Here is a 50561-nt window from a genome sequence, read left to right as displayed (position 1 = left end):
ACACAGCCTCCACCACCTTCGGCCATTCTCCAGCGCAGCTCGATACTCACCCGAAGTCGCGGGTCGCAGCGTCGAGCGTTCCCAGCTCCATTCCAGTCGCGCCTGCGCGTGCGATCGCGACGTCCTTGTCCAGATAAGGCCGGATCCGCGCGACCGAAGCCTCAGCATCCCCGTTGCGGCTGAGAACCGTCAGCGCGAAGCTAGCCGCGCTGCCGCGCAGCAGCGCCTCGGCTGCGGTCCCGGCATCGAGCCCCTCCTCCTCAACGAGACGCAGCGCATCACGTGCGATGGCGACATGCGCCCCAAAGGTAAGATTGTTGATGACCTTAAGCGTCATGCCACTGCCCAGCGGGCCGACATGCGCGATGTACGCAGAATGAGCGTCAAACACGGGCCGGACCCGTGCGACCTGCTCTTCGGTGCCGCCCACCAGCAAGGTAAGTCGGCCCTCCGCCGCTTCCTGCGGCCCTCCACTGAAGCCTGCGTCGACCACGTCAATATCGGGACGCATCGTGGCGAGTTCACGCACGAAGGCGGCGCTCACCGTGCTGTGGACGACCAGGATCGCCCCTGCAGACATCGCCGCCAGACCCTGCCGCTCGACCAGAACCTCGCAAATCTGCTCGGCCGAGAACAGGTTGACGCAGACAACCTCCGCACCGCGCACCGCCTGCGAAACGTCGTCAATCACGGTGCCGCCTGCCGCGCGAATGGCATCATGTTCCGCCGGACGACGCGCGTAGCCGGTCAACGTATGTCCTGCCTGCACTATGCTGAGCGCCATGGGCGCCCCCATTGAGCCAAGACCGATCCACGCCACCCGCATTGTCTCTCCTCCTCCGAGCGATAGTCGCTGCGGCCGATGATCATTCATCCGATCTCCAGCCCTAATACGGCGACTCTCTGGTCCGACTTTCTCATCCGCGATCATGCCTATCGCTTTCCATCTCCGCCCGTGCAACGAGTTTGAGAAGCCCTGCGCATTCCCAAACGTCGTTCTCTTTTGGGAATTTTCCCAACCGTCTAAAGCATGAACGAGACTAGGGAGGGTTTGGATGGACGTTCAGCGACTGGCGGCTTTTACCTATGATAATCGTGGCGGTAATCCGGCCGGCGTTGTCCTCTGCGATGCGCTCCCCGATCCTACCCGTATGCAGGCCGTTGCGGCGGAAGTGGGCTATTCCGAAACCGTCTTTGCCGCACGCACACCCGAAGGCTACCGGGTGCGGTACTTCGCCCCAGAAGCCGAGATTCCTTTTTGCGGCCATGCAACGATAGCGTTGGGAGCGGCGCTCGCGACCCGAGAAGGCGATGGTGCTTTCAAGCTCAAATTAAATGAAGGCGAGGTCACCGTCGAAGGCCGATGCGGCGTGGATGGTCTTAGCGCGGCGCTCGTATCGCCGCCCACGCGGAACTGTCCAGCACCTTCACACCTGCTGGAAACCGCCTTAGCGCTGTTCGGCCTGACCGACGCCGACCTTGATCCTCGGATTCCGCCGGCAATCATTGACGCGGGAGCGCGTCATCTCTTGTTGGCGATGAACAACCGGGCTGCACTAGCGGCCATGCGGTATGATATGCAGGCCGGCGCCGAGCTCATGCGAGAGTGGAGCTTAGCGACAATCAGCCTTGTCCATGCAGAAACCCTTGGCCGCTTCCATGCACGCAACCCTTTCGCTGCCGGTGGTGTGTACGAAGACCCGGCGACCGGAGCCGCTGCCGCAGCATTGGCGGGCTACCTACAGGCTCTCGGCATCGAAGCCGGGGACCTCGAGATCGTGCAAGGCGAAGATATGGGCGTGCCCTGTCTGCTACACGCAGCCGCGCCGACAATCCCGGGAGGCGGTGCCCGCGTTCAAGGAACGGTGCGGCGCATCGAGGGGTAGGCATAAGCCTTCGTTACCAGGCGTTCCCAAAACACCTTCCCAATCGGGAAAGCCGTTGCCCTTCCGATCCTGGCCGCAACCCATCATAGGCTGCGTATGAGCGAGACAATCCGGTTAGCCACCCCCGATGATGCTGCGACTGTTACTGCCCTCACCAGGTCGGCCTATTCCAAATTGATTCCGCTCATCGGTCGCGAACCGCTACCGATGAGGGCGGATCATGCCGCCCATATCCGGGATCATCGCGCAGACCTCCTGTTTGTTGGAAAAGACCTGGCCGCGCTTGTCGAAACCACCGAACGCGACGAGGACGTGCTGATAGAGAACGTGGCCGTCGGTCCGAACTTTCAAAAACGCGGCTACGGTCGAAAGATGGTCGCATATGCCGAGCAACTGGCGCGTGAGGCCGGCCTGACCACGGTTCGCCTCTAGACGAACCAGAAGTTTGAAGAGAACTTACGCCTCTACGCCTCGCTCGGATATAAGATCGAGCGAGAAGAAGCTCTCAATGGAGGCGTCGCTATCCACATGGTGAAGGTGATCGCGTAGCTTTCCCAATCGACCATCGAATTTCGGGAATGGCGGGGGTTTGGTGGAGACCGGACATGTACGCGGCACCTGTGTCGAACTAAAATGCTCGGCATGCAGATTCGCCTAAGAGCTGTTCGACTGCCCGACCTGCCGGTCTTCTTTGAGCATCAGTGCGACGCAGAAGCGGCCGACATGGCTGGGTTTGTTCCTCGGGCGCGCTCTGCTTTCGATGAACATTGGTGCAAGATCATGTCCGGGCCTATGTTCATCGTCAGGACCATCGAGGCCGATGGCAAGGTCGCAGGCTATGTCTCTGCGTTTCCGAGAGATGATAGGTCTGAGATCGCCTACTGGCTTGGTCGGGAATACTGGGGCAAGGGAATCGGTAAAGCTGCCGTCGAAGCGTTTCTCAAGCTGCATTTAGAGCGCCCGCTCTTTGGTGCCGTTAGTATCAAGAACCTTGGTTCCCTCGCGATTCTTCGCAGGTGCGGTTTCGAATTCTACGCCGAAGAGACGGGGGCGGACGGCTTCCAGGAGCACATACTCCGGCTCAGCTGACTATATGACCGAATGACTGAAAGTGGGGCGTGAGCTGCCCATCCACCTCGCGGCTATGCATCATCGCCCGCGATTGGCGGTATGTGGTGATGAACGGACTGGCAGCTTCCAGAAAGTGGTTGGCAATAGCTGCCATCCGCAATGTGGATCGTTGAACGGGAACAGCGGCTAAGCGCCAACCGCAAAGTTGCTGGAGTAGGAGTGTTTGGGTCAGTTGGTCCCATAGGATCGGCCTGACTGGATCAGCCGCTGTCGCGAGGTGTTGCCAGGAACCGCGATGTGGGTAGCTGGATCATATTCCTTCCCGATGCCGGGCGAGCCTTCGGGCACCCAGATCTCCACGACCGTGTTCGAGTAGCTATTGGGTAGGTAGCGAACCCAGTAGCCATCGGGATGGTGGCTCCAACGCCCGGTCGGCACCCCGATGCTGCCAGGCCCAACCGGTGCCATGCCGGCGAGCACGGCGACCCGTTCCAACTCGCCGAAGCTTGTTCCTGGCGTGGTCAGCATGTGGCGCAAGTTTGCCTCTGCCTGCATGACGGACCGGACCTCTCGCGGCAAGTTGTCGGCGATCAGGCCGGACGAGAGCATGTCCAGAACATTTCGGTTCAAGCCGGCGAGCTGACGCGGGGTCAACAGCTGCGCGGCCGCCCCGCGCTGCTCGTCAGACAAGTCTTCGATCTTGGCGCGCGACAGGATTGCCCAGAGCAGCGCCTGGATGACATGCTGGCTAATCTCTGGATGCTGGACAGAGCCCCGAACGATGGTGGTCACCGCGTCTTTTGCTGCACCAATCGGAGGCGCATAGAGGTAACCGTCGCCGCCCCCCGGACCGTGGGTGCCGGCATGCAGGCAGTAGCTTTGACCATTGAATCGATAGTAGCCTGCCTGGAGGAGGAACCCCCCATTGGCGGTCCGCTGCAGCTGTGTCAGCTCACGTTTGAGCGCCGGTGGAACGAAGTTGTCCTGGCTTGGATCACCCCATTGAGCGTCAGGCAGGCTGGTCGAAATTGGCTCTTTACGAAGGCTGGGCATGGATATTCCAGCTCGCTTGGCAAGGTCTCCCAGCCTCAACCCACCAAACTGCGCGCCAGCCGGCGCCCCGCACAAGGAGAGGGCTGCGGCGATTGCCGCTGCCCGAAACACGTGCTGCCTCATTTCTTGCCCCCGGCTAGAGAAACCGTTCGCGCCGTAACGCGAGCGTATCGAACTGGGAAGCTCGATCAGCGATGTAGCCTTGCAATTGCGGTACGGACGATCGATCCAGCGTCGGGTCAGCGGCTTTTACGCTTGGAGGATCGCTGCGCGGCTCGCGAGTGGCCGAAAGTGGGGCGCGTGCTGACGAGCGCAATCATCGATCTCGAACGGCTGCTAATGTCAGCAGCAGACGTTCGGGCTAACCTAGGCGAACGTCGTCCTCTGGTCGTGAGCAGGCGCCGCCGCTACCGCGATTAAACGGCAGCTATCGTTACCGTTCGGCCAAAAGCGGCCAGGGCAGCTTCCCACCAAATTCCCGACATCGGCGTGTCTTCGGCACCCCTCGGTAGCGGCCAAACATTAAACTCGGAACGGGTCCGCGCGGCTTAGGCTGACCCGGATGCTCGGCCCAGCGGGGCGGCCTCGGCCTGATCGCTCTCGATCACGCGCTCCATCGCCTCACGCATCCGCGCGTAGAACGAGGCCAATTCTTCGAACCTGTGAGTGACGCCAGCGGGCAGCGCGCGCGTGGACTGGCGGTCGAACTGGCGCTCCAGCCGCCCGAGCAGTTCGGCTTTCGCCGCGAAAGGGCCGCCGTGGTTTTCCGGCACGGCGTAGTAGATGCGTTTGCTGCCGGGTTCGCTATGTCGCCGGGCGTTGCCGCAATGGTCCAGCGTGCGCGCGGCGACACTGGCGTTGCTCTTGCTCACGCCGAGGTCTTCGGCAATGTCGTCCAAAGTAGCCGGCGCGGCTCGCAGTAGCAGATAGGCGTAGATCCGGCCCACTGGGCGCGGCCATCCCCAAGGCGCCATCAGGCTGGAGATGTCTTCGAGAAAGCGCTCGTCTTCGGCGGACAACTTCATGTTTGACATATTCTGGATTTAGTGAATTTTACGCCCGCCGGCCACCACTAAAATGTGGGGCCCGCTTTCGCGGGAGAGAGCATCGATGAATCCGGGACAGTTCGCAAGCCGCTACGGGCCATGGGCCCTGGTTGCGGGAGCTTCGGAAGGTACCGGCGCCTCGTTCGCATGTCAGCTCGCCGACAAGGGTCTGAACCTTGTTCTCGTCGCACGGCGCGAAGCTCCCCTGGAGCAGCTGGCCCGGGAACTGCGCGCCGATCACCGCGTGGAATGCATCACCGCCTCGATCGATCTGGCGCGAGAGGATGCGGTGGCACAGCTTCTAGCGGCGGCCGGTCCCCGGGAAGTGGGTCTGCTAATCCTCAATGCCGGGGCCGATCCCAATGGATCCATGTTCCTCGACAATGACATCGCCAATTGGGACGCGCTTGCCACCCGCAACGTAATGACGACCATGCGCGCCCTCCACGTTTTCGGCGCCGCCATGCGCGCCCGCAAGCGCGGCGGGATGATCGTGATGGGCTCTGGCGCTTGTTATGCGGGGCTGCCCGGCATCGGCGTCTACGCGGCGAGCAAGGCTTTCGATCTTGTGCTGTGCGAGGCGCTCTGGGCTGAGCTGGAGCCGCATGGCGTGGACGTGCTGAGCTATGTCATCGGCCGCACCGATACGCCTGCCCATCGCGAGCTGATGGAGGCGCGCGGCATGGCCATTCCTGACAACCTCGCACACCCCGACGATGTGGCTCGTCTTGGCCTGGAGCGTCTGCCGCATGGCCCCGTCTGCAATTGGGGCGAGGCGGATGACGAGGCGATCATGTCCGCCACATCAGCCGCGGATCGGCGGGAGCGGATTCGTCGCGTCTCGGCCATGGCCGCTTCCTACGCTGCGAAAGGGGTGACCTGATGGCGGATACCGCGCAGGCTGTTGCCGACAAGCAGGCGATAACCGAGCAGCTCTATCGCTACTGCCGTTCGGTGGACCGGCTCGACGTTCCGCTGGGCCACTCCGTATTCCACGAGGATGCCACTGCGGACTACGGCCCGAGCAGTTACAAGGGTTCGGGGCGGGGCGCGATCGACTACATCTGCAAGGCGCACCTGAACCTTAAGGCGCACTCGCATCAGGTCACGAACGTCCTGATCGAACTCGACGGGGAGAGCGCCGCGAGCGAGGCTTACGTCATGGCCGCGCTGCGGGGCGAGCGTGAGGGCAAGCCGTTCCAGCTTCAGGTCTGGGCGCGATACTGTGACACCTGGTCGCGCCGGGACGGCCACTGGGCCATCGACCACCGGAACGCCGTCATAGACTTCGACACCATGAGCGAGGTCACGCCCGTCCACGAACATGATTGGACGCGGCGCGACCGTGAAGACCCCTCCTATGCCATTCTGAAAGGCCTATGATGATTGACCCCCAAAAACGCCGCATTGCCGTTTCTTTTGATATGCGCTCGCCCGACTGGGCAGCGCCGACGCCGGAACTCTATCGCGCCGCGATCGAGATGGCCGCGTTCGTGGACAAGATTGGCGTCGACCAGATCGGCCTGATGCAGCACCACGGTTCGGAGGACGGTTATCTCCCGCAGCCCTTCGTGCTCGCTGGGGGCATGGCGGCCGTGACTGAGCGGGTGCGCTTCGTGCTGGGTGCGGTGATCCTGCCGCTCCACGATCCCGTCGAACTGGCGGAGCAGATCTCGATCGTGGACAACATTTCGAACGGTCGCCTCAACGTGATCCTTGCGGCTGGCTACGTCCCGCAGGAATTCGCCATGTTCAAAAAGTCCCTGAAGGACCGCGCCAAGCTGATGGACCAGGGGCTGGAGATCATCGTGCGCGCGCTGCAGGGCGAACGCTTCGAGCTGGACGACCGGCCGATCTTCGTGCGTCCGCTGGCCGTGCAGGATCCCAAGGACATCGTGATGGTCGGCGGCGGCGTTCCCGCTACCGCCAAGCGCGCTGCTCGCTTTGGCGTCGGTCTTGGCCCGATGAAGCCCGAACTGGTCGACATCTACCTTGAGGAGTGCGAACGCCTGGGCAATCCGCCGCGCACGTATTTCCGCCCGGTTCCCGGTATGCCGATGGCCGTGCACTTGTGCGAGGACCCGGACGCCGGCTGGGAGGCCATCGCGCCGCATGCGGTCCACGTCATCACCGAGTACGCCAAGTGGGCAGCCGCTGAGGGCGACGCTTCGAACTCGCCGTTCAAGGGCCTGGATGATCCGGCAGTCCTGCGCCACGCGGGCCTCTTCGCCGCTTTGACGCCGGAGCAATTGCTCGAAAAGGCCGCTTCGATGCCCGAAGGCGGCGTGCTGGGCTTCCAGCCGCTGCTGGGCGGACTGGCGCCGGAAGAGGGCTGGAAATCGCTGCGCCTGCTTGAAAAGACGATGCCGAAGCTGCGCGAAGTCCTGGCCAGCAAGCCCGCATGAAGGCTGCCTTCATCGCGAACGGGCAAGTTGGGGTCGGCGATGTCGCCGATCCCGTCCCCGGCAAGGGGCAGGCGCTCGTGCGTACGCATGTCTGCGGGCTATGCGCCTCGGACCAGCACTTCCTGACCGGCGGTCGCAACATCATCGACCTGTCGCGCAAGATGGGCGGACCGTACGCGGCGCTCGATTTTGAGCAGCCGTTCGTACCGGGCCACGAGTATGTGGGCGAAGTGCTCGACTATGGTCCGGGTAGCCGTCGCAGTGTCCAGCCGGGGCGCCGCGTGGTCTCGGTGCCGATCATGCGGCAAGGCGGCAGCCATGCGGTGGTTGGCTACAGCCACCAGTGCCCTGGCGGTTTTGGCGAGCTGATGCTGCTGGACGAGGACTTTCTGATCGAAGTGCCCGATGCGCTGCCTGATGACTACGCCGCGTGCGTGGAGCCGCTGGCGGTGGGGCTGGAACATGCCCGGCGAGGACGCCCGGACAAAGGCGACGCCGCGCTGGTGCTGGGCTGCGGCGCGATCGGGCTGGGCGTGATCGCCGGGTTGAAGATCATGGGTGTCGGCCCGATCGTCGCGGCGGACTTCCACCAGAGCCGCCGCGATCTGGCCCTGGCGATGGGCGCGCACATCGCGCTCGACCCGCGCGAGAGTGATCCTTACGCGCCGCTGCCTGCGTTCGACGGGCGGCGCGTAAACCTGATCTACGAATGCGTCGGCCAGCCCGGTATGCTCCAGCGGATCGTCGAGGCGGCGCCGTTCGACGGGCGGATCGTGATGGGCCGCTACTGCATGGAGGCGGAAAGCCTGTTCGTCTTCGCCGCGCAGAACAAGCGCCTGAACATCCAGTTCGCCGGCGGCGAGGAGCCGCAGGACATGGACCTTGCGGTCCGCGCCATCGCCGACGGCCGGATCGACGTGACGCCTTGGCTCGGCGGACGGATCTGGCTCAACGGCGTGGCCGAAGCGATCGCGAACCTCTCGGGACCGACAGCACCGGTGCGGACGCTGGTCGACCCGCGAGTGCTCTGACGGGGTTGCGGGGGGGGGGCAGGCGATCAGTCCGCCGTGATCCCCGCATCCACGTTGATGCAGGCTCCGTGATACGACTTGGCCGCCGGGCTGGCGAGGAAGGCGACGCAATCCGCTACTTCATCCACTTCGCACATCCCCCGCAATGAGCCCATTCGGCCGATCAGCTCCCGGTCGCAGCCCGCAAGCGCCGCCATGCCATGGACGAGGCCGGTCATCATTCCGCCCGGCGCCACCGCGTTGATGCGGATCGGCTCTTTGATGTACTCCATTGCCAGGGCTTTGGTCATGTGGGTGAGCCCGGCCTTGGTGGCGCAATAGGCGGCGAAGTAGGCTTGGCCTTGGAATGCCGCGCATGACGTTACGTTGACGATCGCTCCTTGCGCCTCCAGCAAGTGCGGCAGTGCGGCGCGGATCAGAAAGAACGGCGCTTCGAGATTGACCTTCATGGTCAGGTCCCAGGCCTCGTCGACGAACGCGGTTGTGGGCCCAGGCTTCATGACGCCTGCCACGTTGCACAAGGCGTCGAGTCTTCCGAAAGTGCCGAGCGTCTGCTCGACCGCCGTAGCGCAGTTTGCTCGCTCCGAGAGATCCAGCGATAACACCAGCGCCTTGCGCCCGGCGGCCTCGACGCCGCTCGCGGTCTCGGCCAGCCCGTCCTCGGCGATATCGACAACAGCGACATCCGCACCAGCTTGGGCCAGCTTCAGCGCCGTGGCCCGGCCCAGCCCCGCCGCAGCGCCGGTTACCAGCGCGACTTTACCTTCCATCGACGAAGCCTGCATCCGATCTCTCCCTGCTTATTTCAGTGAGTTCATGCCCTGCCGTACTGCTCTCGGACAAGCGCGATGAAGGGGCTGTCTTGGCCGATCTCGCGCTGCATCGCTCCGGCGTAGACGAACCCCACCTCGCGCATCAGCTCGAAATCACGCACCGGCACGAAGCGCACGGTATCATCGGCAAACCCCTCAGGCATCATTCCGATGCCGGCGCCTGCGCGCACCACTGACAGTACGCGCGCGTCGCTTGTGGTCTTGAGCACGAACCGCGGCCGCACGCCGCGTTGAGTGAAGAAGCGGTTGATGTCGGGCAGGGCCTCGCAGTGGCGGCGCAAGGCCATCCGGTCGCGCGCGAGCTGTTCGGCTTGCACCTCCTGCTCGTGGGCGAGGGGATGATCGGGAGGCAGCACCATCATATACCGCTCGCGGGAGAGGACCTCGGTCGGGAAGCGGGCATGGTGCGGGCGCACGACGGTAAGCGCCACGTCGATCCGGCCGCGGTCGAGCCGCTCGGCCAGCTCGCGCTCCGAGCCATCGAGCAGTTCCAGCACTTCCTCACCCCGCCTTGCGGCCGCGTGACGTTCGAGCACGCCTTCCACCAGCGTCGTGGGTATCGTGCCGAGCACGCCCACGCGCAGCACGCGGGGCTCGGGTTCGGCCTGAACTTCGAGCAGCGCTTGCTGGTACTCCGATGCAATCCGCCGCGCTCTCGCGAGGAAGCGGCTGCCGGCAGGTGTGAGCGAGACGCCCTTCCTCTCGCGCTCGAACAGGCGCGCGCCCAGTTCCCGCTCCAGCTTGGCGATCCCGGCCGAAAGCGTGGGCTGCGTCACGCTGACGCTCCGGGCCGCGCGGCTGAAGCTGCCGAGCTCGGCCACGGCCAGGAAGTAACGCAGCATGTATTGGTCGATCATAGAAGCTGTCTATGGCGAACCCTTGCAACTTTCAATTTCCGTCGCTCGGGCGCTATGGCTAGATAGACGCGATAAACCGCCAGGAGAGAGATGATGAGCGCCCCGGTGCTCCAGAGCAAACTCGACCTCGCCAGCCCCGAGGCGCAGGCCCGCGCCGCGCACAACCGCGGGCTGGCCCAGGAACTTCGTGACAAAGTCGCCAAGGCCGCACTCGGTGGCGATGAACGCTCGCGCCAGCGGCACCTTAGCCGCGGCAAGCTGTTGCCTCGCGATCGCGTGGAGCGCCTGCTCGATCCCGGCTCGCCGTTTCTGGAGATCGGGCAGCTCGCCGCGAACGGCCTCTACAACGACGAAGTGCCGGGCGCTGGCATCATCGCCGGCATTGGCCGCGTCTCGGGCCGGCAGTGCATGGTCTTCGCCAACGACGCGACGGTTAAGGGCGGCACTTACTTCCCGATGACGGTGAAGAAGCACATCCGCGCGCAAGAGATCGCCGAGGCCAACCGCTTGCCGTGTGTCTACCTGGTCGACAGCGGCGGCGCGAACCTGCCCAACCAGGCGGAGGTCTTCCCCGACCGCGACCACTTCGGCCGGTTCTTCTTCAATCAGGCGAACATGAGCGCGAAGGGCATCCCCCAGATCGCCAGCGTCATGGGTTCGTGCACCGCAGGCGGCGCTTACGTGCCCGCGATGAGCGACGAGAGCGTTATCGTGAAAGAGCAGGGCACGATTTTCCTCGCCGGCCCGCCGTTGGTGCAGGCCGCGACGGGTGAAGTGATCAGCGCCGAGGACCTTGGCGGCGGCGACCTCCACAGCCGCAAATCCGGCGTCACCGACCACCTCGCCGACAGCGACGAGCATGCGCTGACCATCGTGCGCGATATCGTCAGTCATCTTGGCCCGGCGCATCAGCACAACCTGCCGCTGCAGGAGCCGCGCCCGCCCCGTTTCGATCCGGAGGAACTCTACTCGATCATCCCCGAAGACGTGCGCGCGCCTTATGACGTGCACGAGGTGATCGCGCGCATCGTCGACGGCAGCGAGTTCCACGAGTTCAAGGCGCTTTACGGCAGCACGCTGGTCTGCGGCTTCGCCCATATCTGGGGGATGCCGGTGGCGATCCTAGCCAACAACGGCGTGCTGTTCTCCGAGTCCGCACAGAAGGGCGCACACTTCATCGAGCTGGCTTGCCAGCGCCAGATCCCGCTGCTGTTCCTCCAGAACATCTCGGGCTTCATGGTCGGGGGCAAGTACGAGGCTGAGGGCATCGCCAAGCATGGTGCCAAGCTCGTCACCGCGGTGGCGACGGCGCAAGTGCCCAAGCTGACGGTACTGATCGGCGGCAGCTTCGGCGCCGGCAACTACGGCATGTGCGGCCGGGCCTATGACCCGCGCTTCCTCTTCACCTGGCCCAACGCCCGCATCTCGGTGATGGGCGGCGAGCAGGCGGCATCGGTGCTGGCGACCGTCCACCGCGACGCCGCCAAGTGGACGCCGCAGGAAGCGGAGGCCTTCAAGGCCCCGATCCGCCAGATGTACGAGGACGAGGGCAACCCCTACTACGCCACCGCCCGCCTGTGGGACGACGGCGTGATCGATCCCGTGCAAACGCGTGACGTGCTGGCGATGGCCTTGTCCGCCTGCCTGGAAGCGCCGATAACGGAGGCACCCCGCTTCGGGGTGTTCCGGATGTGATGACTGGAGGAAGCACCATGATCAAATCCCTCCTCATCGCCAACCGTGGCGAAATCGCCTGCCGGATCATCCGCACTGCGCGGCAGCTCGGCATCCGCACCGTAGCCGTCTACTCGGACGCCGACGCGCAAGCCTTGCATGTGCGCGAGGCCGATGAGGCTGTGCACATCGGCCCCTCGCCAGCGCGTGAGTCGTACTTGATCGGCGAGCGCATCATCGCCGCCGCCAAGCAGACCGGCGCCGAAGCGATCCACCCGGGCTACGGCTTCCTCTCGGAGAACTCCGAGTTCGCGCAAGCGGTCAAGGACGCAGGGCTGGTCTGGGTCGGCCCCAACCCCTCGTCGATCGATGCGATGGGCCTCAAGGACGCGGCCAAGAAGCTGATGGCCGAAGCGGGCGTGCCCGTGACGCCGGGCTACATGGGCGAGAACCAGGACCCTGCGTTCCTCGCTGAGGAAGCCGCGAAGATCGGCTACCCCGTGCTGATCAAGGCTGTTGCAGGCGGCGGTGGCAAGGGCATGCGTCTGGTCGAGAGCCCCGACGCCTTCATCGACGCGCTCGCCTCGTGCCAGCGCGAGGCGGCGTCCTCTTTCGGCAATGATCACGTGCTGATCGAGAAGTATATCCTCTCGCCCCGCCACATCGAAGTGCAGGTGTTCGGCGACAGCCACGGCAACGTCGTCCACTTGTTCGAGCGCGACTGCTCGCTTCAGCGCCGCCACCAGAAGGTGATCGAGGAAGCGCCCGCGCCCGGCATGGACGCGGCCACCCGCGCGGAGCTCTGCGCCTCGGCAGTGCGCGCTGCCAAGGCAGTCAACTATGTCGGTGCCGGTACGATCGAGTTTATCGCCGATGGATCGGAGGGCCTGCGTGCCGACCGCATCTGGTTCATGGAGATGAATACCCGCCTGCAGGTAGAGCACCCCGTGACCGAAGAGATCACCGGTGTCGATCTTGTTGAGTGGCAGCTGCGCGTCGCCAGTGGCGAGCCGATCCCGGTCGCGCAGGACGAGCTCGGCATCGACGGCTGGGCGATGGAAGCGCGCCTCTATGCGGAGGACCCCGCCAAGGGCTTCCTGCCCTCCATCGGCAAGCTGGAACTGCTGCAGTTTGGCGATGCCGAAGGCGGCCGCATCGACACCGGCGTCTACGAAGGCGCGGAAGTTTCTCCCTTCTACGACCCGATGATCGCCAAGGTCATCGCCTGGGGCGAGGACCGCGACAAAGCGCGCGAGCGGCTCTCGGAGATGCTCTCGGACAGCGCCGTTTGGCCTGTGAAGACCAACGCTTCGTTCCTGGTGAAAGCTCTGGAGCATCCTGACTTCGTGGCCGGGACCGTCGACACCGGTCTGATCGGCCGCGATGGCGAGGCTATGGCACAAGTGCCCGAGCCTTCTCCACAAGTCCTGCAGGCGGCGGCGGACTCGCTAGTGGCAGCTTACGCCATGCCCGGCCTGCGCCTGAACGCGGCCCCGGTGCGCAAGGCATGGTTCCTGCTCGACGGGCAGGAAGTGGAGATCGCCATCGGGGATGGCAGTGACGATCCTGCGGAATCCGTTTTGGTGACCGAGCAGGGCCAGGCATGGCAGCTTTCTCCCTGGCGGCGCGAGGGCGTGCACGGCGCGGCAGCCGGATCCGGAGCGATCCTGGCGCCGATGCCCGGCAAGGTAATCTCGGTGGACGTCGAAGCGGGCCAGACCGTCAGCGCGGGGCAGAAGCTGCTCACGTTGGAGGCGATGAAGATGGAGCACACGCTGACCGCGCCGTTCGATGGCGTGGTGGCCGAGTTGAGCGCATCAGCCGGACAGCAGGTGCAGGTTGAGGCGTTGCTCGCCCGGATCGAGGAACAGGAATAAGACTATGCCCGGCAAGTTTTTTGACGAGTGGCAGGTGGGTGAGACAATCACCCATCAGCCGAGCCGCACCGTCACCGAAACCGACAACCTGCTGTTCTCGGCGATGACGCACAACATGCAGCCGCTGCACCTCGATGCGGAAGCCGCGAAGGCGAGCGAGTTCGGGCAGATCCTGGTAAACTCGACTTTCACTTTCAGCCTCGCTGTCGGTCTCTCGATCGCCGACACGACCGTCGGCACGCTGGTCGCCAACCTCGGCTTCGACAAAGTGGTTACACCGAAGCCGACCTTCATCGGGGATACGCTCACCTGCACCAGTGAAGTGGTCGAGATGCGCGAGAGCAAGTCGCGGCCGACGCAGGGCATCGTGGTGTTCAAACACGAGCTCACCAATCAGCGTGGTGAAACTGCGCTCTCAATGCTTCGCACTGTTCTGCTGAAGAAGCGGGACGCCTGACGCGCGGTCAGCCCGAGAGCTGATCGCTCAGGCTGCGCGAGGCGGCCAGCAGGGTCTCCTTCAGGCGAGGGAGGCCCTCGCCGCGCATGGCGCTGCCGATGCCGATGGCGACAAGGGCGTGGCTCGGCCGGCCCGGCGCCTTCCAGACGGGCGCGGCGACCACGGTGACTCCGGAAATGTAGTGCCCCGCGTCCACTGCAATCCCCGTCTCGCGGGCTTCGGCGACCTGCGCCTTCCACTCCTCCCACGAGGGTGCCTCATCCCAGCGCAGCTTCCCAAAACGCGGCTTGAGCTGCGCGTCCGGCCAGCCGCCGAACGCCGCAATGCAGCGGCCCGTTGCGGAAACAAGGGCGGGAAAGCGGCTGCCCACTTGCGTGGAGAGCTGAAAAGCCTCGCCCGATTGCGACATCGCCGTCACGATGATGTGATCGAGGCCGAAGAGCTGCGCGCCCAGCGTCGTTAGGCCGAACTCCCGCGCCAGCCTGTCCAGAAGAGGTTGTGCCAGTTCATGGAACTGGTCGTGCCGGAGCCACTGCCGCGCCAGCGTCAGCACCCCGGCATCCAAAGCATAGCGCTTCGTGTCGGGATCGAAGGCGACCAGTTCCTCTTCAGTCAGCGCGCGCAGGACATAGAGACATGTGCTCGGCACCAGCCCGAGTTCGCGCGCAATCGCCTGCACACCCATTGGCTGGCTGCGCTTGCCCAAGAGGCGCAAGATCGCCGCAGCCCGGGATATTGCAGGGGCCTTGCTCGCCTTCAGACTGGTCGTGAGCTGCGAGTCTGTCCCGGGATGCTGATCGCTTTTCATTCAATATGTTGAATAGCGTTCAATATTTGCAATGACAAGGTGAATGTGCCATCAGCGCTCAACGCAAGAAAAATGACTGGCGCGACTCAGCGCAGCATGTGGGATTGATTGATGACCAGGCTCACCGACTACACCAGCTATGCCGATGGCCAGGCGCACGCCAATTCGGCGGCACTTTGGGAGCTGTTCGATGGTGATCGCGAGCACCTTAACATCGCGCATGAGTGCATCACGCGTCATGCCGATGGCTCCGGCCGCCCGGCCGTGCGGATTGCCCATGCCGAGGGATCGGACGAGATCCTGAGCTTCGATACGATCTCTGCAGGCGCCGCGCAGTTTGCGCACTGGCTTGACGCCGAGGGTGTGCAGCCGGGGGAGCGTATCGCTTTCATGCTCGAGCCTTCGCTGCCCTTCTATGTTTGCCTGTTTGGCGCGATGCAGACAGGTGCAATTTCAGTACCTCTGTTCACGCTGTTCGGCCCGGACGCGCTGCGGTTGCGCGTCGGCGACTGCAATCCCTCGATCCTGATCACCAATACCGAGAAAGCTGAACTTGCTCGCTCCGTGGCGGTCGATGGCAAGCCGCGCGTCGTCGTAGCGGATGACGGTCTGCTGGATGTGATCGCGAAGTACCCGACCACCTACACGCCGAAGACGAAAGCCAATGACATGGCCGTCTTCCAGTACACCAGCGGCACCACGCGCGAGCTGCCGGAGGCGGTCAAGCACTCGCACCGCACTCTGGTGACGCTGATGTTTGCGGCGCTTTACGGCACCGGCATTCGTCCGGGTGATGAGTTCTTCTGCCCGTCCTCGCCTGCGTGGGGTCACGGTCTGTGGCACGGCACGCTGGCGCCGCTGGCAATGGGCGTGACCACGGGCACGTTCGCCGGGCGTTTCGATCCGGTGCGTCTGATGAAGGCGCTGGACGACTTCAAGATTACCAACATGTCCGCGGCGGCGACCCACTACCGGATGATGAAGAACAGCGGGAAGGGCGGCGATTTCAGCTTCCACTTCAAGAAGCTGTCCTACACCGGTGAGCCGATCGACCCGGCGACGCTGGAGTGGATCGACGAGTACTTCAAGGTACCCGCCTGCTCCATGTACGGCACGACCGAGATCGGCGTGGTTCTGGTGAACTATCCAGGCGCCCAGGACTTCGTCGTGAAGCCGGGGTCGCTCGGGAAGCCGGTTCCGGGCCAGAAGTTGGAAGTGCACCGTCTCGACGGTACTGTCACCGATCCCGGTGAGATCGGCGAACTCATGCTGTGGCGGGGCGGTGGTTGGATGACCACAAAGGACCGCGCCAAGACAGACGAGGACGGTTACTTCTATCACTGCGGCCGTGCCGACGACGTGATTATCTCGGCCGGGTGGACAATGTCCGCCGTCGAAATCGAGAACACGATGCTGCGCCACGACAATGTGTTGGAGTGCGGCGTTATTGGCGTACCCGACGAGAAGCGCGGGCAAGTGGTGAAGGCCTTTGTCGTCGCGAACCGCGAAGGCAGCGACGAGTTCGTCAAGGAACTGCAGGACTTCACCCGCGAGCGCCTTGCTCAGCATGAATTCCCGCGCATCGTCGAGTTCGTCGACGAGTTGCCCAAGAACCCCGCCGGTAAGGTCCACCGCAAGATGCTGCGGGACCGCGAGGCAGCGAAGGCTGCCGAAGCCGCAGTCGCTTAATACAATCCCACGAACCAAACGAATTCTAGTCAGGAAGAGTTAGATGGCAGAAGCAGACGCTCCCAAGAACAAGTTCCCCAAGATCACCGAGGAAGGTCTCAACGATCTGCGCGCGCGTATCGGCGTGAAGATCGAGAACACGGTCGAGCCCTGGAACTATGAAGCCAGCCGTGACGCGATCCGTCACTATGCGCATGGCATCGGTGACGATAACCCACTGTGGTGCGACCCCGAGTACGCCAAGAACACCAAGTACGGCACGCTCGTAGCGCTCCCTTCGTTCCTGTTCACCACCAGCCGTATCGTATCCGGCTACTGCGGCGGCCTCTCGGGCGTGCACGCCATGTGGGCGGGCGCAGACTGGACCTGGGAAAAGCCGGTTCTGCGCAACGACACGATCCACACCGAGGCACACCTCAAGGATCTCGTCGAGCACCAGACCAAGTTCGCCGGTCGCTCGTTCCAGCAGATCTACCACGTCGACTTCTTCAACCAGCACGGTGACAAGGTCGCCGGTGCGGACTCCTGGGTGTTCCGTACCGATCGTGACGAGGCGCGTGAGCGTGGCACGAAGTACACCGAAGCGCGTGGTCGCGTTGAGCCCTTCACGCAGGAGCAGCTCGACGAATTCTACGACATCTACGACCGTGAAGAGATCCGTGGCGCCACGCCGCGCTACTTCGAGGACGTGAGCGTTGGCGACAAGCTGCCGCCGATGATGAAGGGCCCGATGACCGTCACCGGCTTCATCGCTTACGCACAGGGCTGGGGCGGCCTCTACATCCGCGCCAACCGTCTGGCGTACAAGATGCAGAAGGCGCATCCGGGCCTGGGCATCCGTAACCGCTTCAACGTGCCGGACTGCCCGGAGCGCGTGCACTGGGACGAGGCGTTCGCTCTCGAGGTCGGCGCGCCCGGTGCTTACGACTACGGTCCAGAGCGTACCTCGTGGCTGACGCACCACATCACCGACTGGATCGGCGATGACGGCTTCCTCCACAAGTCGAGCTGCCAGATCCGCCGTCACAATCCCGATGGCGATGCGATCATCATCACGGGTGAGGTGAAGCGCAAGTTCGAAGAGAACGGCAAGAAGTACGTCGAAATCGAGCAGAAGGCGACCACCCACCGCGGTGAGCTCTCTGCGTTCGGTACCGCCGTCGCGGAACTGCCGAGCAAGGGCTGATCCCCTGAGCATGCCTGCTCGTAAACCGGCATGACGACAAGGGCCCGGACCTTCTATGAGGTTCGGGCCTTGTCGTAAGCAGACTGGTTGCGACAAGAATGGAGAGGGATGTGGAGGCAGACCCAGCCGCCAAACCGATATTCGAGGCAAACGATGACGTTCGCGTACCGGGTTTCGTGCTGCCCGTGTCGAAGCTGGTCAGCGAAGAAGCTGCCGCGGCACAGCGGGGCCGCAGTAGCGCCCAGCCGTTCGACACGGCTGAATCCGCAGATGCCGTCACGCGCCGCAAGCAGATCAACGCAATGGTGGCTCCGGCGGTCGCCAAGTTGCGCGAGCAGTTCGCAGTCAAGATCACCGGCACTACGATCGGCGGCATCGATGTGCTGGAGATCACGCCGCGCGATGCCAGTCATGACCGCGATCGTGTGCTCATCAACCTGCACGGGGGCGCGTTTACGCTGGGTTGGGAGGGCATAGCGCTCATCGAAGCGATCCCGGTGGCCGCCCTGGGATGTTACCGGGTGATCACCGTTAACTACCGCATGGCGCCCGAGCACCGGCACCCCGCCGCCGTAGAGGACGTCGCTACCGTCTATGCCGCGCTCCTGCAGGACTATGCGCCGCCGCGGATCGGCATCTACGGCGGCTCGGCCGGCGGGGCGCTGACTGCGCAAGTCGCTGCCTGGCTGTCAGCGCGCGGGCTGCCGCAAGCCGGCGCGATCGGCATCTTCGGTGCGGGTGGCGTGCCTTTCGAGGCGGGCGAGTCCGGGTACATCGCTGGCTACCTCGACGGATTCTTCCCTCCACCGCCTGCGGATGGGACTGATCCGATCGACATCACAAAGGGTTACTTCTCCGGCACCGACAACAATGACGCCAGCGCCTGGCCTGCCTTCCATCCCGAGATCCTCGCGAAATTCCCACCCGCTCTGATCATCACCGGCACGCGGGCGGTTGATCTCAGCCCGGCGATCTACACGAATTCGCAGCTCATCAAGGCGGGAGTTCGTTCGACGTTGATCGTGGGTGAAGGCATGGGCCACTGTTACTACTATAATCTCGCTCTTCCCGAAGCGCGCGACGCCTATGCGGCGATCGTCGCGTTCTTTCGCGAAAACCTGAAATGAGCCGATGACCCAGAGTGAACAGACGCAATGGAAAGGGCCCTTGGCCGGTGTGCGGGTGATCGATTTCACGCGCGTCCTGGCCGGACCCGCAGCAAGCCTGGCGCTCGCGGACCTGGGCGCCGAGGTGTTCAAGATCGAGCCGCCAGGCACTGGAGACGAGACGCGCACGTTCCCACCGATCCGTGATGGTGAGAGCCACTACTATCTGGCGGTCAATCGGGGCAAGAAGTCGATCGTCGTCGACCTCAAGAACCCCGAAGGGCTGGCCCTGGTAAAGGACCTCGCTGCCAAGTGCGACGTGTTGGTTGAGAACTACCGGCCCGGCGTGATGGAACGCCTCGGGCTCGGCTATGAGGCATTGAAGGCGATCAACCCACGCCTGATCTATTGCTCCATCTCGGGATATGGGCAGACCGGACCGCTCAAGGACCGGCCCAGCTTCGATATCGTTCTGCAGGCGATGTCGGGCACGTTGTCGATGAACGGCGAGCGTGACGGACTGCCGACGAAGCTTGGCATTCCCCTGGGCGATCTGGTGGGAGGGATCAACGGCCCCATTGGCATTCTCTCTGCCCTCTACGAGCGCGAGCGGACGGGCGTCGGGCGGCACATCGATGTCAGCCTGATGGACGGCTTGATGGGCATGCTCGGCTACATCGCGCAGCTTGCATTCTTTACCGGACAGGACCCGCAGCGGGTCGGCTCGCAGCACCCCAACCTCGTGCCTTACGGCATCTTCCCGGCGAAGGACGGCTCGATTGTCGTTGCTTGCCTGACACCCAGCTTCTGGAGCCGCATCTGCCGTTCGATCCAGCGGCCCGACCTCACCGAGGATGCGCGATACGACACGCTGGAAAAGCGTCGCGACGCGCGGGAAGACGTGAACGCCATAGTGTCCACCTTCACTGAACAGCACACCGTGGATGAACTGGTCGAGATTTTCACGACGTACGAAGTGCCGCACGCGCCTATTCTCGGCGTTACAGAGGCGCTTTCTCAGCCGCAGGCGGTGGCACGGCAAATGGTTGTCGAAGCGCAGCATGCGTCACTGGGGCCAATCCCGATCGTCAACCGCTCGATCCGCTTCACTGATGCCGAGCAGCCGTTGCCCGAAGCGCCGCCCGTCTTGGGCCAGCACACGAACACCATCTTATCCGATGTGCTCGATCTTTCGCCGGAGCGGATAGCTGCCCTCAGGGCGTCGGGAGTCGTTGCCTGATCTCGGTGCTTCGATAAGAGGACACCGCACATGAACCAGCAGAGGATGAGACATGGCAGAATTGCGCTTCGATAACCGCGTTGCCGTGATCACCGGCGGCGGCCGTGGTCTTGGACGGGCGCACGCGCTGCTGCTGGCCGGCAGGGGCTGCAAGATCGTCGTGAACGATCCGGGCGTCTCCATGGCGGGAGATGTGACAGACGAAGGCCCTGCCGAAGCGCTCGCCGCAGAAATCCGGGCACGGGGAGGCGAAGCGGTCGCCAACACAGACAGCGTCGCAACGCCTGAGGGAGGCAAGGCGATCATCCAGTCGGCGCTCGACAGCTTCGGGCGGATCGATATCCTGATTCACTCGGCGGGCAACGTGCGGCGCGGCAGTTTGAGCGAACTGGCCTATGAGGACTTCCTCTCGGTTCTCGATGTGCACCTCAAGGGTGCCTATCATGTGGTGCGCGAAGCTTTCCCGCACATGATGGCGCAGCAGTATGGACGCATCGTCCTGACAAGCTCGATCAATGGCCTTTACGGCAAGGCGGACAACGCCACGTACTCGATGTGCAAAGCTGGCTTCATGGGGCTGTCCAACACGGCTGCCATTGAGGGTCAGAATGCCAACGTGAAGTCGAACGTGATTGTGCCGGCTGCCGTCACCCGCATGTCGGAGGGGATCGACACCAGCAAGTTCCCGCCCATGGAACCCGAGCAGGTCGCGCCCATGGTCGGCTGGCTCTGCCACGAGGATTGCTCTGCCAGCGGTGAAATGTACGTCGCCATGGGCGGCCGCATCGCGCGAGCTTGGGTGGCGGAGAATGCGGGTTTGTTTGAACCCGAGTGGACGTTGGAGGACGTGGCGGAGAAAATCGATGCCATTCGTTCGGGCTGCGAGCAACTCGCCTTCCCACCTGTGCCGGACGGCCAGCTGGAGCACCTCCTCTACGGGTTTAAGATGATCCGTGAGGCGCAGAGCTAACCGGCGGTCATCTCGTTGATGGCCGAAGTCATCAAGCGGGATATCGCGTGGAAGGAAGAGCGATGTCCCGCAAGGTGGGCACACGGGGCGGCACCCCTCAGACGGCAATCGCGGCCGCGGGAATCACCAACGCACCGTGCTGACGTCCATCAAGCTGAGGCCGGACTGGATGACTGGCAGCGCAACTGCTTAGGGCAGCCTGAATCTTCTACTGAAGAATTTGGAGCGGGTGAAGGGAATCGAACCCTCGTCGTAAGCTTGGGAAGCTTCTGCTCTACCATTGAGCTACACCCGCAAGACGGTCCGGCTGAGGACGGCATGGCTGCCGCTTCGTAGACCGTGAGCGATACGGCTCACTGCCATATTCGCGCGTTGGCTGCAACGCGAAACCCTGCTGCCTGCCCGGTTGCCGTGCGCGACGACCATGCAGCTATTCCATCGTGATGGTCAGGATCTCGATCGCATCTTCTCGCGTGCCAAACGCCAGCACCTCTCCTGCCTCCGCCCCCAGCAGAGCGCGACTCAGGGGAGCGGTGAAGGAGAGCAGTCCCTTTGCCGGATCGGCCTCGTCATGGCCCACGATTGTCACTGTGCGCGTCTTGCCGTCGAGCCGGAACGTGACTGTGCTGCCGAACGCGACGGCTGCCCCGTCCGATGCCGGGGCGAGTTCGGCGGTGATCTGGCGCGTTTGCCAGTAACGCAGGTCGCGCTTCGCGGCGTTGACGCTTGTCTCATCGCCGCCCTGGGCAACTCGAGCCTGGAGCGCGGTCACTCGATCAGCGATCAACGCCTGCCCGCGGGCGGTGACGAGGTTCGGTCCCGGCGGGATCGGTATTTCGAACTTGGGCTCTAGGTGTTCATCGTCGCCCTCTCGACGAAAGGCGACGCTCACGGTGCCTTCTCCGGCAAGAACGGACCGCACGTCACGGCCGTAGCGGCGTTCGGCATCAACGTCCCCGCTTGGCGCGCACCAGCGCCTCATCGAGCGACGAGAGAAAACGTGACCTATCGTTCTTGCTGAAGGGCGGTGGTCCGCCGACTGCATCTCCGCCGGCACGCAGATCCGCCATGATGGCCCGCGTGGCGATGGCAGCGCCGATCGAGTTCAGAGTGAAAAGCTTCCCATTTGGCGCGATGACCGCTGCGCCGGATTTTAGGCAACGGTCAGCCAGGAGAATGTCCGCCGTGATACAGATCGCGTCGGGCGCAGCGCGTTCGGCAATCCAGTCATCCGCCGCATCAAAGCCGTCGGAGACGATCACCCGCTCGATCCACGCATGGGCTGGCACGCGGATCGGGCTGTTGCTGACAATCGCCACCGAGGCGCCGTGGCGGGCGGCGACCTTGTAAACCTCTTCCTTCACTGGGCAGGCGTCCGCATCCACGAGGATACGGATCACCGATCAGGACGCCTTTGCGGTGGGCGCTTCTTGTGGAAAGGCTTCGCGTGCGACCTTTCACCGGATACACGCGGGGCTCCGCCACCTGGTCTGCCCTGGCGACTGGGGCCGCCATGTTCCCGTTTGTTCCGCTTCGCTTCGGCGCGGGGAGGGCCGTCCATGGGAACGATCTCCACCCCGTCGTCTTCATCCGCTGCTGTGCGCCGGACGGCCGCCATGAAGCGGTCCGCGACTGCGCCTGGCACCTCAAACATGGTTTCCTTCGCGGAGATGCGGATGGCACCGATCTCTCCACGGTTGAGGTGCCCGCGGCGGCATAGCAGCGGCAGGATCCAGCGGGGGTCTGCGCTCTGATCGCGGCCGATGTTGAGGCGGAACCAAGTGCTCTGCTCGAACCCCTCACGCGGAGCGCGAGGCGCCGGCTCGGCGCTCAGCAGCTCTTCTGGCTGCGGCATCCGGGCGCGGTGTGCCTGAACCAGGGCCGTGGCGATTTCCTCGGGACTGCGCTCAGCCAGAAGGCGTGTGACCAGTACGTGATCGGCTTCATCCGGCTCGACCGGCGCGAGCAGCGCACCTAGTAATCTTTCGTTGTCGGCAGCGCGGATTTCGTCGGCGGTCGGGGGCGACAACCACTCGGCCGCGATACGTGCAGAGCGAAGCATACCTTCGACCCGGCGGCGGCGCGGATAAGGCACCAGCAGCACGGCGGTGCCTTTCTTGCCCGCGCGTCCCGTGCGTCCGGAGCGATGCTGAAGCGTCTCGGCGTCGCGAGGAATCTCGACGTGGATCACCAGCGTCAAGCTGGGAAGATCGATGCCGCGAGCCGCCACATCGGTTGCGACGCAGACGCGGGCGCGACGGTCGCGCAATGCCTGCAGCGCTTGGTTGCGCTCATTCTGGCTGTGTTCGCCGGAGAGCGCGACAGCAGCAAATCCACGCTCTGTAAGGCTGGCATAGAGGTGCCGCACGTTGTCGCGGGTTGCGCAGAACAGGATCGCGGTTTCAGCCTCGTGCAGCCGCAGGAGATTGACCACCACCCGCTCGATATCCGCCGGAGCGAGGGCCATCGCCTGATAGCTGATGTCACCATGTCCGCGATCGTCGCTGACGGTGGAGATGCGAAGGGCATCGCGCTGGTAGCGGCGGGCGAGCGCTACGATCGGCTTCGGCATCGTCGCCGAGAACAGCAGGGTGCGCCGCTCGGCAGGTGTGGCGTCGAGCAGTTCCTCAAGATCTTCGCGGAAGCCCATGTCGAGCATTTCGTCCGCCTCATCGAGCACGACGGCCGCAAGGGCCTTCAGATCCAAGGCACCGCGCTCCAGATGGTCACGCAGGCGCCCGGGCGTCCCGACAACGATCTGAGCGCCCTGGCTGAGCGCCCGTCGCTCGACCGAAGGATTCATGCCGCCGACGCACGTCGCGACGCGTATCCCGCTGTTCTCATAGAGCCACGACAGTTCGCGACTGACCTGCAGGGCCAGTTCACGAGTCGGTGCGATGATCAGTGCACGAGGCGAGCTGGCAGGCAAGGGCCTGCCCTCGTCGTCCAACAACTGCGGGGCCATTGTGAGGCCGAACGCGACGGTTTTGCCTGAACCGGTCTGCGCGGACACGACGAGGTCGCGTCCTGCTGCTTCAGGTTCGAGCACGGCCGCCTGAACGGGCGTGGGCGTGGTATAGCCACGCGCGATAAGCGCTTCGGATAGAAGCGGAGAGTAAGTGGTGAAGGTCATGGCTCTTGCTTAAATGAGGGCTCGCCTAACGAGGCGGGCTCGCATGCGCAGAAGCGCCTATACTTAGGAGATTGCCCGTCCAATTTCAATAGGAGGGGGTCTTGCGTGCGAGTACCCGTGACCGGAAGCATGCCTTCAGGTGGACGGGCCCTCGCTTAGCCTGGCAAGCTTTGCCGCCAACTCTGCCTGCACAAACGGTTTGCTCAGCAAGGACAGCCGGGGATCCGCACCGTTGGCCTCGGCGTATCCGGAAATGATAATCACCTTTGTGGCAGGTAGCACCCCAAGGACGTGCCAGGCCAGCTCAGTTCCGGACTGGCCTGGCATCAGGTGATCGGTGACCAGGTAGTCAGGCACCAGGCCCTTGTCGATCAACTCAATAGCTTCTGCGGCGCAGCGGGCGGAATGGACCTGATAGCCAAGGTCTATCAACATGTCGGTAGTGGTGTCCCGCACCAGATCCTCGTCGTCGACAAGGAGCACAGTCCCAATAGACGGGGCGACGATCGGCTCATGAGCGGGCATATCGGAAGCGGGGGCTTCGTTGCTGCGCGGCAGACAAAGCTGGATCTGCGTCCCGAGTCCGGGCTTGCTCTTGATCGTCAACCTTCCGCCAAGCTGCGCGGCGAGGCCATGCACCATGGACAATCCGAGGCCGGTGCCGCGGCCAACGCCCTTGGTCGAGAAGAAGGGGTCCACTGCGCGCCTGGCAGTCGCCTCATCCATCCCGACGCCGTCGTCCGTGACGGAAAGGCATACGTACTCGCCAGGCTGCAGATCACCTAGCTCGCCAGACCCGACGGTGAGAGCCGATGCCGCGATGCGCAACGTGCCTCCATCGGGCATCGCGTCACGCGCATTCACGCTGAGGTTGAGCAATGCCATTTCAAGTTGATTGGGATCAGCCAGAGCGGGAGGGAGATCGTCTGCCATTTCCACCACGGTTGCGATCCGAGGGCCAACGGTGCTTGAGATGAGGTCAGCCATCCCGTTCACGAGGCTGACGATGTTGACGGGTACCGTCTGCAGTGGCTGCCTACGCGCGAACGAGAGCAGACGTTGTACCAGGGTTTTTGCGCGTTCAGCCGCCTGCATGGCGCCCGCGACAAGCTTCTGATCGCGTTCGTCGCCAAGACCTTTGCGCTGCAGCCTGTCGAGTGAGCCGATGATCGGCGTGAGCAGGTTGTTGAAGTCGTGGGCGACGCCTCCGGTCAACTGGCCCATCGCTTCCATTTTCTGCGACTGCCGGAGCGCTTCTTCCGAGAGAATCTGGGCAGTCACGTCACGGCTCGATCCGAATATCCGCACGACCTGGCCTTGATCATTCGTCATCGGGATGAGCGTCGTATCCCAGTACTGCGATCGCTCTCCCAACGTGAAGATATCGCGGTACGAGAATATCTTGGCGGTCTCGACCACGTGGCGGTAAGCCTCGACCACGCGCGTCGCGGTATCTGCCGGCAGGACTTCGTCGATGCGCTTGCCTTTGATAGCTTCAAGCTTGAAGCCTACGCCCCCCTCGTGAGCAGGGTTGATCTGTTCGACGATGAATGTGGGGCCGTCACCCACTCCGAGGACGAAGAGCGGATCGGGTGTGTTTTGAAAGTAGGCGCGGTAAAGGGCATCGGCTTCGCGGCGGGCCTCCTCAGCTTGCCTCAATTGCGCCGACCTTGCCTCAACCCGCGCTTCGAGCGTGGCGTTCATCTGGCGGAGCTGATTTTCCACCTCGGCCCGCTCGATGACCAGGCGGGTCCGCTCGGCCAATTCCTCCAGGAACAGGACGTCATCGGCGTGCCATCCGCGCGCGAACCGGTCGGCTACGAACACAATGGTCCAGAGGCGCTCGTCCCTCAGAAAGGGCACAATGAGAAGCGAGCGAGTCTGCAGGTCACCGCCTCTTCTGCCGATGCGCGCCGGTTCCTCCCGAGAGTGTTGAAGCGAGTCCTCCACAATCACCGTTCGGCCTGCATTGAGTTCCGCAATGAGCTTCGACCCAAACTGTTCCGCGGGGCGCGTACCGGCCAGGGGAGCTACGGACCCATCGCTCCAGCACGTTTCGAACTGAAACTCTTCGTTCTCCGGATCGAACTGCGCGAAGCCCGCTTGCGAGGCCGAGAAATGCGCGCCGATCATGGCAGCCATGTCCTGCAGCGTACTTCGCGTGTGCTGCCCTCTCAGCACGTCCGCGATGCTGAGCCGCATTGCGATCCGTGCCTCGCGGCGGGCATAGGCGTTGAAAGCGCGATCGATCTGAGCGGCCCCAAGCGCCAGCAGGAGAATGGCGAGGGTGACCACGGTGATACCGATTGCCAGGTACGTCTGGCTGAGGCTCGCGCTCTCCCCCGCGTGATCGACCTGCCTCGCTGCAGTGAAGACAGCTGCCTTCATGCCGGCGTAGTGCATGCCAGCGATCGCACCTCCCAAAGCGATCGCGGCGGCAGCCCTGTGGTTTGCCTGCTGATCGCGGGACGCCAGCCAGGTGGCGGCAGTCGCGGCGCCGATGGCGATGAGCACGGAGAGACTGAGCCAGAGGCGCTCGTAGCTCAGCGTCGCGTCCATGCGCATGGCGGCCATGCCCATGTAGTGCATTGCAGCTACGCCCGTGCCCATGAGCAAACCTGAAACGACCACGCGCAGCGAGGTTGCCACGCCCCAGCTCATCGCGATCAGGCCACCGGTCGTAAAGGCGATAGGTGTGGCTAGAGACAGAAGACTTAGCGGAATATCGTAGCTGATGCTCATTCCTGGCACGCTGAAGGCCAGCATGGCCACGAAGTGCATCGACCATATGCCTCCGCCCAGTGTTATCGCGGCAGCCCCAAGCCAAGCGCGCCTCATCAATCCCACCGAGGCCCTCATCCGACCCGCGAGGCTGAGGGCGGTATAAGAGGCGAATGCCGCAATCAGCACTGAAAGGATCACAAGGAAGTGGTCGTGAATGCCGACGATGAACATTCCACGCTGCTTCCACAGCACGGGTGGAAAGACAATGATGACGTAAGCAAAACAGGTACATTTTCACGTACTTGCGCTACTCCGACGCAGCAGTGCCTCACTTATGCCATGTCATCGAGCTTGGCTTCCGCAAGTTCGGATGGGACAGATCCGCTGTTGAGAATAGCTGCTGGCAGGCCGATTAGCTTCTCGACTATTTCTTTTCGGAAGTGTTACGTTTTATTGCGGCGGCGATCCTGGGCGGGTTTGGGCGCAGAAGAGTGGCATGCGGTGAGTTTTCGACGGAACGGGAACTCTCCAACGCAGTTAAGGATGGCAGCCACAGTTCGTGGCGTGGCAGAGCAGTTCGGCAATCGGCCCTTCACCATGTGAACGCGCCAGATCAGAACGAGGCTGAGAAGCGTTGGCTCCAGTGCGAAGGCTTTGGGAGTTCCGAGCGAATATGGAGGTGGGAATCCCGTTGCAGGTGCCATACTGCGGCCCGGCGCCGCTCCCGGCAGAGTGGATCGGCCGCTGGAATCTCGATCCTTGGCTGCTGGGCGCGTTGCTTATGCTGGCCATTGCTTCTGCTGGGTACGTTCAGCAACAGCACAGGCGATCTTTGATGGCAGGATGGTTGTTTCTCATCCTGGCGTTTGTCTCGCCTCTGTGCGCCCTGAGCAGCGCTCTGTTCTCCGCAAGGGCAGTCCATCATGTGCTGCTTGTGGCGATCGCAGCGCCGTTGCTGGCACGCGCTTTCCCGGCAGAGCGCGAGAGCGGCTTGGCGCTGCCGTTCGCAGTGTCCGCTCTCACGCTGTGGTTGTGGCATGCGCCGCCGCTTTACACTGCCGCCCTGAATGACAATGCGATCTACTGGCTTATGCAGGTCTCGCTTCTGGGTACGGCATGGTGGTTCTGGCGCTCGGTTTTCGCGGCGCAGGACGTGTTGCCGGCTGCGCTGCTCACCGTGGCTGCCGCGATCGGGCAAATGGGGCTGCTGGGAGCGCTACTGACCTTCGCTCCCGACCCGCTCTATGCACATCATTTGACGGCGCCACTGGCGTTCGGATTGACCCCACTTCAGGACCAGCAGCTTGCGGGGCTTATCATGTGGGTTCCTGCGATGGCGCCTTATCTGCTCATCGCGATCTGGATGGCTCGGCGCGCCTGGAGCGGAAACCTGGCGCAGTGTGCCTCGTGATGCTGGCGATCAGTATTGTGAAAGCGCTCCACATCATGGGGATAAGCTTATGGGCGGCGGGGCTGATCGCGGTGCCGCTCATGCTCGCCCGGCACACTCCGAATGACAATCAGGAGGAGTATGCGCGAGTCCGCCGTTTCACGCATTACGGCTATACACATCTGTTGACGCCCGCTGCCGTCATCGCGGTGGCAGCTGGCACCGGACTCATCTTCCTGCGCGGTGTCTTCGTGCCCTGGATGTTCGCCAAGCTGGTTCTGGTCGGTGCCCTGGTGGCGCTTCACGCCGGCGTTGGAAACATCGTCGTGCGGATGGGCGAGCAGACAAACGAGCGCCAGCCTCCGCACCCCCTGCTGTTCGTCATTCCCGCACTCTTTCTGCTGACCGCGATTCTTTTGGTGGTCTTGAGCAAGCCGGGGATCGGGGACGGTTTCATCCCCGAATGGCTCCATTCGCCCCGTGAACTTCAGCTCCCGCTGGACGAGGTGCCGACTTGATAGTCGAACACCAGCTTGCCGCCGTGCCATCCTGCAAAGCCGGCAAACGCTGCCGACAGGCTCGACAGCAGCAGCCCGTAGGGCAGCAGCATCTCCTCATAGCCGTAGAGGCGGTATCCCCAGTTGGCGCCCAGCACCGCCAGCAGCGTCATGGCGATGATGAAATGAGTCCAACTTGCGGCGCGCGCGCGGATTCCTGGAACGACAAGCAGCTCTACAGTGCCGGAGAGGCCCGCCAGCAGCCCCATGAGGAACGCCATTCCCGAAGCCCAAAGCGCCGCACGTGCCCAAAACAGGTCGCCGGTGGCCCAGTAGAAAATATCTGCGCCCCACGCACAAGTGGTCAGCGCTATGGGGAAGGACACCAGCATCGCATGAACCGGATGTCCGGCAATGGCGATGCGGGACTCGGCATGGTTGAACTTGGGATTGCTGCTGATCGGATCCGTAAGCTGGTTCTCGCGTTTCTCGTGCGCTTGCATCGTGCTCCTTCCGTTTTTGTGCCGGTCATGACCATAACGCTGGGAGGAGGAATTCTTTCCGGCTGCAGCGGTCCATTGTCCACGATGGACCCGGCAGGGCCATCGGCGGAGGCGATCAATTCACTCTGGTGGGTGATGCTGGCCGGTGCAACGGCGATCTTCCTTCTCGTAACAGCGCTGCTGACGATGGCTTTCCTGCGGCAGGGAGATGGCAGCACTTCTGCCCGAAAGTGGATCATCGGAGGCGGCCTCGTCTTTCCCTCGACAGTCCTGTTGGCGTTACTCGCCTACGGGTTGATCATCGGAGAGCGCTTGCTGCCGCGCTCTGGTCCGCAGGTGGTCGAAGTAGGGGCCGAAAGCAGCCGCTGGCGCTGGACCTTCCATCACCAGCGACCTGACGGCTCCATCCTCACAACTCCCGACGTGCTCCATATTCCCGCCGGGCGCCCTATCGATGTGGTGCTGACCACGCGGGACGTGATCCACGCCTTTTGGGTGCCCCGGCTGGCCGGGAAAATGGACGCGATCCCCGGTCACCGGAACGTCCTTCGCATAGAGGCTGCGGCGCCGGGTACTTATGCCGGGATATGTGCGGAGTATTGCGGCATCGGCCACGCCGGCCATGCCTTCCGCGTCGTTGTGCATGATGACGCCGGCTGGTCCGGTTTCCTGACAGGAGAGAGTTCATGAAGGCGCTGCGGCTCCACCGTGCCTTCGAAGCGATCTGGGGGGCTCCGAAGGGCTGGCGCGGTACATTTTCAAGCGTCAACCACAGCACGTTGGGCATTCGCCTGATGGTGACAGCCTTCGGGTTTTTCCTGATCGGCGGCATCCTCGCGATGCTGATCCGGGCGCAGCTCGCTACACCGCACAGCGCTTTCGTGGGACCGGAAGCGTACGCGCAGTTCTTTACGATGCACGGCAGCATCATGATGTTTCTGTTTGCGATCCCCATGTTCGAGGGGTTCGCGATCTACATGCTGCCCAAGATGCTGGGCACACGCGACTTCGCCTTCCCGCGACTGACTGCCTACGGCTGGTGGTGTTACCTGTTCGGCGGATCGATGCTGCTGTTCGCGATGCTGGCGGGGGTCGCGCCGGATGCGGGCTGGTTCATGTACACGCCGCTTTCGTCCAAGCCTTACTCGCCCGGCATCAACTCCGATTTCTGGCTGCTGGGGATCACCTTCGTGGAGATCTCGGCGATCGTCACCGCAGTCGACATCGTCGTGACCATCTTGAAGATGCGGGCTCCAGGCATGTCGCTCGACAAGATGCCCCTGTTTGCCTGGTACATGCTGGTGACCACGATGATGATGCTGGTCGGGTTCCCGCCGCTCATCCTTGGCTCCATCCTTCTGGAGCTTGAGCGTGCTTTCGGCTGGCCCTTCTTCGATGCCGCGCGGGGAGGGGACTCCCTGCTATGGCAGCACCTTTTCTGGCTGTTCGGCCATCCGGAAGTCTACATCATCTTCCTGCCTGCTGCCGGAGCGGTCTCGATGATCCTGCCGGTGATGGCGCGCACCCGGATACTTGGGTACGGCTGGATCGTGGGTGCCGTGATCGCGCTGGGCGTTCTCAGCTTCGGCTTGTGGGTCCACCACATGTTCACGGTGGGCATTCCGCACATGGCGCTCGCCTTTTTCTCGGCTGCCTCGACGCTGGTGGCGATCCCGACGGGCGTGCAAATCTTCGCCTGGATCGGCACATTGTGGGCGGGCAGACCCCAGATGAAAATGCCGATGCTCTATCTGATCGGCTTCTTCATCGTCTTTGTCATGGGCGGGCTCACAGGCGTGATGGTCGCGGTGGTGCCGTTCGACTGGCAGGCGCATGACAGCGCTTTCGTGACCGCGCACCTTCACTACGTGCTATTCGGGGGGTTCGTGTTCCCGATGCTGGCGGCGGCGTACTACTGGCTCGCGCATTTCACCGGGCGACAGTACCAGTACCGGCTGGGCACGGCCGCGTTCTGGCTGATCCTGGTCGGCTTCAATCTCACCTTTCTCCAGATGCACATTGTCGGCCTGCTCGGCCAGGCACGGCGCATCGAGACGTATCCGGCGGGGATCGGCTGGACTGCTTACAATCTAGTCTCGTCCATCGGGGGCTTCATTCTCGCTTTTGGAATTGGCCTGTTCCTGATCGACATATTGCTTCAGTTTTTTCACGCGCCGAAAAGCCGGCGGAACCCTTGGGGCGCCGGCACGCTGGAGTGGGCGATGCTCATTCCGTCTACAAGCTACAATATCGCCAGCATTCCACACGTGGACGATCGCGAGCCCGTTCACGACCAGCCCGACCTCGCATTGTCTCTGGCACGCGGGGAGGGCTACCTCGCCGAACCGCGTAATGGGTGGCGCGAGACATTGGCCGTGAAGACCAGCAGCGGGAAGATCGACCACATCATCGTGCTGCCGGGCAATACTACCCTGCCCGTCTGGACCGCGGTGGTGACCGGCGGCTTCTTCGTGCTCATGCTGCTCAAGCTTTATTGGCTTACGCTGCTGCCACTGTTGGGACTTGTCGTAATGGCCTGGCGCTGGGCCGCAGAACTCGGCCGGAAGGAGGACGTGGGAGCGCTTTCGGTCGGTCACGGCCTATCCCTTGTGACGCATGCGGAAGTTCAGGACCCGCCGGGATGGTGGGGCAGCATCTTTCTCCTCACAGCCGATGGCACATTCTTCGCCTCGCTGTTGTTCGGCTACGCCTTCTTGTGGACGGTCGCGCCCGCCTGGCCGCCTCCGCACTTGTTCGATGCGGGGATCGCGGATCTTGCCGCCGCCCTTGCCGGTGCAGCGCTGGCCGCGTTCGGAGCACGCAGCGCACTCCGCCGTCTGAGGCGAGGCAGCACCGGTGGCGGCGCTCTGGCGATCGCAGGGTTGACGATCATGCTTCTGGCGTTGTGTGCAGCGGTGCTGCGGGCGCCGCCGCCCACGGAACACGCCTACAACGCGGTGTTGGCGGTGCTGATAGCGTACGCTGTATTCCACGTGGCGATAGCACTGCTGATGCAGGTGTTCGTCCTGCTGCGTGCTCGGGCCGGGTTCCTCTCGCCACAACGAAGTGCCGAGTTGCGGATCGCGCAGCTGTGGGCGGATTATGGAGTCGGGTCGGGTCTTATCGTGCTGTTCGCCATCCATGTTCCGGCGCTAATCGCATGACCGCCTTGTTGCGCGCCGTTTCGGGTCTGATTGTCTGGGCTGTCGCCTTCTCCGCCCTCTATGGCTTGCAGGGGCTTGGATGCGCCTTGGGGTGGGACGCCATGATGGTGGGGCCCATCCAGCTCGGAAGGGCGGCGTTGATCGCGCTCTGGCTCGCCTTTGTGGCGGTGCAAGCGTGGATGATCTGGCACTTTTCGCACCACACGCACGGTTCGATGTTCCTGAACCGGCTAGCGGTCGCGATTGCGGTAATTGGATGGGTCGCCACGATCTACACCGGCGTGCCCGTCGTCACGACCTCGATGTGCTTCTAGAGCGGCGCTTACCTCTCCCAGCAATCGGAAAAACCGCGCCGCCCCGGAGGCTTCGTGGCGCGATGGACCTTGTCAGTCGAAGGAGACCTTGCCGCGTCCGGCCTTGACCGAACCGCGCAGCTTCTTGCCTTTGAGGCGCTGTTCCTTGCCCACTCGGTTGAGGCGGCTCTTGGCGCGTTTGGTGGGAAGCTGCTGTGCTTGCACAAGCAGTTCGGCGAGCCGTTCGCGGGCGTCGGTACGATTGGCTTCCTGCGTGCGAAACCGCCGAGCAGCGATGACCAACTCGCCGCGTGCCGTCATGCGGCTGCCCGCAAGTTCGCGCAGCCGTGCAAAGACCGGCGGAGACAAGCGCAGAGCATAGACGTCGAGGCGCAGTTGCACGGCGGTTGCTACTTTGTTGACATTCTGACCGCCGGGACCGGACGCGGCGATGAAGGTCTCCGTCGCCAGCGACTGCGCGCGTTCGACCACTTCGTCAGGCATTGTCTGGCGGCGTCGGCTCCGGTTCGAAGCCGGCAGCGATGAAGTCGGCCGGGAAGGGCGCGGCGGCGATAATCGGCGGCTTGCCTTCCCGGGGCACGCAAAGGACGGCAGCATGAAGCATCGTGCGCGGTGCGCCTTTGCCGTCGCCATACACAGGATCGCCCAGGAGTGCGGCGCCGAGGCCGCTGGCGGCATGGACGCGGATCTGATGGGTGCGTCCCGTTTCCGGCCGGAACTCGACCAAAGTGCGACCTCCCTCCGTAGCAAGCTTGCGCCAGTGAGTAACAGCAGGCTTGCCCTTGCGAGCGGGGATCATTCGCCAGCCATCCTTGGCGGTGCTGACTTTGGAGAGGGCCAGTTCAATGGTGCCCTCGTTCTGCTCCACCAATCCATCGACGATACCGAGGTAGACTTTCTCCACCGTGCGCGCTTCGAAGGCGGCAGCGAAGCGCTTCAGAGCCTTGGGATTGCGCGCCAGCAGGAGGCAGCCTGAGGTGTCGCGATCAAGCCGATGGACTGGAGCAGGTACGCGCTGAAAGTTCAGCCTCAGCGCCTCCAGTTCATCCTCCAGGCTCCGCCCGCCGGCACGCGGCTGGTCGAGCGGCAGCCCTGCGGGCTTGTCGATGACCAGCGCTTCGCCGTCTTCGAAGAGAATGGCGGGAGTATTCATGACAGGGCTTTCGTAATTCGGTTGAGCGCTTCGCGCAGTTTGTTCTCGTCTGCCGCAAAGCTGATGCGAAAGCCGTCACGGCCGCCGAAGGCGGAGGCGGGAACAACGGCGACGCCATGGTCCAGCAGGTGCAGGACAAGGGCAGTGTCATCCGCGAAGCGATCCATCAAAGCAGCGGCATCGACCATGCAATAGAACGCGCCCTGCGGCGTCGGCGTCCAAAGGCCGGATATCGCGTTGATGGCACTTACCACCATGTCGCGCCGCATACGGAAGCGATCGCGCCAATCGGCGAGGAACTCCTGCGGGCCTTCAAAGGCCGCCATTGCGGCCGCCTGGCTGATGGAACTGGGGTTGCCGGAGGAGTGCGACTGCAACTTCTCCATGCTGCGGATTAACCATTCCGGACCAGCGGCGACGCCGATGCGAAACCCTGTCATCGCATGGCTTTTGGAGACGCCTGAGATCGTGAGGATGCGCTCGGCCAAGTCAGGGCACTCCGCCGCAAGCGTGACATGACCTTGGCCCGTGTAGTTGAGCGGCGCGTAGATATCGTCCGAGAGCACCATCACGCGCGGGTGGCGGCGCAGCACTTCGCCAATGCTGTGCAGCATCTCCGGGGGGTACCAAGCGCCGGTGGGGTTGCCCGGGCTGTTCAGCAGCAGCCACTGGGTTCGCGGGCAGATCTGCGCCTCCAACTCTGCTGCGGTGAAGATATAATTGCGCTTCGCCGATGTGATCAGCGGCACCACGCGCCCACCGGCAAAGCGCACGATCTCGGGATAGCTGACCCACCAGGGCGCCGGCACGATCACTTCCTCGCCTTCGCTGACGGTTGCCATCAGCGCGTGGAAGATGGCCTGCTTTCCCCCGGCGCTCACTGTCACCTGCGAAGTCGGCACTTCGACACCGAGATCGCGAGCGAAGTGAAGAGCCGTCGCTTGCTTGAGTCTGCTCGTGCCGCCGATCGGTGTATAGCGGGTCTCCCCGGCATCGAGCGCGTTCTTGGCGGCGGCGATCACGTGCGGAGGCGTCGCGAAATCCGGCTCGCCCACTGAAAGCGAGATGATGTCGATACCCTGCTCGCGAAGCTGCGTCGCCCGGTCAGTCATGGCCGCGGTTTGCGAAGGCGCGATGCGCGAAAGTGCGTTCGAGGTGTGCATCAGGTGAGCAGCCGTGCCGGCATGAGGCCGCGCAAAGCATTCCCGACGAAGAACCCGTCGGAGAGATCATCGAGCGTGAGGTCTGCTTCCCGCGCGCGTTCGGCGTCGAGGAAGGAGCGGCGCAGGACCCCCGGCAAGAGCCCCAGCTGTGCGGCAGGAGTTAACAAAACCCCTTCACGTTCGACAAAGATGTTCGTGAAGCAGCCCTCGGTCACGAGCCCATCGTCACGCAGGAACAGCCCTTCGTGCGCGCCGGCTGTGCGTGCGGCGGAAAGGCCGGTGTCGTAAAAGCCACGATCAGTGGTCTTGTGGCGCAACCGCCAATCGCCGGCGTCCACCGGAAGCGGCAGCACCGCGCAAGTCACTTGCGCCGGCAGCGCGGCAGGCATCTCGCCCAGCTCAAGGCTGTAGGCTCCGCTCCGCGCCGCCACGATGCGGAGCCGCGAGGGGCGTTCGGCATCGAAGCACAGCGCCTGGATGGCATTACGCAAGGCGTGGCGATCGAATTCAAACCCCAGTTCGTTGGCACTGTCGCGGAGGCGTTCGAGATGAAGCTCGAGAAGAGGTATGCCTTCCTCAGGCGTGAACCGCATCGTCTCGATCAAGTCGAACCGGGCCGGGCTACCTTCTCCCGATTGTCGCACGAATCCCCCTTTGACCAGACATTCCCGCCACTCGGGAAGTGCTTCTGAATCCGCGATGATCGCCGATCCCACACCCAGCACCGCCCGGCCGCTCAAACTCTCGCCGCCGCTGCCCTCGACTGTCAGGCGCAAAGTGCGGATTGCCACATTGAACGCCGCATCGCCAGAGGGATCGATCCGGCCAATGCTGCCGCAATAGACTTCGCGAGGATCGCGCTCCACCTCGCCGATCAGCTCCATGGCTCTGATTTTCGGAGCGCCGGTCACCGAGCCGCAGGGAAACAGGGCCAGCAGCACGTCCAGAGCATCCTTGCCGGGGGCAAGCCGAGCGCGGACGGTCGAGACCATCTGGTGCACCGTAGGATAGGTCTCGATAGCGAAAGGATGATCGACACGCACGCTGCCGGGCAGAGCCACGCGCGAGAGATCGTTGCGCATTAGGTCGACGATCATCAGATTCTCGGCGCGGTCTTTCGGCGATGCCGCCAGCGCGCTCCGCAGTGCTGCATCCTCAGCTGCGTCCCCGCCTCGCGGCCGAGTGCCCTTCATCGGGCGCACCGTCACGACGCCGTCCTCCAGAGCGAAGAGCAACTCGGGCGAGAAGCTGAGCAGCCACTGCGCACCGTCATGGATGATGCCACCCATTCCCGCCGCTGCCGCCGGGCGCAGTGCCGCATAGAGACTGACGGGGTCACCGCGCCAAGGCCCCGCCAGCGGAAATGTCAGGTTCGCCTGGTAGATGTCACCAGCTTCGATGGCTTCATGCATCCGCTCGAAAGCACGTGTGTAGGCACCCGCTGAAACTTGCGCTTCAAGCGGACCGATCGTCGGTCTTGCGCGGCCATGCTGCTGTGCCAGCCATCGCGCGACGCCGTCTGTGGGAATGGCTTCGTAGCGGTCGAAGGCGCCGAACCAGATCAGCGGTGTGCTCCCAATGCGCCGCGTCAGTGAAGGCGCGAGCTTCGGCTCAAGCGCAAGGCCGGCCTCATAGGAGATCATGCCGGCGAGATAATGGCCCTCGGCCGCTAGCCGGCCGAGCCTTTCAAGAGCCGGGAGCACGTCTTCGGCACGCCGCGCGACGACAAGTTCGCCAGGAGTCTGGTACAGTCGTGCGCCTGCCGTTGAGCCTTGACGCGCATCGTCAAGCAACACGAACGGTGCGCCGCTCAGGACAGGGATCGAAGACTGCGACACTGCCGGGCGTTTAGCGGCTTGTGTGATCGCTGGCAAAAAGGCTCTCGCGTAGCAGCGTTGCCGCGCCTATTGTCTTGAGGGAAAGGCGGAAAAACGAAGCGATGGGGGAAGTTACCTGTGACTTGGCGCCGGGCTTACAATGTGATCGGCGAGTGGTGCGGCCAACGTGACGCTCATTCGCTGTTTCGCATTCCTTGTTGCACTGGCCCTGTTCAACACGGCCTCGTTCCCGGCATGGGCCGGGGAGGCGAGCTTAGCTGAGCCCTCGCCGATCGAGGTGCATGGAAATCGGTTCAGGGATGACTATCCGCTGGGCCGGCTTGGCGATGCGGTCCGCCCGACAGCATATCGGCTCGACTTGACCATCGATCCATCAAGCTCCCGCTTTTCGGGCGAAGTGGAAATCGACGTCTCTCTTGCGCAGGCGACGTCCACCATTTTTCTTCATGGCCGCGAGCTGAACGTTCGTCGCCTCGCCGTCCGTGTGGCGGACCGGGTGATCGAGGGCGCCTGGGCGCAACTGGACGAGCACGGAGCCGCTCGTATCACGTTGCCGGAAGCGTTGCCTGCCGGCCCTGCGACGCTCCTCTTCAAGTACGACGCCCCGATCTCCAATGCCGCGGCGGGCATGTTCCGCGTGGAAGTCGATGGAGCGTGGTACAGCTGGACCCAGTTCCAATCGACAGACGCGCGGGCCGCGATTCCAAGCTTCGATGAGCCGGCTTTCAAAACTCCGTTTGCAGTGACGCTGCGGACCCCTGCAGGTCTGACAGCGATCGCGAACGCACCCGAGTTGTCGATGACGCGAGAAGGTGGTTTGGACGTCCACCGCTTCGACGTGACAGCGCCACTGCCGACGTATCTCGTCGCCATGATGGTTGGTCCTTTCGCCGTGCTGGAAAGTGCGGTGGAGCCCACGCTTCAACGGCCTGAGCCGCTGCCGCTGCGCATCGTCTCGACGCAGCAGAATGCAGGCCGGCTCGATTATGCACGAAAGAACACAGCGGAAATCATCCGGCTGCTGGAGAACTGGTTTGGCGAACCTTTCCCTTACCCCAAGCTGGATCAGGTAACGACGCCCATACTGCCGGGAGCAATGGAGAACGCCGGCGCCGCACTCTATCGCGACGGGCTCCTGGTGATGGACGCCAAGGCGCCGCTCGCCCAGCAAATGGAGTTCGGCCGGGTCGTCTCGCACGAGATGGCACACCAGTGGTTCGGCAATCTCGTCACGCCGGAGTGGTGGGACGATCTTTGGCTGAACGAAAGTTTCGCGAACGTTATGGGTTACCTCATCGGGCAGGCATGGCGACCCGATCTCGACATCTGGTCGGGCATGCACGACGAGGGCTTCGTCGCCATGGACATCGATGCCCTCACCGCGGGGCGCGCTGTACGCCAGCCCATTGAAACGACTGCGGAGATCGACAGCGCATTCGATCGCATCACTTACGGCAAAGGCGGCCACGTTCTGGCGATGATCGGTGCCTACCTTGGAGAGGAGCGATTTAAGGCCGGCGTCCGCAGCTTCATCGCGGCGCACCGACACGGCACTGCCACTAGCGATGATTTCTTTGCAGCCTTGTCCGATGCCGCGGACGATGACCGCATCGTTCCCGCCCTGCGCAGTTTCGTTCACCAGCAGGGAGTGCCGCTCCTGGTGATTGACCGGGAAGGGGACCAGTACCGGATCACGCAAACCCCCTATGCCCCACTCGGGGTTGCATCATCCGAGACCGCTTGGCTGATTCCGATCTGCGTCCGTAGGGGCAGGGAAAGCCTGTGCCAGATGCTCGAGAACCGCTCGATGACGATTGAGATTGCTGGAAGCGGTCCGTTGGTTCCGAACGCCTGGGGTGCCGGCTACTACCGCTTCGAACTGGCCCCGCGTCACTGGGATGCGCTTATCGACGGGGCGAGTAACTTGTCGGGTGGAGAGGCTCTGTCGGTGGCGAATTCTCTTTATGCCTCCGTACTCGCGGGGCGAGGGACGGTGGCAGAGCTCGCGCGGCTATCCGGCAACCTCAAAAATCACGCCGACAGTCGAGCCGCCTTCGCCGCCGACGCAGCGCTCAGCAAGCTGGTGCGCAAGGGGCTGGTGGATGCCGAGGGCAGGAGGGCCTGGGTTAGCTTTCGACAGCGGCTCTATGCCCCGATGCTTCGGCGCTACGGCTTCGACCCGAGCGCCGGAGCCTATGCCGAAGAGCATCCCGCGCAGACACGATGGCGAACGGCTTTGGTCGCGGTGTTGCTGGGCACGCCGCGCGGGAGGAAACTGCGTGGGCAGCTACAGGATGCAGCGGAGAAGTACCTGCGTGGTGATCGCGCGGCGCTTGACCAGGCATGGCTGGATCAGGCTCTTGATCTGCACATCGTCGGGGTAGGCGAGACGGCTGCACGACAGCTGGTGGACCAAGCCCTTGCATCGGAAGATCCGGTATTCCGCCCTGCAGCTCTCGTGGCTGCCGCGCGGAGTAGCAAGCCGGCGGTCGCAGCTTGGCTCCTCAACATGGAGGATGCACGTCTGCGCGCGAGTGAGCGGTTGGACATTCTCGATGGCGTGATGGCCCGAAGCGCCACGCGCGATCTCGGGTACGACTGGATATTGAGCCACCTCGACACGCTTCTCGCAGGCAGCGACGGCCCCTTTTTCGCAACCCGGGTTGCCACCGCCCTAGGGCAGTTCTGCTCTACAGAGCGGGCCGAGCAGATGTCGCGCAACTTGCGACCGCGTTTTGCCGACACGGCCGCTGCGCTCCAGCTGGAGCGTTCCATCGAGCAAGCACACAACTGCGGCGTTCTTGCCCATGAGTTCGGTGGCGCCATCAGTGAAGAGTTCGCCAGGCTCAACTAAGTGGCAGCACGATCTTCGCTGTAAGACCCTCGACTTGTCCTTCCGAGGTTCGCCGGTTGACCAGCACGAGTGCGCCGCCGTGCTGTTTCGCGATTGCGCGGGCGAGGGCAAGCCCCAGCCCGGCACCCCCGGTTTCTGTATTGCGGGACGGATCGCCCCGGGTGAAAGCTTGCATCATCGTTTGAAGCGAGCCTTCAGGAATACCCGGCCCGTCGTCGTCGATGCGGATGACGACCTTATCGGCTTCTCTTTGCATGGAGACCCTTGCAGACGCGCCGTAACGGAGCGCGTTGCCGATGAGATTACGAAGAGCGCGCCGCAGCCACGTTGCACGCGCCTCAAGCACGGTGCGCTCGGTGGTGCCGAGTTCGACGGGCTCTCCCATGTCCTCGTACTCCTCCACCACCGCGGCGACGAGGGCGGAAAGCTCTGTTCGTTCGACTGGATCGGTAGGCCGACCAACCCGTGCCAGCGAGAGAATGTCGTCCAGAGTGCGGACAATGTCTTCGATGGTTGAAGCCATCCTGGCGCGCTCGCGCTCGTCTTCTACCGACTCGATCCGCACCCGAAGCGCGGCCAACGGAGTCTTGAGATCGTGCCCGATTGCGCCGAGCATGACGTCCTTTTCGTCCAACAAGCTGGATATCCGCCACTCCATGGCGTTCAAGGCGATGATCAGCCGACGCACGTCCGCGGGGCCCATTGGCGCGATCTGCCCGGAGGGATCCTGCGTCGCAGCGAAGTGAGCCACCTGCCTCGTCAGCGCATCAAGCGGACGCGTGATCCGGCGCAGGATGAGTGCCACGACACCCACGAGCACGATGTAGATTATCAATGTCTGCACCAGCAGCGGCTTGATCATGGCGTAGGTCGAGGGTGGAGCTCTCACGCGTGCAACCATCCAGCTGCTTGCATGGGGCAAGCGCACGCCTGCCACGTACAGGTCGGTGGCCAAAGCGCGGTTGCGGGCGGCAGGCGGCATCCCGAGCCTGTCGGTCCGGCGCTCTATTGCGAAGCGCGCATAGGGGTCTGCGGCGACCGGGCGCCGCACTACGACCACTTCAGCAGGTTGAAAGTCCTGGGCAACAAGGATCTCGCGCAGTTTATCCTCTGCATACTCGTCCCGGCGCTCGCTCTCGCGCAGCGGCGAGGTGCGGCTTGTCTCTACGGCGAAGCGGTGCAGGCGATCAGAAAAAAAGTCGTCGGATCCTGTCCGCCGACGACGGTGCATGCGCTCACCGCCGCGTGCTTCCGCGATCAGGCGGAAGGCGAGGGCGTTCACCTTTTCCGCCTGAAATCCTTCATGCTGCGCGCGATAGATGAGTGCCGCGCCGAGGCCCTGAACCAGCAGTAGCGCTGCCGCAACGGCGAGCAGCATTTGTCCTACAAGGCTGCTCGGCGGTAAAGTCATACGTCCTCGTTCAGCACGATGCGCTTCACGTCGGTGGCAAGCATGTAGCCGCCTCCCCACACAGTCTGAATCATTTGCGGATTCCGGCTATCGACCTCGACCTTGCGCCGAAGCCGGCTCACTTGGTTGTCGACCGCCCTGTCGAATAGATGGGCCTCCCGGCCCTGCACCATGTCCAGCAAACGATCTCGATCGAGCACTTGGCGCGGGTGCTCGAGAAATGCCAGAAGCAGGCGGAATTCGGCGGACGAGATAGCCACGACCGCGCCCTCCGGATCGCTGAGGCGGCGCTTGAGAGGGTCTAGCCGCCAGCCTTCGAACTCGAAGACTTCGTTTTCCGCGATGGGAATAGCGGCACGGGTGGCACGGCGCAGGACGCTACGAATGCGGGCGACGAGTTCGCGCGGTTCGAAGGGTTTGACGACATAATCATCCGCTCCGATCTCCAGACCAACAATGCGGTCAGTCGCCTCTCCCTTGGCAGTGAGCAGGATCACTGGAATATCCTGACTCTCGACCAGGTGACGACACAATGACAGACCATCTTCTCCCGGCATCATGATGTCGAGCAAGACGATCTGTGGCTTGTCCTCACGAAGCCGGCTCCGCGCCTCTGCGGCCGTGGCTGCTGCTGTCACGAGGAACCCCTGGCGAGTGAGGTACTCCGCCAGGGGCTCTCGCAGCGTCGCCTCGTCATCGACGAGGAGCACCTTGAGTGACGCGGTTTCGTTCATACTGGGCACGCCTCCGCGTAGTGTCGTCAGTTCTGGGGCTGTTGGGCGCGCTTCTGCTGCCACTTGGCCTTCATCTGTTCGCGCATCGCCTGCTGCTCCTCAGAGGTCACCTGGCCGTCCTTGTTGGTGTCTGCGGCATCGAAGTGCGCGAGAGCGACGGTGGTGAGCTCGGCTTGAGTAATCACACCGTCCTTGTTGCTGTCGGCCATCCTGGCCATGCCCATCATGCCGCCATGATGGCCACCGTGACGCATGCCGCCACGCCAATCACCCTTGGAACCGCGCTGGCCGCGATCATGGGCCATCGACCCATCCTTGTACGCAGCGTGCTTGTCGCGGCCAGTGTCGGCCATGAACTCCTCACGTGAGATCTGCCCGTCCTTGTTGGCGTCGAGACGATCGAACTTCGCGGTCTTCATCTGCTGCCGGCGTTGTTCGTGGTCGAGCTGGTCCAGCTTGCCGTCCCTGTTGGCATCAAGGCGGGTGAACATGGTGGCGGCGGCGCTCTGCGCTTCGCTGCGTGTGATCACGCCATCGCCATTCGTATCGACCATGGCCTGGCCGCTACCCGGTGCTGCAAAAGCGCTGCCGGCGACGGCCAGAGCGGCCATGGAAAGGCCGATCATGTACTTTTTCATTGTCATAACTCCAATCCAGCTCCCGAAGGATGAGGAAAGTCACGCCCGGAGCGAAAGGAGATCATGGGCGTCACTTCTGAAACCCATTTAGTCCTTCATTGTCGCGCGGTTATGCCGAGGACGCGGAAAACTGTCGCCATTTGTAACAAGGCAACTACTTGGTTCATGCGGCCGCAACTTCATCGGCGAGGTGCTGAATCTCTAGCTGGGCGTTATGGCGGCTACCGCGCATTCCTCAGCCGAGGGCGCGGCAACGCTCTTCCAGCCATGCTCGGTCCTCATCATGAAGCTGGGGCCCGATTACCTCGAGAACCCGAGCATGATAGGCGTTCCACCAGGCGATCTCTTCGGACGTGAGCAGCGACAGGTCCACCATGCGACTGTCGATGGGCACCAGCGTCAGCGTCTCGAAGCCGAAGTAGTCATCCTCTGCGCCGGGGATTTCTCGCGGCTCCACCAGTACCAGGTTCTCGATGCGGATGCCGTACTCGCCCGTCTTGTAGTAGCCGGGCTCGTTGGAGAGGAACATTCCGGCCAGCAGTTCCTGGTCGGTACCGGCTTGTCCTCCCGCGGACTTGGCGATGCGCTGCGGCCCTTCGTGGACCGATAAGAAGCTGCCGACGCCGTGGCCGGTGCCGTGAGCGTAATCGAGCCCTGCCTGCCACAAAAACTGACGCGCGAGGATATCGAGCTGGTGACCGGCGGTGCCGCGCGGGAATACAGCGCGGGCGAGCGCAATGTGCCCCTTGAGCACGCGGGTGAACCGGTCCTTCACCTCGGCTGAGGGATCGCCGGGGCCGATCCAGACAGTTCGGGTGATGTCGGTCGTGCCGTCCGGGTACTGTCCGCCCGAGTCGACCAGATAGACGCTGCCCGGCTCAAGCGTCCGACTGGTCTCTTCGCTGACGCGGTAATGCACGACTGCGCCATTGGGGCCTGCGCCCGAAATGGTGTCGAACGACAGATCGCGCAGATCACCGCACTCCTTGCGGAACGTGTGGAGCGCATCGGCGGCCGACAATTCGGTGACGGTGCCCTGAGGGCCTTCCTGCTCCAGCCAATGAAGAAACCTTGTCACTGCCGCACCGTCGCGCGCTTGCGCGTCGCGGTGCCCTTGCTGCTCGACCGGGTTTTTGACTGCCTTGGGCAGCACAGTAGGATCACGCGTCTCGACAATGCCGGCGCCAGCCTGCTCCAGCGTTGCGAAGATCGCTTCGACTGCCCGTTCAGGGTCAACCGCAATGCGTTTCCCGTGGAGATCCTGCAGCGCAGGAACGAAGGCATCGCGCGGCATGATTCGCACGGCATTGCCGAGGTGGCGGCTCAGCTCGGGGGTGACCTTTTCCTCAGCGATGAAAAGCTCGGCCGTGCCATCGGCATGGGCAAGCACATAGGACAGCGCGACGGGAGTACGCTCCACATCCTCCCCCCTGATGTTGAGCAGCCAGGCGATCGAATCGAGAGCCGAGATGACAGCCGCATCGAGATTCTGCTCAACCAGCCAGGCCGACAGCGCCTCGCGCTTCGCCTGGCTCGACTTGCCGGCGAACGCGTCGTCGTGAACGAGCGCGGGAGCTGGGGAGGGCTGGGGGCGATCTTCCCAGACCGCGTCGATCGGATTGCTCTCCACGGCAACGAGGGACCCGCCGTTTGCCTCCAGCGCCCGCCGGGCTGTTGCTGCCCACCCTTTGCTGTGCAGCCAGGCGTCGTAGCCGATACGCGCCCCTTGCGGAGCGTGTGCCCCTAGCCACTGAGCGACACTCGTCTGCGGCACGTTCTCGTAGGTGTAGAGGCGACCGTCCACCTGATCTCGCACCTGCAGGGTGTAACGTCCATCGACGAACATTGCCGCTGCGGGATTGCGCGCCGCCTCTGTCAGCACCACGGCAGTGCCCGCCGAGCCGCCAAAGCCGGTAAGCCACGCGAGCCGCTGGGCGTAGGCGCCCACATACTCGCTCATATGTTCGTCAGAGATCGGGATCACGAAGCCGTCCAGGCTCTGGCGGTCGAGTTCCTTGCGCAAGGCATCAAGCCGCGCTTCGTGTGTGTTCATCAGCATGGAAGGCTTGTCCGGGTTGCGGCTGTCATGGAGCGACCATAGATGCGGGACATGGCAACTTCCACCCAGACCCTTTCCGGTCCACCGCGCGCGGCAAAGAAACCGCAGATTTCCACTCACCACGGCATCGAAGTCGGTGACGATTATGGATGGCTGCGTGATCCCGGGTACCCGGAAGTGAGCGACAAGGAGGTTCTGGCGCACCTGGAGGCGGAGAATGCCTGGTTCGAGTCGCGAATGGAGCCGCACAAGCCTCTGGTCGACAAGTTGTTCAAGGAGATGCGGGCCCGCATCAAGGAAGCGGACAAGTCCGTACCGCAGAAGGATGGTGACTGGTACTACTGGATCGAGTTCGAGGAGGGCGCTGAATACAAGAAGTGGTGGCGCCGGCCCGTCGTCGGCGGAGCCGACGAACTGATCCTCGACGAAGTGGCGCTGGCGGATGGCAAGGAATACTTTCGCCTCGGCGCGATCTCGGTGAGTAAGAGCGGGCGGCTGCTCGCATACTCCGTCGACGACAACGGCTCCGAGCGTTTCACAGCGCGCGTGAAGGACCTTACTACTGGTGAACTGCTGCCGGACGAGATTCCCGGCACGCTTTCCAGCCTGGTATGGGTGGCTGAGGACACCGGACTCGTCTACTCGCTCGCCAACGAGCAGTGGCGTACCGACAACGCACGGCTGCACAAGCTGGGCACCCCCACGACTGAGGACGTGGAGCTGTATCACGAGGACGACGAGGGGTTCCGCGTCGGCTCCTCGCTGTCGGCCAACGAGCAGTGGCTGATTATCGGCGCCAGCGATCATGAGACCAGCGAAGTGCGACTGGTCCGGGCCGACGATCCGCTGGGCGAGCAGAGACTTGTTCGCCCGCGGGAGAAGGGCGTTGAGTATGACGTCGATGAGCGGGATGGCGTCCTCTACGTGCACGCCAACGACGCGCACGAGAACTTCCGTCTTGCCACAGCTCCGCTCGACCATCCCGGCGAATGGATGACGCTGATCGAGGGATCGGACGCGTTCTATCTTACCGGCTTCGAGCTGTTCCGCGACTTCTACGTAGTCGAGGGACGCCGCGCGGGGCTCGATACGATCGAAGTGCGCTACTACGACGATGCCTCGCGCGTTGAACCGATCGCCTTCCCCGAAGCGAGCTACAGTGCCGGCTTGGGGGACAATCCCGAATGGGACATGCAGATCCTGCGCCTATCGTACGAGTCGATGGTGAGTCCATCTACGGTCTACGACTACTCGGTGGCGGACCGGAGCCTCACCACCTTGAAGGTGCAGGAGATTCCCTCCGGCTATGATGCCTCCCTCTATGTGACTGAGAGGCTGGAGATCCCCGCACGAGACGGTACTCCGATCCCTGTAAGCGTCGTCATGCGCAAAGACCGCAAGGCCGGCGGCCCTCTGCACCTTTACGGTTATGGCGCTTACGGTATCTCGATTGATCCCGGCTTCTCCACGACGCGGCTTAGCCTCGTCGATCGCGGCTTTGCGTATGCGATCGCCCATATTCGCGGCGGAGACGATCTTGGTCGCGCCTGGTACAAAGCGGGCAAGCTGGAGCGGCGGACCAACACCTTCAACGATTTCGTCGATGCGGCGAAGGGTCTCGTGGCGCGTGGCTACACCGAAGCCGGCCGGATCAGCATCTCGGGCGGCTCTGCCGGCGGCGAGCTGATGGGCGCTGTGGTCAACTCCGACCCGGAGCTGTTCGGAGCGGTTGTCGCGCACGTGCCGTTCGTCGACGTGCTGAACACGATGCTCGATGCCTCGCTGCCGCTGACACCGGGCGAGTGGCCTGAGTGGGGCAACCCGACCGAGGACCGAACGGCCTTCGAACTGATCCGCAGCTACAGCCCCTACGATCAGGTTTGCGCCCAGGCCTATCCGCCGCTGATGGTGACGGCCGGGCTCAACGATCCGCGCGTAACATATTGGGAGCCGGCGAAGTGGGTCGCCAGGCTGCGTGAGCTCAAGACGGACGACAACGAGCTGATCCTCAAGACCAACATGGGCGCGGGCCATGGCGGCAAGTCCGGTCGTTTCGAGAGCTTGCAGGAAACGGCGGAGGAATTCGCCTTCATCCTGTGGCAGCTGGGCGTGGACGGGTGAGCCGCTTCACGCTCACGTTCGACGCGCTGCCTGAGCACATCGACCGTATGGGCCACGTTAACAACGCGGTCTGGGTGCAGTGGATGGAAGCCCTCGCCACCGCGCACTGGGAGGCCGTCGCCGCGCCCGAGGACCAGGCTGCCTACGCCTGGCTCGTGGTGCGGCACGAGATCGACTATCGCGGCAACATCCGGGAGGGTGAGAGCGCCCAGGCCACCACCTGGGTTGAAGCCCCACCTGAAGGCGCCCGCTTCGAACGCCGTTATGAATTCCGTAATCCGGCAGGCAAAGTAATCGTAACCGCTCGCACGCAATGGGCCATGCTCGACATCGCAGCGGGCCGGATCATGCGTGTGCCGCCGGAGCTGGCGGACAGGTTTTTGTCGCGATGAAGTTGGGTGGACTGTAAGGGCGGCTCCCGTCGACCTTGCAGAGATTAGACTTGGCCCGTAGGTCTGTCAGACGGCAAGCGGGGCGGGCTCATAATCAAAGAAGTGGCATCTAGGGCGGGAATCACAGCACTAGTAGTCTCGTTTATCTACATGTTTACAAAAAAGTCGAACAGAAGGTAGTACTTAACAATACGAGACGCCGACCGGTTTCTGCTAACATCAGCTAAGCTATATGCGGTAATCAGAAGCCGACCCCCACAAATGTCGCCGGCTAGGTAGGCAACCCAAATAATACTAAGCGTTTGCGCAGCGTATCTTGCTGTTTTCCACTCTGAGCGGCAAGTCCGGGAAGGAGCCATCGTCGGCGGGGCATCTCCCGATGAGTTCCTTTAGAGAAGGCCGCATTAACCGCTCACACCTCAGTTATCGCCGTTCAGCGAAGTGGCAGTTGAGCGAGGGTTTGCCGTTCGACCTCAAGCAGCGTGAGTTACAATGCCGGGGCGCCTGAACTAGGGTAGTTGCTGTCATATTCGTCAGTTTCAGCGCGCATTGTGTCGCTTCTGCCAAGCGATCTTTTCCGAGAGCTCGGCTACATCGTCTTCAGCAGCGGCGCTCCGCGGCATTGAACAATGGAGCCACATCATGGCGACGATCACCACGACGGACGGCACCGAGATTTTCTACAAGGATTGCGGCAGCAAGGATGCGCAGCCCATCGTGTTCCACCATGGCTGGCCGCTATCAAGCGACGACTGGGACAACCAGATGCTGTTCTTCCTGGGCCAAGGATATCGGGTGATCGCCCACGATCGGCGCGGGCATGGCCGATCAAGCCAGACGGACGCAGGCAACGAGATGAACACATATGCCGCGGACGTGATAGAACTGGCCGAGGCGTTGGACCTGAAGAATGCGGTGCACGTCGGACACTCGACCGGCGGCGGTGAAGTGGCCCGCTACGTAGCGCGCGTCGCCGCGGGCCGGGGGGCGAAAGCGGTGCTGCTCGGTGCGGTGGCACCGATGATGATGCGTTCGGATACCAACCCTGCAGGGCTGCCGCCTGAACTGTTCGATGGCTTCCGCGCGTCGCTGATCGCCAACCGCGCTGAATTCTACCGCGAGATTGCATCGGGGCCGTTCTATGGCTTCAATCGGGTGGGCGCGGAGGTAAGTCAGGGGCTGATTGACAACTGGTCTCGCCAAGGACTGATGGGCGGCGCGAAAGCGCAGTATGACTGCATCACCGCGTTCTCGGCGACCGACTTTACCGAGGATCTCAGGGCGATCAACGTGCCCGTGCTCGTGATGCACGGTACCGACGATCAGCTCGTGCCTTTCGCAAACCATGCCCCGCGATCGGTAGAGCTGCTCAAGAACGGAACGCTGAAAGCCTATGAGGGGCTTTCGCATGGGATGGCAGCCACCCACACCGAGGTGATCAATGCCGATCTGTTAGCGTTCGTGCGCAGCTGATCGTCTCGGCAACAGGGGGGGCGGCGTGAACTCCGCTCCCTGTTGTCGCCGTCCTGCAGTCATCAGCCCTGCGCCTCTGCGACAGCTGCCCCGACGTCCGACGCAACCCCAAAGCGCCTCCTATATTCGGCGGGGGCAAGGCCAGCGACGCGGTGGAAAATCTTGCGGAAGGCCGAGGTGTCGCCATACCCGACCTGCCAAGCGATCTGGTCAACGGGAGTTCGGGTGAGCTCCAGCGCTTCCCGAGCCTTTGCGACACGGATCTGCTGCGCGTATTCGGTGGGCCTGAAGCCGGTAGCCTGTTTGAACCGTCGCAAAAACGTACGCTCTTCCAAGCTAGCGCGCTTGGCGAGCGCTGCCACGGATATCTCCCTGGCTCCGGTCGCCTGCATCCAATGCTGGATAGCGAGGATAGCGGCATCTCCATGTCCGAGCTTTGGAACGAACTGTCCATAAGGGCGCTGCGCGCGTCCGGGCGGATCTATCAGAAGGAAGCGCGCCGTGTTGAGCATCACGCTAGTCTCTAGAAGGCGCTCAACAAGCGTGAGCCCGAGATCGGTCAAAGCCAGGATGCCTCCTGCGGTGATGATGTCGCCATCGTCGATGACCATCCGATCAACATCCACCTGCACGGCAGGGTAGCGGGAGGCCAGTGCCTCGGCAAAAGCCCAGTGCGTGGTTGCCGCCCGATTTTGTAACAGTCCGGTCTCTGCAAGGACGAATGCGCCTGCGCCTGCGCAGACCGAGCAAAGCGTGGTCCCCCTCTGATGCAAGCGCACCATCCAATCGGAAAAGGCCGTCATCTTCTGCATGCGATCGGGGACGACTAAGCTCGGTGGAGTGATGACGTGCGTGAGCGCATGCTCCTCCTCGGGACGCGTATCGAAGGTGCAAACGATGTCCTGGGCCTTCCTGCCGCCATTGGCTGACGCGTATCTCCGGGGCGCTGGCAGGAGCGGCCGAACATGCGACATCGTTGGCGATGCGGAGAAGATCGATCAGCCCGTAGATCGAGGAAAGCTGGCAATCCGGATATTGCACCAGTCCAATCTCACCGCGCGCGCGGGCCGTTGTGCTCATGTCAGTTCTATCCCGCAATATGTCGGCTCCGGCTAACGCCGCCGCCCGGTTCGCCCCCTATACTCCTCACCTAAGAAGGTGCCGGGTCAAAGCGGCTCAACCAGAAGGATCCGAGCATGTACATGAAGTTCGCAGCCGCCGCCGCCATTGCATTCATGTTAGGGCAGCGTAGCCACGGCTCAACAAGCAGGCGTCAAGCGCACGGATTTGCAACGACAGGATCTATCATTCAAAGGCATAGAAACCGTTCAGGCCCGTATAGACATCGCGCCTGGTGTCACGGCGCCTTGGCATCATCACCCCGGCGAGGAGGTGATCTACGTCCTCGAGGGCACGTTGGAATATGAGCTCGAAGGCAAGAGCGCGGTGACTCTGCGGTCGGGGGATGTTCTGTTCGTTCCCTCAGGCGTGGCCCACAAGGCGCACAACCCCGGCACGACGAACGGCGCCGAGCTCGCTACCTACATAGTCGAGAAGGGCAAGCCGCTCGTGGTGCCCCTCGCTCACATGGAGAAGCACTGACGATCGCAAGCTAGTAGCGCCGCGGGGACGCCATCACCGCAGAGCCACAGGGCTGCTCACGGGGAGCACTTCGGTTTGCGCTGAAAAAGCGGCGCAGCATTGACCGCTATCGCCCGAGGCTGTGTAAAAACGCGAGGCTGTGCTAGAGTTTTCCCGCATTTGCGGGAGGCTTTGGAATGGGCCGTTTCGTTCAAGGGGAAGACCGCCGG

The 50561-nt window shown here is 63.2% G+C and carries 46 protein-coding genes and 1 tRNA gene; 26 read left to right on the top strand and 21 right to left on the bottom strand.

All coding sequences use genetic code 11. The annotated features are described in order from the left end of the window. Nucleotides 1-46 precede the first annotated feature (46 nt). On the bottom strand, nucleotides 47-874 hold the full coding sequence (locus ABVV53_RS11705; protein WP_353984606.1) for an NAD(P)-dependent oxidoreductase: 828 nt from the start codon (nucleotides 872-874) through the stop codon (nucleotides 47-49). 181 nt (nucleotides 875-1055) lie between these two features. Here ABVV53_RS11705 and ABVV53_RS11700 point away from each other — a divergent pair, with 181 nt between their 5' ends. The 3 genes from ABVV53_RS11700 (at nucleotide 1056) to ABVV53_RS11690 (ending at nucleotide 2975) form a co-directional block, all read left to right on the top strand. Then, complete coding sequence (locus ABVV53_RS11700; protein WP_353984605.1) at nucleotides 1056-1886, top strand: PhzF family phenazine biosynthesis protein; 831 nt, start codon at nucleotides 1056-1058, stop codon at nucleotides 1884-1886. Nucleotides 1887-1982: 96 nt separating this feature from the next. Beyond that, nucleotides 1983-2318, top strand: coding sequence for a GNAT family N-acetyltransferase (locus ABVV53_RS11695; protein WP_353984604.1), 336 nt, complete (start codon nucleotides 1983-1985; stop codon nucleotides 2316-2318). A 201-nt stretch (nucleotides 2319-2519) separates the two neighbouring features. Then, nucleotides 2520-2975 carry a GNAT family N-acetyltransferase gene (locus ABVV53_RS11690; protein WP_353984603.1) on the top strand — a complete coding sequence of 152 codons (456 nt, stop codon included), beginning with the start codon at nucleotides 2520-2522 and terminating at the stop codon, nucleotides 2973-2975. Between the two features lie 210 nt (nucleotides 2976-3185). On the opposite strand, the gene ABVV53_RS11685 is transcribed toward ABVV53_RS11690, so the two are convergent. Both ABVV53_RS11685 and ABVV53_RS11680 read right to left on the bottom strand, forming a co-directional pair. Next, nucleotides 3186-4010, bottom strand: coding sequence for a hypothetical protein (locus ABVV53_RS11685; RefSeq protein WP_353984602.1), 825 nt, complete (start codon nucleotides 4008-4010; stop codon nucleotides 3186-3188). 548 nt (nucleotides 4011-4558) lie between these two features. Continuing rightward, on the bottom strand, nucleotides 4559-5035 hold the full coding sequence (locus ABVV53_RS11680; RefSeq protein ID WP_353984601.1) for a GbsR/MarR family transcriptional regulator: 477 nt from the start codon (nucleotides 5033-5035) through the stop codon (nucleotides 4559-4561). A gap of 85 nt (nucleotides 5036-5120) precedes the next feature. On the opposite strand from ABVV53_RS11680, the gene ABVV53_RS11675 reads away from it, so the two are divergent. From ABVV53_RS11675 to ABVV53_RS11660, 4 genes are read left to right on the top strand one after another with little or no spacing between them, the layout of a single operon-like run. Beyond that, nucleotides 5121-5939: an SDR family NAD(P)-dependent oxidoreductase gene (locus ABVV53_RS11675; protein WP_353984600.1), complete on the top strand. Its 819-nt coding sequence runs from the start codon at nucleotides 5121-5123 to the stop codon at nucleotides 5937-5939. Next, nucleotides 5939-6439 (top strand): nuclear transport factor 2 family protein, encoded by a 501-nt coding sequence (locus ABVV53_RS11670; protein WP_353984599.1) that lies wholly within the window; start codon nucleotides 5939-5941, stop codon nucleotides 6437-6439. Before ABVV53_RS11675 ends, ABVV53_RS11670 begins: the two co-directional genes overlap by 1 nt. Continuing rightward, nucleotides 6436-7461: an LLM class flavin-dependent oxidoreductase gene (locus ABVV53_RS11665; protein WP_353984598.1), complete on the top strand. Its 1026-nt coding sequence runs from the start codon at nucleotides 6436-6438 to the stop codon at nucleotides 7459-7461. The genes ABVV53_RS11670 and ABVV53_RS11665 overlap by 4 nt, the downstream gene beginning before the upstream one ends. After that, a complete protein-coding gene (locus ABVV53_RS11660) occupies nucleotides 7458-8492 on the top strand; it encodes a zinc-binding dehydrogenase (protein WP_353984597.1) in 1035 nt (344 codons plus the stop codon). Before ABVV53_RS11665 ends, ABVV53_RS11660 begins: the two co-directional genes overlap by 4 nt. A 26-nt stretch (nucleotides 8493-8518) precedes the next feature. On the opposite strand, the gene ABVV53_RS11655 is transcribed toward ABVV53_RS11660, so the two are convergent. Then, entirely contained in the window at nucleotides 8519-9277 is a 759-nt protein-coding gene (locus ABVV53_RS11655) for an SDR family NAD(P)-dependent oxidoreductase (protein WP_353984596.1), read from the bottom strand. A 29-nt stretch (nucleotides 9278-9306) separates the two neighbouring features. Next, the gene (locus ABVV53_RS11650; RefSeq protein ID WP_353984595.1) at nucleotides 9307-10182 is read right to left on the bottom strand and encodes a LysR family transcriptional regulator; all 876 of its coding nucleotides are present in this window, start codon (nucleotides 10180-10182) and stop codon (nucleotides 9307-9309) included. Nucleotides 10183-10275: 93 nt separating this feature from the next. Here ABVV53_RS11650 and ABVV53_RS11645 point away from each other — a divergent pair, with 93 nt between their 5' ends. From ABVV53_RS11645 to ABVV53_RS11635, 3 genes are read left to right on the top strand one after another with little or no spacing between them, the layout of a single operon-like run. Then, nucleotides 10276-11877, top strand: a complete 1602-nt coding sequence (locus ABVV53_RS11645; RefSeq protein ID WP_353984594.1) for a carboxyl transferase domain-containing protein — start codon at nucleotides 10276-10278, stop codon at nucleotides 11875-11877. Between the two features lie 17 nt (nucleotides 11878-11894). Beyond that, entirely contained in the window at nucleotides 11895-13733 is a 1839-nt protein-coding gene (locus tag ABVV53_RS11640; protein WP_353984593.1) for an acetyl/propionyl/methylcrotonyl-CoA carboxylase subunit alpha, read from the top strand. Nucleotides 13734-13737: 4 nt separating this feature from the next. Further along, complete coding sequence (locus ABVV53_RS11635; protein WP_353984592.1) at nucleotides 13738-14190, top strand: MaoC family dehydratase; 453 nt, start codon at nucleotides 13738-13740, stop codon at nucleotides 14188-14190. 7 nt (nucleotides 14191-14197) lie between these two features. Here the strand turns inward: ABVV53_RS11635 and ABVV53_RS11630 are convergent, their stop codons facing one another. Next, entirely contained in the window at nucleotides 14198-14998 is an 801-nt protein-coding gene (locus ABVV53_RS11630) for an IclR family transcriptional regulator (protein WP_353984591.1), read from the bottom strand. 111 nt (nucleotides 14999-15109) lie between these two features. On the opposite strand from ABVV53_RS11630, the gene ABVV53_RS11625 reads away from it, so the two are divergent. The 5 genes from ABVV53_RS11625 (at nucleotide 15110) to ABVV53_RS11605 (ending at nucleotide 21189) form a co-directional block, all read left to right on the top strand. Further along, nucleotides 15110-16687: an acetate--CoA ligase gene (locus ABVV53_RS11625; protein WP_353984590.1), complete on the top strand. Its 1578-nt coding sequence runs from the start codon at nucleotides 15110-15112 to the stop codon at nucleotides 16685-16687. Between the two features lie 43 nt (nucleotides 16688-16730). Then, complete coding sequence (locus ABVV53_RS11620) at nucleotides 16731-17873, top strand: FAS1-like dehydratase domain-containing protein (RefSeq protein WP_353984589.1); 1143 nt, start codon at nucleotides 16731-16733, stop codon at nucleotides 17871-17873. Between the two features lie 110 nt (nucleotides 17874-17983). Then, entirely contained in the window at nucleotides 17984-19000 is a 1017-nt protein-coding gene (locus tag ABVV53_RS11615; protein ID WP_353984588.1) for an alpha/beta hydrolase, read from the top strand. A 4-nt stretch (nucleotides 19001-19004) separates the two neighbouring features. Then, the gene (locus ABVV53_RS11610) at nucleotides 19005-20219 is read left to right on the top strand and encodes a CaiB/BaiF CoA transferase family protein (protein ID WP_353984587.1); all 1215 of its coding nucleotides are present in this window, start codon (nucleotides 19005-19007) and stop codon (nucleotides 20217-20219) included. 52 nt (nucleotides 20220-20271) lie between these two features. Beyond that, nucleotides 20272-21189, top strand: coding sequence for an SDR family NAD(P)-dependent oxidoreductase (locus tag ABVV53_RS11605; RefSeq protein WP_353984586.1), 918 nt, complete (start codon nucleotides 20272-20274; stop codon nucleotides 21187-21189). Between the two features lie 221 nt (nucleotides 21190-21410). Here the strand turns inward: ABVV53_RS11605 and ABVV53_RS11600 are convergent. The 5 genes from ABVV53_RS11600 to ABVV53_RS11580 form a co-directional block, all read right to left on the bottom strand. Continuing rightward, a tRNA-Gly gene (locus ABVV53_RS11600) sits at nucleotides 21411-21484 on the bottom strand. Nucleotides 21485-21619: 135 nt separating this feature from the next. Then, the gene (locus tag ABVV53_RS11595; RefSeq protein WP_353984585.1) at nucleotides 21620-22081 is read right to left on the bottom strand and encodes a GreA/GreB family elongation factor; all 462 of its coding nucleotides are present in this window, start codon (nucleotides 22079-22081) and stop codon (nucleotides 21620-21622) included. A gap of 55 nt (nucleotides 22082-22136) precedes the next feature. Beyond that, a complete protein-coding gene (locus tag ABVV53_RS11590; RefSeq protein WP_353984608.1) occupies nucleotides 22137-22586 on the bottom strand; it encodes a YaiI/YqxD family protein in 450 nt (149 codons plus the stop codon). Next, on the bottom strand, nucleotides 22586-24322 hold the full coding sequence (locus ABVV53_RS11585; protein WP_353984584.1) for a DEAD/DEAH box helicase: 1737 nt from the start codon (nucleotides 24320-24322) through the stop codon (nucleotides 22586-22588). The genes ABVV53_RS11590 and ABVV53_RS11585 overlap by 1 nt, the downstream gene beginning before the upstream one ends. 135 nt (nucleotides 24323-24457) lie before the next feature. Beyond that, a complete protein-coding gene (locus tag ABVV53_RS11580) occupies nucleotides 24458-27277 on the bottom strand; it encodes an MHYT domain-containing protein (protein ID WP_353984583.1) in 2820 nt (939 codons plus the stop codon). 604 nt (nucleotides 27278-27881) lie between these two features. Here ABVV53_RS11580 and ABVV53_RS11575 point away from each other — a divergent pair. Together ABVV53_RS11575 and ABVV53_RS11570 are read left to right on the top strand one after the other, a co-directional pair. Beyond that, nucleotides 27882-28457, top strand: a complete 576-nt coding sequence (locus ABVV53_RS11575) for a cytochrome c oxidase assembly protein (protein ID WP_353984582.1) — start codon at nucleotides 27882-27884, stop codon at nucleotides 28455-28457. Continuing rightward, nucleotides 28457-28954: a CopD family protein gene (locus ABVV53_RS11570; protein WP_353984607.1), complete on the top strand. Its 498-nt coding sequence runs from the start codon at nucleotides 28457-28459 to the stop codon at nucleotides 28952-28954. Before ABVV53_RS11575 ends, ABVV53_RS11570 begins: the two co-directional genes overlap by 1 nt. On the opposite strand, the gene ABVV53_RS11565 is transcribed toward ABVV53_RS11570, so the two are convergent. Beyond that, on the bottom strand, nucleotides 28924-29436 hold the full coding sequence (locus ABVV53_RS11565) for a DUF2231 domain-containing protein (protein WP_353984581.1): 513 nt from the start codon (nucleotides 29434-29436) through the stop codon (nucleotides 28924-28926). The two genes, ABVV53_RS11570 and ABVV53_RS11565, sit on opposite strands and share 31 nt — an antisense overlap. Nucleotides 29437-29463: 27 nt before the next feature. On the opposite strand from ABVV53_RS11565, the gene ABVV53_RS11560 reads away from it, so the two are divergent. From ABVV53_RS11560 to ABVV53_RS11550, 3 genes are read left to right on the top strand one after another with little or no spacing between them, the layout of a single operon-like run. Continuing rightward, a complete protein-coding gene (locus ABVV53_RS11560; RefSeq protein ID WP_353984580.1) occupies nucleotides 29464-30126 on the top strand; it encodes a cytochrome c oxidase subunit II in 663 nt (220 codons plus the stop codon). Then, nucleotides 30123-32600: a cytochrome c oxidase subunit I gene (gene ctaD / locus ABVV53_RS11555; protein ID WP_353984579.1), complete on the top strand. Its 2478-nt coding sequence runs from the start codon at nucleotides 30123-30125 to the stop codon at nucleotides 32598-32600. Before ABVV53_RS11560 ends, ctaD begins: the two co-directional genes overlap by 4 nt. After that, entirely contained in the window at nucleotides 32597-32914 is a 318-nt protein-coding gene (locus ABVV53_RS11550; RefSeq protein WP_353984578.1) for a hypothetical protein, read from the top strand. The genes ctaD and ABVV53_RS11550 overlap by 4 nt, the downstream gene beginning before the upstream one ends. Before the next feature lie 72 nt (nucleotides 32915-32986). Here the strand turns inward: ABVV53_RS11550 and arfB are convergent, their stop codons facing one another. The 4 genes from arfB to pabB are packed head-to-tail and all read right to left on the bottom strand — an operon-like array spanning nucleotide 32987 to nucleotide 37068. Beyond that, entirely contained in the window at nucleotides 32987-33397 is a 411-nt protein-coding gene (gene arfB / locus ABVV53_RS11545) for an alternative ribosome rescue aminoacyl-tRNA hydrolase ArfB (protein WP_353984577.1), read from the bottom strand. After that, complete coding sequence (locus ABVV53_RS11540; RefSeq protein WP_353984576.1) at nucleotides 33390-34067, bottom strand: RluA family pseudouridine synthase; 678 nt, start codon at nucleotides 34065-34067, stop codon at nucleotides 33390-33392. Before ABVV53_RS11540 ends, arfB begins: the two co-directional genes overlap by 8 nt. Then, a complete protein-coding gene (locus tag ABVV53_RS11535) occupies nucleotides 34064-35230 on the bottom strand; it encodes a pyridoxal phosphate-dependent aminotransferase (RefSeq protein ID WP_353984575.1) in 1167 nt (388 codons plus the stop codon). Before ABVV53_RS11535 ends, ABVV53_RS11540 begins: the two co-directional genes overlap by 4 nt. Next, the gene (gene pabB, locus ABVV53_RS11530; RefSeq protein ID WP_353984574.1) at nucleotides 35230-37068 is read right to left on the bottom strand and encodes an aminodeoxychorismate synthase component I; all 1839 of its coding nucleotides are present in this window, start codon (nucleotides 37066-37068) and stop codon (nucleotides 35230-35232) included. The genes ABVV53_RS11535 and pabB overlap by 1 nt, the downstream gene beginning before the upstream one ends. 166 nt (nucleotides 37069-37234) lie before the next feature. Between pabB and ABVV53_RS11525 the strand changes: the two genes are divergently transcribed. Beyond that, nucleotides 37235-39922, top strand: a complete 2688-nt coding sequence (locus ABVV53_RS11525) for a M1 family metallopeptidase (RefSeq protein ID WP_353984573.1) — start codon at nucleotides 37235-37237, stop codon at nucleotides 39920-39922. Here the strand turns inward: ABVV53_RS11525 and ABVV53_RS11520 are convergent. The 4 genes from ABVV53_RS11520 to ABVV53_RS11505 form a co-directional block, all read right to left on the bottom strand. Beyond that, nucleotides 39915-41333 (bottom strand): ATP-binding protein, encoded by a 1419-nt coding sequence (locus tag ABVV53_RS11520; RefSeq protein WP_353984572.1) that lies wholly within the window; start codon nucleotides 41331-41333, stop codon nucleotides 39915-39917. The genes ABVV53_RS11525 and ABVV53_RS11520 overlap by 8 nt on opposite strands. Beyond that, nucleotides 41330-42067, bottom strand: coding sequence for a response regulator (locus tag ABVV53_RS11515; RefSeq protein ID WP_353984571.1), 738 nt, complete (start codon nucleotides 42065-42067; stop codon nucleotides 41330-41332). The genes ABVV53_RS11520 and ABVV53_RS11515 overlap by 4 nt, the downstream gene beginning before the upstream one ends. Before the next feature lie 26 nt (nucleotides 42068-42093). Continuing rightward, complete coding sequence (locus ABVV53_RS11510) at nucleotides 42094-42705, bottom strand: EF-hand domain-containing protein (RefSeq protein WP_353984570.1); 612 nt, start codon at nucleotides 42703-42705, stop codon at nucleotides 42094-42096. A 235-nt stretch (nucleotides 42706-42940) separates the two neighbouring features. Further along, nucleotides 42941-44764: an aminopeptidase P family protein gene (locus tag ABVV53_RS11505; protein WP_353984569.1), complete on the bottom strand. Its 1824-nt coding sequence runs from the start codon at nucleotides 44762-44764 to the stop codon at nucleotides 42941-42943. 42 nt (nucleotides 44765-44806) lie between these two features. Here ABVV53_RS11505 and ABVV53_RS11500 point away from each other — a divergent pair, with 42 nt between their 5' ends. The 3 genes from ABVV53_RS11500 to ABVV53_RS11490 all read left to right on the top strand — a co-directional run bounded on the left by ABVV53_RS11500 (nucleotide 44807) and on the right by ABVV53_RS11490 (nucleotide 48750). Beyond that, nucleotides 44807-46885 carry a S9 family peptidase gene (locus ABVV53_RS11500; protein WP_353984568.1) on the top strand — a complete coding sequence of 693 codons (2079 nt, stop codon included), beginning with the start codon at nucleotides 44807-44809 and terminating at the stop codon, nucleotides 46883-46885. Next, nucleotides 46882-47277, top strand: coding sequence for an acyl-CoA thioesterase (locus tag ABVV53_RS11495; protein ID WP_353984567.1), 396 nt, complete (start codon nucleotides 46882-46884; stop codon nucleotides 47275-47277). The genes ABVV53_RS11500 and ABVV53_RS11495 overlap by 4 nt, the downstream gene beginning before the upstream one ends. A gap of 642 nt (nucleotides 47278-47919) precedes the next feature. Beyond that, the gene (locus ABVV53_RS11490; protein ID WP_353984566.1) at nucleotides 47920-48750 is read left to right on the top strand and encodes an alpha/beta fold hydrolase; all 831 of its coding nucleotides are present in this window, start codon (nucleotides 47920-47922) and stop codon (nucleotides 48748-48750) included. Between the two features lie 62 nt (nucleotides 48751-48812). On the opposite strand, the gene ABVV53_RS11485 is transcribed toward ABVV53_RS11490, so the two are convergent. Further along, nucleotides 48813-49523: a GlxA family transcriptional regulator gene (locus tag ABVV53_RS11485; RefSeq protein ID WP_353984565.1), complete on the bottom strand. Its 711-nt coding sequence runs from the start codon at nucleotides 49521-49523 to the stop codon at nucleotides 48813-48815. Nucleotides 49524-49647: 124 nt separating this feature from the next. Here ABVV53_RS11485 and ABVV53_RS11480 point away from each other — a divergent pair, with 124 nt between their 5' ends. Both ABVV53_RS11480 and ABVV53_RS11475 read left to right on the top strand, forming a co-directional pair. Then, entirely contained in the window at nucleotides 49648-49866 is a 219-nt protein-coding gene (locus ABVV53_RS11480) for a hypothetical protein (protein WP_353984564.1), read from the top strand. A 171-nt stretch (nucleotides 49867-50037) separates the two neighbouring features. Further along, on the top strand, nucleotides 50038-50352 hold the full coding sequence (locus ABVV53_RS11475; RefSeq protein WP_353984563.1) for a cupin domain-containing protein: 315 nt from the start codon (nucleotides 50038-50040) through the stop codon (nucleotides 50350-50352). The last annotated feature ends 209 nt before the right edge of the window (nucleotides 50353-50561 follow it).

The sequence above is a fragment of the Novosphingobium kalidii genome (genome assembly GCF_040534015.1).
GTDB lineage: Bacteria > Pseudomonadota > Alphaproteobacteria > Sphingomonadales > Sphingomonadaceae > Novosphingobium > Novosphingobium kalidii.
The sequence above is the reverse complement of the archived record's forward strand: the minus strand, read 5'-3'. Positions and strand labels throughout refer to the sequence as shown.

Excerpts from the sequence above, each read along its gene's own strand:
- ABVV53_RS11580 (WP_353984583.1), bottom strand. The coding sequence starts at position 27,277 with ATGTTCATCGTCGGCATTCACGACCACTTCCTTGTGATCCTTTCAGTG.
- ABVV53_RS11605 (WP_353984586.1), top strand. The coding sequence starts at position 20,272 with ATGGCAGAATTGCGCTTCGATAACCGCGTTGCCGTGATCACCGGCGGC.
- ABVV53_RS11500 (WP_353984568.1), top strand. The coding sequence starts at position 44,807 with ATGCGGGACATGGCAACTTCCACCCAGACCCTTTCCGGTCCACCGCGC.
- ABVV53_RS11675 (WP_353984600.1), top strand. The coding sequence starts at position 5,121 with ATGAATCCGGGACAGTTCGCAAGCCGCTACGGGCCATGGGCCCTGGTT.
- ABVV53_RS11670 (WP_353984599.1), top strand. The coding sequence starts at position 5,939 with ATGGCGGATACCGCGCAGGCTGTTGCCGACAAGCAGGCGATAACCGAG.
- ABVV53_RS11540 (WP_353984576.1), bottom strand. The coding sequence starts at position 34,067 with ATGAATACTCCCGCCATTCTCTTCGAAGACGGCGAAGCGCTGGTCATC.
- ABVV53_RS11610 (WP_353984587.1), top strand. The coding sequence starts at position 19,005 with ATGACCCAGAGTGAACAGACGCAATGGAAAGGGCCCTTGGCCGGTGTG.
- ABVV53_RS11630 (WP_353984591.1), bottom strand. The coding sequence starts at position 14,998 with ATGAAAAGCGATCAGCATCCCGGGACAGACTCGCAGCTCACGACCAGT.
- ctaD (WP_353984579.1), top strand. The coding sequence starts at position 30,123 with ATGAAGGCGCTGCGGCTCCACCGTGCCTTCGAAGCGATCTGGGGGGCT.
- ABVV53_RS11635 (WP_353984592.1), top strand. The coding sequence starts at position 13,738 with ATGCCCGGCAAGTTTTTTGACGAGTGGCAGGTGGGTGAGACAATCACC.
- ABVV53_RS11515 (WP_353984571.1), bottom strand. The coding sequence starts at position 42,067 with ATGAACGAAACCGCGTCACTCAAGGTGCTCCTCGTCGATGACGAGGCG.
- ABVV53_RS11650 (WP_353984595.1), bottom strand. The coding sequence starts at position 10,182 with ATGATCGACCAATACATGCTGCGTTACTTCCTGGCCGTGGCCGAGCTC.
- ABVV53_RS11655 (WP_353984596.1), bottom strand. The coding sequence starts at position 9,277 with ATGCAGGCTTCGTCGATGGAAGGTAAAGTCGCGCTGGTAACCGGCGCT.
- ABVV53_RS11570 (WP_353984607.1), top strand. The coding sequence starts at position 28,457 with ATGCTGGCGATCAGTATTGTGAAAGCGCTCCACATCATGGGGATAAGC.
- ABVV53_RS11550 (WP_353984578.1), top strand. The coding sequence starts at position 32,597 with ATGACCGCCTTGTTGCGCGCCGTTTCGGGTCTGATTGTCTGGGCTGTC.
- ABVV53_RS11690 (WP_353984603.1), top strand. The coding sequence starts at position 2,520 with ATGCTCGGCATGCAGATTCGCCTAAGAGCTGTTCGACTGCCCGACCTG.
- ABVV53_RS11585 (WP_353984584.1), bottom strand. The coding sequence starts at position 24,322 with ATGACCTTCACCACTTACTCTCCGCTTCTATCCGAAGCGCTTATCGCG.
- ABVV53_RS11490 (WP_353984566.1), top strand. The coding sequence starts at position 47,920 with ATGGCGACGATCACCACGACGGACGGCACCGAGATTTTCTACAAGGAT.
- ABVV53_RS11695 (WP_353984604.1), top strand. The coding sequence starts at position 1,983 with ATGAGCGAGACAATCCGGTTAGCCACCCCCGATGATGCTGCGACTGTT.
- arfB (WP_353984577.1), bottom strand. The coding sequence starts at position 33,397 with ATGCCTGACGAAGTGGTCGAACGCGCGCAGTCGCTGGCGACGGAGACC.
- ABVV53_RS11510 (WP_353984570.1), bottom strand. The coding sequence starts at position 42,705 with ATGAAAAAGTACATGATCGGCCTTTCCATGGCCGCTCTGGCCGTCGCC.
- ABVV53_RS11505 (WP_353984569.1), bottom strand. The coding sequence starts at position 44,764 with ATGCTGATGAACACACACGAAGCGCGGCTTGATGCCTTGCGCAAGGAA.
- ABVV53_RS11660 (WP_353984597.1), top strand. The coding sequence starts at position 7,458 with ATGAAGGCTGCCTTCATCGCGAACGGGCAAGTTGGGGTCGGCGATGTC.
- ABVV53_RS11700 (WP_353984605.1), top strand. The coding sequence starts at position 1,056 with ATGGACGTTCAGCGACTGGCGGCTTTTACCTATGATAATCGTGGCGGT.
- ABVV53_RS11565 (WP_353984581.1), bottom strand. The coding sequence starts at position 29,436 with ATGCAAGCGCACGAGAAACGCGAGAACCAGCTTACGGATCCGATCAGC.
- ABVV53_RS11520 (WP_353984572.1), bottom strand. The coding sequence starts at position 41,333 with ATGACTTTACCGCCGAGCAGCCTTGTAGGACAAATGCTGCTCGCCGTT.
- ABVV53_RS11560 (WP_353984580.1), top strand. The coding sequence starts at position 29,464 with ATGACCATAACGCTGGGAGGAGGAATTCTTTCCGGCTGCAGCGGTCCA.
- ABVV53_RS11680 (WP_353984601.1), bottom strand. The coding sequence starts at position 5,035 with ATGAAGTTGTCCGCCGAAGACGAGCGCTTTCTCGAAGACATCTCCAGC.
- ABVV53_RS11620 (WP_353984589.1), top strand. The coding sequence starts at position 16,731 with ATGGCAGAAGCAGACGCTCCCAAGAACAAGTTCCCCAAGATCACCGAG.
- ABVV53_RS11480 (WP_353984564.1), top strand. The coding sequence starts at position 49,648 with ATGTCCTGGGCCTTCCTGCCGCCATTGGCTGACGCGTATCTCCGGGGC.
- ABVV53_RS11665 (WP_353984598.1), top strand. The coding sequence starts at position 6,436 with ATGATGATTGACCCCCAAAAACGCCGCATTGCCGTTTCTTTTGATATG.
- ABVV53_RS11705 (WP_353984606.1), bottom strand. The coding sequence starts at position 874 with ATGAATGATCATCGGCCGCAGCGACTATCGCTCGGAGGAGGAGAGACA.
- ABVV53_RS11535 (WP_353984575.1), bottom strand. The coding sequence starts at position 35,230 with ATGCACACCTCGAACGCACTTTCGCGCATCGCGCCTTCGCAAACCGCG.
- ABVV53_RS11575 (WP_353984582.1), top strand. The coding sequence starts at position 27,882 with ATGGCAGGATGGTTGTTTCTCATCCTGGCGTTTGTCTCGCCTCTGTGC.
- ABVV53_RS11640 (WP_353984593.1), top strand. The coding sequence starts at position 11,895 with ATGATCAAATCCCTCCTCATCGCCAACCGTGGCGAAATCGCCTGCCGG.
- ABVV53_RS11685 (WP_353984602.1), bottom strand. The coding sequence starts at position 4,010 with ATGCCCAGCCTTCGTAAAGAGCCAATTTCGACCAGCCTGCCTGACGCT.
- ABVV53_RS11645 (WP_353984594.1), top strand. The coding sequence starts at position 10,276 with ATGAGCGCCCCGGTGCTCCAGAGCAAACTCGACCTCGCCAGCCCCGAG.
- ABVV53_RS11625 (WP_353984590.1), top strand. The coding sequence starts at position 15,110 with ATGACCAGGCTCACCGACTACACCAGCTATGCCGATGGCCAGGCGCAC.